43 protein-coding genes are annotated in these 48,497 nt (G+C 46.6%); 36 read left to right on the forward strand and 7 right to left on the reverse strand.

The genetic code is table 11. The features are described from left to right. Positions 1-489 (forward strand): DHH family phosphoesterase (locus B4C70_RS14010; RefSeq protein WP_290780456.1); only part of this gene is annotated, 489 nt, incomplete at its 5' end. Positions 490-554: 65 nt separating this feature from the next. Here the strand turns inward: B4C70_RS14010 and B4C70_RS14015 are convergent. Further along, complete coding sequence (locus B4C70_RS14015) at positions 555-749, reverse strand: hypothetical protein (RefSeq protein ID WP_023469043.1); 195 nt, start codon at positions 747-749, stop codon at positions 555-557. Positions 750-895: 146 nt separating this feature from the next. Between B4C70_RS14015 and dnaE the strand changes: the two genes are divergently transcribed. The 11 genes from dnaE (at position 896) to B4C70_RS14070 (ending at position 15,176) form a co-directional block, all read left to right on the forward strand. Continuing rightward, a complete protein-coding gene (gene dnaE / locus B4C70_RS14020; RefSeq protein WP_290780460.1) occupies positions 896-4,057 on the forward strand; it encodes a DNA polymerase III subunit alpha in 3,162 nt (1,053 codons plus the stop codon). Between the two features lie 102 nt (positions 4,058-4,159). Continuing rightward, a complete protein-coding gene (locus B4C70_RS14025; RefSeq protein WP_290780463.1) occupies positions 4,160-4,678 on the forward strand; it encodes a FadR/GntR family transcriptional regulator in 519 nt (172 codons plus the stop codon). 21 nt (positions 4,679-4,699) lie between these two features. After that, positions 4,700-5,560, forward strand: coding sequence for an acetyl-CoA carboxylase, carboxyltransferase subunit beta (gene accD / locus B4C70_RS14030; RefSeq protein ID WP_023469040.1), 861 nt, complete (start codon positions 4,700-4,702; stop codon positions 5,558-5,560). Next, a complete protein-coding gene (accA, locus tag B4C70_RS14035; protein ID WP_023469039.1) occupies positions 5,547-6,482 on the forward strand; it encodes an acetyl-CoA carboxylase carboxyl transferase subunit alpha in 936 nt (311 codons plus the stop codon). Before accD ends, accA begins: the two co-directional genes overlap by 14 nt. 147 nt (positions 6,483-6,629) lie before the next feature. Continuing rightward, on the forward strand, positions 6,630-7,598 hold the full coding sequence (pfkA, locus tag B4C70_RS14040; RefSeq protein ID WP_029342336.1) for a 6-phosphofructokinase: 969 nt from the start codon (positions 6,630-6,632) through the stop codon (positions 7,596-7,598). A 65-nt stretch (positions 7,599-7,663) separates the two neighbouring features. Next, the gene (pyk, locus tag B4C70_RS14045; RefSeq protein WP_290780468.1) at positions 7,664-9,412 is read left to right on the forward strand and encodes a pyruvate kinase; all 1,749 of its coding nucleotides are present in this window, start codon (positions 7,664-7,666) and stop codon (positions 9,410-9,412) included. Positions 9,413-9,471: 59 nt separating this feature from the next. Beyond that, positions 9,472-9,942, forward strand: a complete 471-nt coding sequence (locus B4C70_RS14050) for a DUF441 domain-containing protein (protein ID WP_023469036.1) — start codon at positions 9,472-9,474, stop codon at positions 9,940-9,942. Between the two features lie 218 nt (positions 9,943-10,160). Then, positions 10,161-11,273 (forward strand): citrate synthase, encoded by a 1,113-nt coding sequence (gene citZ / locus B4C70_RS14055; RefSeq protein ID WP_053454034.1) that lies wholly within the window; start codon positions 10,161-10,163, stop codon positions 11,271-11,273. 71 nt (positions 11,274-11,344) lie between these two features. Further along, positions 11,345-12,619 (forward strand): NADP-dependent isocitrate dehydrogenase, encoded by a 1,275-nt coding sequence (gene icd / locus B4C70_RS14060; RefSeq protein WP_149427711.1) that lies wholly within the window; start codon positions 11,345-11,347, stop codon positions 12,617-12,619. A 22-nt stretch (positions 12,620-12,641) separates the two neighbouring features. Next, entirely contained in the window at positions 12,642-13,580 is a 939-nt protein-coding gene (mdh, locus tag B4C70_RS14065) for a malate dehydrogenase (RefSeq protein ID WP_290780473.1), read from the forward strand. 456 nt (positions 13,581-14,036) lie between these two features. Continuing rightward, positions 14,037-15,176 (forward strand): zinc-dependent alcohol dehydrogenase, encoded by a 1,140-nt coding sequence (locus B4C70_RS14070; RefSeq protein WP_035396552.1) that lies wholly within the window; start codon positions 14,037-14,039, stop codon positions 15,174-15,176. Between the two features lie 59 nt (positions 15,177-15,235). Here the strand turns inward: B4C70_RS14070 and B4C70_RS14075 are convergent, their stop codons facing one another. After that, on the reverse strand, positions 15,236-15,661 hold the full coding sequence (locus B4C70_RS14075; RefSeq protein ID WP_133207611.1) for a divergent PAP2 family protein: 426 nt from the start codon (positions 15,659-15,661) through the stop codon (positions 15,236-15,238). Positions 15,662-15,872: 211 nt separating this feature from the next. Here B4C70_RS14075 and B4C70_RS14080 point away from each other — a divergent pair, with 211 nt between their 5' ends. The 13 genes from B4C70_RS14080 to B4C70_RS14140 all read left to right on the forward strand — a co-directional run bounded on the left by B4C70_RS14080 (position 15,873) and on the right by B4C70_RS14140 (position 31,409). Beyond that, positions 15,873-16,592 (forward strand): response regulator, encoded by a 720-nt coding sequence (locus B4C70_RS14080; protein ID WP_369815309.1) that lies wholly within the window; start codon positions 15,873-15,875, stop codon positions 16,590-16,592. Then, on the forward strand, positions 16,589-18,322 hold the full coding sequence (pnpS, locus tag B4C70_RS14085; RefSeq protein WP_290780476.1) for a two-component system histidine kinase PnpS: 1,734 nt from the start codon (positions 16,589-16,591) through the stop codon (positions 18,320-18,322). The genes B4C70_RS14080 and pnpS overlap by 4 nt, the downstream gene beginning before the upstream one ends. A 212-nt stretch (positions 18,323-18,534) precedes the next feature. After that, positions 18,535-21,132 carry a DNA polymerase I gene (gene polA, locus B4C70_RS14090; RefSeq protein ID WP_223040682.1) on the forward strand — a complete coding sequence of 866 codons (2,598 nt, stop codon included), beginning with the start codon at positions 18,535-18,537 and terminating at the stop codon, positions 21,130-21,132. A gap of 16 nt (positions 21,133-21,148) precedes the next feature. Beyond that, the gene (gene mutM, locus B4C70_RS14095; protein WP_290780482.1) at positions 21,149-21,979 is read left to right on the forward strand and encodes a DNA-formamidopyrimidine glycosylase; all 831 of its coding nucleotides are present in this window, start codon (positions 21,149-21,151) and stop codon (positions 21,977-21,979) included. Next, entirely contained in the window at positions 21,976-22,581 is a 606-nt protein-coding gene (gene coaE, locus B4C70_RS14100) for a dephospho-CoA kinase (RefSeq protein ID WP_149427708.1), read from the forward strand. Before mutM ends, coaE begins: the two co-directional genes overlap by 4 nt. A 132-nt stretch (positions 22,582-22,713) precedes the next feature. Further along, positions 22,714-23,757 (forward strand): glyceraldehyde-3-phosphate dehydrogenase, encoded by a 1,044-nt coding sequence (locus B4C70_RS14105; protein ID WP_290780486.1) that lies wholly within the window; start codon positions 22,714-22,716, stop codon positions 23,755-23,757. Positions 23,758-24,015: 258 nt separating this feature from the next. Then, entirely contained in the window at positions 24,016-24,402 is a 387-nt protein-coding gene (gene speD / locus B4C70_RS14110; protein ID WP_023469024.1) for an adenosylmethionine decarboxylase, read from the forward strand. Positions 24,403-24,509: 107 nt separating this feature from the next. Then, positions 24,510-24,878, forward strand: a complete 369-nt coding sequence (locus B4C70_RS14115) for a hypothetical protein (protein WP_023469023.1) — start codon at positions 24,510-24,512, stop codon at positions 24,876-24,878. A gap of 13 nt (positions 24,879-24,891) precedes the next feature. Then, positions 24,892-25,368, forward strand: a complete 477-nt coding sequence (nrdR, locus tag B4C70_RS14120) for a transcriptional regulator NrdR (RefSeq protein ID WP_023469022.1) — start codon at positions 24,892-24,894, stop codon at positions 25,366-25,368. Positions 25,369-25,440: 72 nt separating this feature from the next. Beyond that, positions 25,441-26,802 carry a replication initiation and membrane attachment family protein gene (locus B4C70_RS14125; protein ID WP_023469021.1) on the forward strand — a complete coding sequence of 454 codons (1,362 nt, stop codon included), beginning with the start codon at positions 25,441-25,443 and terminating at the stop codon, positions 26,800-26,802. A 12-nt stretch (positions 26,803-26,814) separates the two neighbouring features. Then, positions 26,815-27,732, forward strand: coding sequence for a primosomal protein DnaI (dnaI, locus tag B4C70_RS14130; protein ID WP_023469020.1), 918 nt, complete (start codon positions 26,815-26,817; stop codon positions 27,730-27,732). Positions 27,733-28,042: 310 nt separating this feature from the next. Continuing rightward, a complete protein-coding gene (thrS, locus tag B4C70_RS14135; RefSeq protein WP_029342321.1) occupies positions 28,043-29,983 on the forward strand; it encodes a threonine--tRNA ligase in 1,941 nt (646 codons plus the stop codon). Between the two features lie 220 nt (positions 29,984-30,203). After that, positions 30,204-31,409, forward strand: a complete 1,206-nt coding sequence (locus tag B4C70_RS14140) for a right-handed parallel beta-helix repeat-containing protein (RefSeq protein WP_290780491.1) — start codon at positions 30,204-30,206, stop codon at positions 31,407-31,409. Positions 31,410-31,456: 47 nt separating this feature from the next. Here the strand turns inward: B4C70_RS14140 and B4C70_RS14145 are convergent, their stop codons facing one another. Then, the gene (locus B4C70_RS14145) at positions 31,457-32,926 is read right to left on the reverse strand and encodes a catalase (RefSeq protein ID WP_035406325.1); all 1,470 of its coding nucleotides are present in this window, start codon (positions 32,924-32,926) and stop codon (positions 31,457-31,459) included. 431 nt (positions 32,927-33,357) lie between these two features. Here B4C70_RS14145 and infC point away from each other — a divergent pair, with 431 nt between their 5' ends. The 10 genes from infC to B4C70_RS14195 all read left to right on the forward strand — a co-directional run bounded on the left by infC (position 33,358) and on the right by B4C70_RS14195 (position 43,054). Next, positions 33,358-33,888 (forward strand): translation initiation factor IF-3, encoded by a 531-nt coding sequence (gene infC, locus B4C70_RS14150; RefSeq protein WP_035406328.1) that lies wholly within the window; start codon positions 33,358-33,360, stop codon positions 33,886-33,888. Between the two features lie 27 nt (positions 33,889-33,915). Continuing rightward, positions 33,916-34,110: a 50S ribosomal protein L35 gene (gene rpmI, locus B4C70_RS14155; protein ID WP_023469015.1), complete on the forward strand. Its 195-nt coding sequence runs from the start codon at positions 33,916-33,918 to the stop codon at positions 34,108-34,110. A 37-nt stretch (positions 34,111-34,147) separates the two neighbouring features. Beyond that, positions 34,148-34,507 carry a 50S ribosomal protein L20 gene (gene rplT, locus B4C70_RS14160; protein ID WP_012371057.1) on the forward strand — a complete coding sequence of 120 codons (360 nt, stop codon included), beginning with the start codon at positions 34,148-34,150 and terminating at the stop codon, positions 34,505-34,507. Positions 34,508-34,625: 118 nt separating this feature from the next. Beyond that, a complete protein-coding gene (locus B4C70_RS14165) occupies positions 34,626-35,108 on the forward strand; it encodes a dUTP diphosphatase (RefSeq protein ID WP_029342317.1) in 483 nt (160 codons plus the stop codon). 12 nt (positions 35,109-35,120) lie between these two features. Beyond that, positions 35,121-36,203, forward strand: a complete 1,083-nt coding sequence (locus tag B4C70_RS14170; protein WP_064299521.1) for a M42 family metallopeptidase — start codon at positions 35,121-35,123, stop codon at positions 36,201-36,203. After that, a complete protein-coding gene (locus B4C70_RS14175) occupies positions 36,178-36,963 on the forward strand; it encodes a TrmH family RNA methyltransferase (RefSeq protein WP_414654493.1) in 786 nt (261 codons plus the stop codon). The genes B4C70_RS14170 and B4C70_RS14175 overlap by 26 nt, the downstream gene beginning before the upstream one ends. A 308-nt stretch (positions 36,964-37,271) precedes the next feature. Further along, on the forward strand, positions 37,272-38,294 hold the full coding sequence (gene pheS / locus B4C70_RS14180) for a phenylalanine--tRNA ligase subunit alpha (RefSeq protein ID WP_035396564.1): 1,023 nt from the start codon (positions 37,272-37,274) through the stop codon (positions 38,292-38,294). Between the two features lie 12 nt (positions 38,295-38,306). Beyond that, a complete protein-coding gene (gene pheT / locus B4C70_RS14185) occupies positions 38,307-40,703 on the forward strand; it encodes a phenylalanine--tRNA ligase subunit beta (RefSeq protein ID WP_290780499.1) in 2,397 nt (798 codons plus the stop codon). 211 nt (positions 40,704-40,914) lie between these two features. Then, positions 40,915-42,345, forward strand: a complete 1,431-nt coding sequence (locus B4C70_RS14190; RefSeq protein ID WP_290780502.1) for an ABC transporter permease — start codon at positions 40,915-40,917, stop codon at positions 42,343-42,345. Positions 42,346-42,349: 4 nt separating this feature from the next. Beyond that, positions 42,350-43,054: an ABC transporter ATP-binding protein gene (locus B4C70_RS14195; protein ID WP_290780505.1), complete on the forward strand. Its 705-nt coding sequence runs from the start codon at positions 42,350-42,352 to the stop codon at positions 43,052-43,054. A 63-nt stretch (positions 43,055-43,117) separates the two neighbouring features. On the opposite strand, the gene B4C70_RS14200 is transcribed toward B4C70_RS14195, so the two are convergent. The 4 genes from B4C70_RS14200 to B4C70_RS14215 form a co-directional block, all read right to left on the reverse strand. Continuing rightward, positions 43,118-44,299, reverse strand: coding sequence for an MFS transporter (locus B4C70_RS14200; protein ID WP_290780509.1), 1,182 nt, complete (start codon positions 44,297-44,299; stop codon positions 43,118-43,120). After that, positions 44,296-44,733 carry a MarR family winged helix-turn-helix transcriptional regulator gene (locus B4C70_RS14205; protein ID WP_290780511.1) on the reverse strand — a complete coding sequence of 146 codons (438 nt, stop codon included), beginning with the start codon at positions 44,731-44,733 and terminating at the stop codon, positions 44,296-44,298. The genes B4C70_RS14200 and B4C70_RS14205 overlap by 4 nt, the downstream gene beginning before the upstream one ends. 75 nt (positions 44,734-44,808) lie before the next feature. Further along, positions 44,809-46,197: a sensor histidine kinase gene (locus B4C70_RS14210; protein WP_290755049.1), complete on the reverse strand. Its 1,389-nt coding sequence runs from the start codon at positions 46,195-46,197 to the stop codon at positions 44,809-44,811. Beyond that, positions 46,181-46,843 carry a response regulator transcription factor gene (locus tag B4C70_RS14215; RefSeq protein ID WP_214852922.1) on the reverse strand — a complete coding sequence of 221 codons (663 nt, stop codon included), beginning with the start codon at positions 46,841-46,843 and terminating at the stop codon, positions 46,181-46,183. The genes B4C70_RS14210 and B4C70_RS14215 overlap by 17 nt, the downstream gene beginning before the upstream one ends. A gap of 130 nt (positions 46,844-46,973) precedes the next feature. On the opposite strand from B4C70_RS14215, the gene B4C70_RS14220 reads away from it, so the two are divergent. After that, a complete protein-coding gene (locus tag B4C70_RS14220; RefSeq protein ID WP_290755047.1) occupies positions 46,974-48,443 on the forward strand; it encodes a UDP-N-acetylmuramoyl-L-alanyl-D-glutamate--2,6-diaminopimelate ligase in 1,470 nt (489 codons plus the stop codon). The last annotated feature ends 54 nt before the right edge of the window (positions 48,444-48,497 follow it).

Genomic DNA, 48,497 nt, shown 5'->3' on the forward strand with positions numbered 1-48,497 from the left:
ATCGTCGGTGACACAGGACGTTTCCAATTCCGTGGCACGACGAAACGAACATTTGAAGTCGCAGCGCAATTGATTGATGCAGGAATCGATACGGACTGGTTGTATCGCAATATGTACGAAACAGAACTTGCAGCGCTTCATTTACAAGGATATGTCCTTCAACATATTCAATTGACGGATCAAGGTGTCGGTTATGTCGTATTGACACAAGATACGTTGAAGCAGTTTGGGGCGACGGTTGAGCAAGCATCGTTGCTCGTCAATAGTTTTGCCGGTTTAAAAGGCATGAAGTGTTGGGCATTGTTCCTTGAAACGGACACGGAGGTTCGCGTCCGGATTCGTTCGAAGGGTCCCGTCATCAATGAAGTAGCAAAAGAATTCAATGGTGGTGGACATCCGATGGCGTCTGGTGCAACGATTGGACAGTTGAGTGAGGTCGAACGTGTCATCCGTCGTCTGGACGAGGTCGCTGCTAACTTCCAGTTTTAAATGGAAAAAGGCTGCTCGGTCTCACTCCTCTCATTGAGGAAGCGAAGCGAACAGCCTTTTTACGCTTATTGCGTTTTTGTTTCGTCTTGCGGAATGAACCAAACGCCACGATCTGTGTGATCTTCAATGACATTCAGTTGAAGTTCAGCGACAGATTTGCGAATCTTCTCAGCGATTTCTTCCGTTTCAGTAAAAGCGGTAACACCGAGCTTTAATTGTTCGACTTTTTCACGTGCGATTTGACTGCGATTCAAAATCATGAGAAACGCTCCTTCCGTACCCGTCATGATATTTCTATACTTATTGTATCGAATAATAAATCAGATGGCGAGTACTTGAGTCAGTTAGATATGAATGTTCTGAAAACTTTTAAAAACATCCATCAGAAGAGAAAGGAGAATGGAAGATGCATATAAATGTTCGAACGCAGTTTAGTCCATTGCAGAGTTTAGTTCGAATCGAGCCCTATCTCGATGAACTAGTCCGTCGACACATCGGACGAGCGGTCATCTGTGAAACGACATTGACAGGAGTTCCCGCATTCATCGATGCATGTCAGCGTCGAAATATGCAACCGATCGTCGGATGGGAGCAGCGAATCGAAGAAGAAGAATTTTGTATCTTATGGTTTGCTTTTTCTTCTGATGGACTGCGTCAACTGTATCGACTAGCCAGTCAACAAGGGGAGACTGAAGTTTCATCACTGATCGCGGTGCTCGTGCCACTGCGTCAAGCCTCTGAAGATGCGACGCGTCTACGTCGTTCCTTCGTTCAATGGATGGGACACGTTCAAGGAGCGCGTACATATATGGGCGTGACCTCTAGTCGCTCAACGGTCGAACGAGAGAGTCGTGCGCGTTACCGCGAAGTAGCAGCAGCGCTTGGTGTTGAGACCATCCCAGTCGATCCTGTTCGTTACATTCGTCGAGATGAAGCGCCAGCGTATCAAGCAATACGTGCGATTGGTGAGGCGACGACGTTCCAAGACCAAAAGACAGATCGTCTGATGCATTTAAAGACCCGGGAAGAGTTACTCGAAGACTTTACCGAGCGAGAAATTACGATGGCGGAGCAGTTTGCTACGACATCTGAACGCTTGGAATTACCGTTTCAACAACGTCCACTGCCACGTATCGCGGAAGACTCGAATGCGTTATTACGGAAACGTGCTGAGGAAGGGTTACTGGCACATGGTCATGAAAGTAACGAAGCGCGGGAACGTCTCGCTTATGAACTATCAGTCATCGATAAGACGGGATTTGCTGATTACTTCTTAATCGTTGAAGAACTCGTACGTAGTGCGAAAGCGAAAGGCATCTTCGTTGGACCTGGTCGAGGCTCAGCAGCTGGATCACTTGTCAGCTATGCGCTTGGGATCACGACGGTGGATCCATTGAAATATGGATTACTATTCGAACGATTCTTGAACCCCGAGCGGATTTCCATGCCGGATATCGATATCGATATCGAAGATGAACGACGCGAAGAAGTATTAGAGGATCTCGTGATGCGTTACGGAAAAGACCACGTTGCTCAAATCGGTACATTGTCGACGCTCGGTGCCAAAGCCGCTCTGCGAGACGTCGGACGGACGCTAGAGTTTTCGAAGGATGAGTTAGATGCTGCAGTCAAACAGCTTGGAAAATCAACGACGTTACAAGGGATCGAACAAAATAAGCAGACATATCGCTGGTTCTCTGGAAGCGAAAAACGCCGGCAACTATTGCAACTGGCGCAAGCGGTCGAGGGTCTCCCGCGACAACGTTCGGTTCACGCGGCTGGTGTCGTCATTGGATCTGAACAGCTCGTCGAGACGACACCCGTTGAAACGGGACCAAATGAACGGTATGTGACGCAGTTTTTGATGCAGGCATTGGAACGTCAAGGATTGTTGAAAATTGACTTGTTAGGATTACGAAATCTCAGTCGTTTGCGTCGGATGGAAGAATTGATTCGACGAGAACAGCCATCCTTTACGCTCACGCAAATTCCGGAAGAAGACCGCGCGACATTCCAAGTCTTTGCCCGCGCCGAGACGGATGATATTTTCCAATTCGAGTCGACAGGTATGAAACAGACGTTACGCGAAGTCAAACCGAATCGGTTCGAAGATTTGGTGGCAACGATGTCACTCTATCGTCCGGGACCAATGAAATTCATTGATCTGTACGCGAAACGAAAAGCTGGTCAACCTTATCAGATGTTGCATCCCGTATTAGAAGACGTACTTGCACCAACGTATGGCATCATCGTCTATCAGGAACAAGTCATGGAAATCACCCGTCGAGTAGCTGGATTTACACTCGCGCAAGCAGATTTATTACGACGTGCGATTTCTAAAAAAAGTACGGATTCGCTCGAACAGGAACGGGTTCGTTTTCTCGAAGGAGCAAAATCGAATGGATTCGATGATGCGATCGCACAATCACTCTATGAACAAATTGAGCGATTCGCTGGATATGGATTCAACCGAAGCCATGCGGTCGCCTATTCAAAGATTAGTTATGCCCTCGGGTACATCAAAGCGCATTTCCCGCACATTTTCTTGCTCGTCTCGGTCGAACAGCCGGAGCGTCTCGTCCGATTGATGCGCGAACGACGTCTCCCTGTCCTATCACCGGATGTCTGGATTTCCGATTATCGTTCTTCATTAGAAGGTAAAGGGATTCGACTCGGTATCCATGTGATTAAAGGTATTTCCGAGCGAGAGTTCGAGCGTGTAAAGGAAGCATCGAAGCACACTGCGACGATTGCTGATCTATTGACCCACGTTGGATGGGGCAAAAAGGAGCGCGCAAAAATTGAATTGTTACTATACAGTGGTGCGCTAGACCGAGCGACGCACGGCGATCGAGGACTCGCCGAACAAGAGGTGCTCGAGTATTTCACCGAGTCATCGAATACATTACTTCCAGACGAGTTGGCAATTCTCGGGAAACGCCGGGCACAGAAGTCATCGAAACGAAGTGATTCCGACTGGGCGCGATTAGAACGGGAAGCGCTTGGATTCTGGTTGACGTATTCGCCGTTGACGACAGCAATGAAAGCTCCGGTTGAATCTGCTTATTTTCATGACCTTAGCGTCGGTTCGGAAACACATTATTTAGTCTGTTATATTGATCAGATTCGAGAGTTCAAGACGAAACGCGGTCAAACGATGGCGGTCATTCAGGCAGTCGACGGGTATTCGAATGAAGAGGTCGTCGTCTTCCCGAATCAATATGAACGATTCCGTCGATCACTTTATTTAGGGAACGTCTTATTGATTGAACTAAAGGTGCAGGATCGCGAAGGGGAGCGTCAGTTCATTTTGGAACGTCTCCGTCCGCTTGGACAAGATGTGCTATTCGTCAAGTTAACATCAAAAAATGAGCTGGCCGCACTCGAACAATTGCTTGAAGCGGCACCAGGCGATATTCCAGTCGTCGTCCGCTACGCGGATTCACGTGAGACGAAATCGTTACCGCCGCTTTATGCAGTGCAGCATGATGAGGAATTACTAGCTCGGCTACGTATTCGGTTTGGCGAGGATCATGTCGTCCTGAAAAATGTCCCCCGCTCAAACTAGTACTAGGTAATAAGATTTGTTATAATAAGGGGTAATTGGTCTGACCAATGCTACCGATTGAAGCAACCGACTGAAGGGTCAGAAAGGTGGTGCCGTATCGATATGGAGAAGAAACGAAATGCGTTTGAAGCCAATATCGCGGCGATTAAATTGATGATCGAACAAGATGGATTAGTTCCAGGAGACCGTATTCCATCGGAACGGGAACTGGCAGAACGACTATCCATCAGTCGACCGTCCGTACGAGAAGCATTACGGACGCTCGCTTATTTAGGGATCGTCGAGACACGACATGGAGGCGGAAGCTTTCTATTGAACCGTGACGATCATACCTATATTCAAATCATCGCTCAATTCTTAGTGACTGGCGATTCGAAGTTCGAAGACTTGGCAGGAACGCTCCGCTTGCTTGAGCAAGCAGCGCTCGCGCAGCTGGATGACCTTTCGGTGCTTGCACCAGTCGTATCATCCGATGCAGCGTTTCGTGAGACGGTGATTCAGACGGTCGATAACGATTTGTTTGAACGAATCTGGCGACAAGTCAATGCCTTCCATAAAAGCTTCGGTCAAGGGGAACTCTATACGCAGGCGGAACGGGAACAACTCTTGAACCGCCCATAGGATGACAAGGGGGAACTGTACGTGCAAGCATTTTTTCGAAAACCTAAAAAGTTCGTCACGCTGACTTCGAAGGAGCAGCGTGTCGATGTGCCAGTAGGCCTAATGACGAAATGTCCGAAATGTAAATTAATCCAATATACGAAACAACTGGAGGCGAACTTACGTGTCTGTTCATGTGGGTATCATCACCCGTTGACCGCGCAAGAACGTTTTACGCAATTATTCGATGAAGGTTCGGTGACGTATTTCGACTTACCGGCAGTTCAAGCGGATCCGCTTGGATTCCAGGATTACCCGGAAAAATTAAAGGGCGACCAAGTCAGAACGGGTCTTGAGGAAGCGATCGTCTGTGGCGTCGGGAATGTGAATGGTCACCCACTCGTCGCTTGTGTCATGGATGCACGATTCCGGATGGGTTCGATGGGTGCAGCGGTTGGTGCTGCGATTTCTGAAGCGGTTCGTTACGCAACGAAACATCGTCTACCTGTCACGATTTTCTCCGCTTCAGGTGGAGCACGGATGCAAGAGGGAATGGTTAGTCTCATGCAGATGGCGAAATCGAGTCTCTTCTTAAAACAGCATTCAGATGCTGGATTACTTTATATTTCTTGTATGACTCATCCGACGACCGGCGGGGTATCAGCAAGTTTTGCGATGCTCGGTGACTTTAACATCGCTGAACCGGGGGCGTTGATCGGGTTTGCAGGTCGACGGATCATCGAACAGACGATACGTGAAAAACTACCGGAAGATTTCCAAACAGCAGAATTCTTATTACAAGCAGGTCAACTGGACGATGTCGTATCACGACATGATCTGAAAACGTACTATACGCGAATCTTAAAGCTACATGCGGAGGGAACGAACCATGCAACCATTTGACCAACCAGTCATCGCGTTACGCGAAAAAATTCTTGAGCTCCATGATATGGCGGAAACACAAGGACTAGACTTCAAGGAAGAACTCCAACTTCTTGAAGAACGCCTTCATCGGTTAGAACTCGATATTTACGGGAATATGAAAGCGTGGAATCGTGTTCAATTGGCACGTCATCCAGAACGTCCAACGACACTCGATTACATTGAATCCATTTGTGAAGATTTTATCGAACTGCATGGCGATCGTCATGGATATGATGATGCGGCAATCGTCGGTGGAATCGGAACACTGAATGGTCGTCCGGTGACGATCATCGGTCATCAACGCGGAAAAGATACAAAAGAAAACATTCGTCGTAATTTCGGGATGCCACATCCGGAAGGGTATCGAAAAGCACTACGTCTCATGCAACAAGCAGAGAAATTCAATCGACCGATCATTACGTTCATCGACACAAAAGGGGCTTACCCAGGACGTGCAGCAGAAGAACGTGGTCAGAGTGAGGCCATCGCGAAAAACCTGTTTGAGATGGCTGGTATGACGGTTCCAATCATCTCAATCGTCATCGGTGAAGGTGGATCAGGTGGTGCTTTAGGAATCGGAGTGTGTGATCAACTCTTGATGCTCGAGAATTCAACGTATTCGGTCATCTCTCCCGAAGGTGCTGCAGCATTGTTATGGAAAGATGCAAGTCTTGCGGAGAAAGCGGCAGAATCGATGAAGATCACAGCACCTGATTTATTACGACTCGGGATCGCGGATGCCATCATTCCAGAAGTCGTCGGAGGGGCGCATCTCGATGTGTCATTACAGGCGGATAAATTAAAAACTGTATTGGTACAGAAGCTCGAATCATTGGTTCACCTGACCAAGGAAGAGCTCATTGATCAGCGGACCGAAAAATATCACCAAATTGGCACATAAGCACCATGTAATCGCTATCATGATTGATATTCCTCATTTCCGGAATCGGTAATGAAAAAACAAGTGAAAGTTTATGCAATCTGCCCTGTTGTAAAACAAGAAAACAACGTGCTATTTTAGATTCAGATTAATGGAGAGGTGATTAACGTGAGTTTAAAACGGATTGCTGTCTTAACGAGTGGCGGCGATGCACCAGGTATGAATGCCGCGGTGCGTGCTGTCACGCGTAAAGCGATTTTTCATGGCTTAGAAGTATTTGGTGTCTATAACGGTTATCAAGGATTAATCAACGGGGACATCGTCCAGTTGAACCTTGGGTCAGTCGGTGACATCATTCAACGAGGTGGAACGTTCCTACGTTCAGCACGTTGCCCTGAGTTCCGTACAGAAGAAGGACGAGCAAAAGCGGTTGTCAATCTTAAGAAATTTGAAATTGATGCACTCGTCGTCGTAGGCGGAGACGGGTCGTATCGTGGTGCCCAAAAATTGACGGGACTTGGCTTCCCGACAATTGGACTTCCAGGTACGATCGATAACGATATTCCTGGAACGGACTATACGATCGGTTTTGATACAGCGCTCAACACGGCGCTTGAAGCGATCGATAAAATCCGTGATACGGCATCGTCGCATGAGCGGACGTATGTCATTGAAGTCATGGGACGCGATGCGGGTGATATCGCATTATATGCAGGACTTGCTGGTGGAGCAGAATCGATTCTTGTTCCCGAGCGTCCTGAAGATTTAAAAGAAGTCCTCGATCGCATTCAAAGTGGTGTCAATCGCGGTAAGAAACACTCAATCGTCATCGTCGCTGAAGGTGCAGGCCGTGCCCAGGACGTGGGAGACGCGATCGCAAAAGAAACAGGTCTCGATACACGCGTCACGGTTCTTGGTCACGTTCAACGTGGTGGAGCACCAACGGCAGCGGACCGTGTACTTGCAAGTCGGATGGGAGCGCATGCCATCGAAATCCTACTTCAAGGAAAACAAGGACGTGTCGTAGGTGTACGTGGTGGTAAGATGATCGATCTCGATATCGATGAGGCACTCGACGAAAATAAACATGAGCTGGATCTTGATATTCTCGAGCTTTCAAAACAGCTTTCGATTTAACGAACGTCGATAGGATTGGAATGGACAAGAGAACTTGGCCAAACACCGTAGGAGGTTTATGGAATATGCGTAGAACTAAAATTGTATGTACGATTGGACCGGCGTCAGAAAAACGTCTTCCAGAAATGATTGAAGCAGGAATGAACGTCGCTCGTTTGAACTTCTCACACGGCGATTATGAAGAACACGGCGCACGTATCACGGATATCCGCCGCGCAGCGAAAGAAGCAAACAAAATTGTTACGATTCTTCTTGATACGAAAGGACCAGAAATCCGGACACATTCGTTTGAAGAAGGAAAATCGCTTCTCGAACGTGGTCAAGAAGTCATCATCGTTAGCGGAGACGCAAACGAAATCGTCGGAACGAAAGATAAATTCTCAGTCACGTATGAAGGACTCTATGATGACGTCGAAGTTGGTTCGATGATCATGCTTGATGACGGTCTCATCGGTCTTCGTGTCACTGAAAAACTTCCGAACCGTGAGCTTCGTTGTTCAATCGAAAACGAAGGTGTCATCAAGACGAAAAAAGGCGTTAACTTGCCAAACGTAAAGGTTAACCTTCCTGCTTTGACAGAAAAAGATATTGCGGATATCGAGTTCGGTATCAAGAGCGATATCGATTTGATCGCGGCATCTTTCGTACGCCGTGCGTCAGACGTCGTTGCGATTCGTCAATTGCTTGAGAAAAACAACGCGAGCCACATCAAAATCTTCCCAAAAATCGAGAACCAAGAAGGTGTCGATAACATCGAAGAAATCCTTGCGATTTCGGACGGTTTGATGGTAGCGCGTGGTGACCTCGGTATCGAGATTCCAACGGAAGAAGTCACACCAACTCAAAAAGACTTAATCAAGCTTTGTAACGACTTCGGTAAACCAGTCATTACAGCAACACAAATGCTTGACTCGATGCAACGTTTCCCACGTCCAACACGTGCTGAAGCATCAGACGTCGCGAACGCGATTCTTGATGGTACGGATGCAATCATGCTTTCAGGTGAGACAGCAGCAGGGGACTACCCAATCGAATCTGTCCAAATGATGCACTCGATCGCAAAACGTACAGAAAAAACGCTCGACTACAAGCTCTTGTTGAAAGATCGTCAGACACGTAGTGAGCACACAGTGACGGATGCAATCGCTCAAGCGGTTACGCACACTGCAATCAACTTGGACGCAAAAGCAATCTTGACACCGACACAATCGGGTTACACGGCTGCACGTATCTCGAAATACCGTCCAGAGCCAAACATCGTCGCTGTTACACCAAGCGCACGTGTCGCACGTCAGTTGAACATCGTATGGGGCGTGTACCCAATCGTCGTTGATCATCTTTCAGACAACACGGATGACATGTTGACACTTGCTGCGGACACAGCAAAAGACGCTGGTTTCGTCACAGATGGTGATCTCGTCGTCATCTCAGCAGGTATCCCTGCTTTGACTGCTGGTACAACGAACATGTTGAAAATCCACATCGTCGGTAAAGAGATCGCAAACGGTCGTGGAATCGGTGAGCGTGGAGTCGTTGGCGAAGTCGTCATCGCAAACAACGCAGAAGAAGCAAACGCGAAAGCGAAGCCAGGCATGATCCTCGTTACGAACTCAACTGATCGTGACATGATGCCTGCAATCGAGATGGCTGCAGCGATGATCACAGTTGATGGCGGATTGACAAGCCATGCTGGAATCGTTGGACCATCACTCGGTAAACCAGTCATCGTTGGTGTCGAAGATGCATTGACAGTCTTCAAAGACGGTCAAATGATCTCAATCGATCCATTGACAGGTAAACTATATAACGCATAATCCATTCATGACGGACGTGACTTAGGTCATGTCCGTCTTTTTTTGTATGAGGAGGACGTATGGAAGCTTATCTTTTTTTGATTGCCCTCGTCTTCATCGGGGTCATCGCACAAAATAAATCATTAATCATTGCTGCAGCCTTCCTGCTGATCATCAAGGCAATCGGGCTGGATGGTAGACTGTTTCCTTCCTTGCAGGCAAAAGGAATCACGTGGGGCGTCACATTGATCACGGCAGCGATCCTCGTACCGATTGCAGCAGGGGATATCGGATTTAAGGAGTTGCTCCAAAGTATTCGGGGACATATCGGCATCATCTCATTTTTATCAGGAATTTTTGTTGCAATCGTCGCGGCACACGGTGTTGGACTGATGAAAGAAGATCCACTCGTGACGACAGCCTTGCTAGCTGGAACGATTCTTGCAGTAGGACTTTTCCGTGGGGTACCGGTCGGACCATTGATTGGTGCTGGAATCGCGGCGCTCGTCATCGGAATGTGGGATGTCATCGCAAAAGCGTTCACAGGATGAGCTGAATCAGCAAAGTAACTGAATTAATTTTTTGATAATAGTATGCAAGTTCATTCACTTTTTGGGTATTTTTGTTTATACTAAGAACAGAAACAAGATGGTCTATTCAAGAGTACAGCGCTACAAACATGGGGAACGACTCTTGAGTGGACGTCTTTTTTTCAATACGGAAATGAAAGCGTTTTAATTTTCTGGGGAAAAAAAGGGGGATTATTGTCATGACGCAAACTAAAGGTTTAGAAGGAATCGTCGCGACTTCATCGAAAATCAGTTCGATCATCGATGGTCAGTTGACGTATGGCGGTTATACGATTGATGATTTGGCGGAGCACGCCTCATTTGAGGAAGTCGTCTTCTTGTTGTGGAACGACCGTCTACCAAAAGAAGAGGAATTGAAGCAACTATCGGAAGCACTTATTTCCGAAGCAACGGTTGCGACTGCCGTTCTTGAAACGATGAAGGCAGCACCGAAGTCGGCGAATGCGATGGCGACGATTCGAACAGCGCTCTCTCAACTCGCGCTTTACGATGAGACATCGGAAGATATGTCGACTGAGGCGAATTACGCTAAAGCCATCAAATTACAGGCACAAATCGCAACACTCGTCACAGCTTACGCTCGTATCAAAAAAGGACAAGAGCCGATCGCACCTAAAACAGGTCTTTCATACGCAGGAAATTTCTTGTTCATGTTGACGGGTGAAGAGCCAACGGAAGTTGCAGAAAAAGCCTTTAACCAAGCGCTCGTTCTTCACGCTGACCACGAGTTGAACGCTTCGACGTTCACAGCACGCGTGTGTGTCGCGACACTCTCTGATGTCTACTCAGGTGTGACGGCAGCGATGGGCGCATTAAAAGGACCACTTCACGGTGGAGCGAACGAAGCCGTCATGAAGATGTTGTTAGAAATTGATTCGGTTGAAAAGGTTGACGAGTATGTTCATAATAAACTTGAGAACAAGCAAAAAATCATGGGCTTCGGTCACCGAGTCTACAAGGACGGCGACCCACGTGCGAAGCATCTTCAAGAAATGAGTCGTCAGCTGACTGCTCAAATCGGGGAGCCGAAATGGTATGAGATGTCAGTTAAGATCGACGAAATCGTCCAATCGGAAAAAGGATTGAAACCAAATGTTGATTTTTATTCCGCTTCTACGTACCATGCACTTGGACTTGATACAGAACTATTCACTCCAATCTTTGCAGTAAGTCGGATGTCAGGTTGGTTGGCGCACATTTTAGAGCAGTATAGCGATAACCGTCTGATTCGCCCGCGTGCAGACTACACGGGTGAAACGCACCGGACATACGTGTCCATCGAAGAACGTTAAAAGGACGGGGAGGAACAATCCTCTCCTGATTTTTGATGTAGATTACAATTACTTAAGGGGGATTTTTAGACATGGCTACACTTCAAGGCGAAAACATCACAGTAACTAACGGTACACTTCAAGTTCCAAACGCTCCAATCATTCCGTTCATCATTGGTGACGGAACAGGACCTGACATCTGGAACGCAGCTGTACGTGTGTTTGATGCAGCAGTTGAAAAAGCATACAACGGTGAGAAGAAAATCGAATGGAAAGAAGTCTACGCTGGTGAAAAAGCATTCAACAAAACAGGCAACTGGTTACCAGAAGAGACACTCGATCTCATCCGTGAGCACATCATCGCAATCAAAGGACCACTGACGACACCAGTTGGCGGCGGAATCCGTTCGTTGAACGTTGCTCTACGTCAAGAGCTTGATTTGTACACATGTCTTCGTCCAGTTCGTTACTTCACAGGTGTTCCTTCACCGGTTAAACGCCCAGAAGATACAGACATGGTCATCTTCCGTGAAAATACTGAAGACATCTACGCAGGAATCGAATACGCAGAAGGCAGCGAAGGCGCTGCAAAACTGCTCCAGTTCCTTCAAAACGAAATGGGTGTCAATAAAATCCGCTTCCCTGAGACATCTGGTCTTGGAATCAAACCGATTTCAAAAGAGGGAACAGAACGCCTTGTTCGTGCAGCAATCGAATATGCACTCGAAAACAAACGTGCTTCATTGACGCTCGTTCATAAAGGAAACATCATGAAGTTCACTGAGGGTGCTTTCAAAAACTGGGGCTATGAACTTGCTGAGCGTGAATACGCAGAGCACGTCTTCACTTGGAACCAGTACGATCGCATCAAGGAAGAAGAAGGAACAGATGCTGCGAATAAAGCACAAGCAGACGCAGAAGCTGCTGGTAAGTTGATCGTGAAAGACTCAATCGCTGATATCTTCTTACAACAAATCTTGACTCGTCCAAAAGAGTTCGATGTCGTTGCGACAATGAACTTGAACGGTGACTACATCTCGGATGCACTTGCAGCACAAGTCGGTGGTATTGGAATCGCACCTGGAGCAAACATCAACTACATGACAGGTCATGCGATCTTTGAAGCTACTCACGGTACAGCACCGAAATACGCTGGACTTGATAAAGTCAACCCATCGTCTGTCATCTTGTCAGGCGAAATGATGTTCCGTCACCTCGGCTGGAACGAAGCGGCAGATCTCATCATCAAATCGATGGAAACATCGATTGAATCGAAAGTCGTCACGTACGACTTCGCACGTCTCATGGATGGTGCGACTGAAGTGAAGTGTTCTGAATTCGCGGACGAACTCATCAAAAACATGTAATCCGATCAGGAGGAATGAGTCGATGAACAGACGGAAGAAGATCGCAGTCATAGGAAGTGGCTTTACGGGCGCAACGACAGCACTCTATCTTGCTCAGCGAGAACTAGGAGATGTCGTCCTCGTCGACCGACCCGAGCAAGAGAATCCGACGAAAGGAAAGGCGCTCGATATGCAAGAGGCAGCGCCGATCCTCGGGTTTGATGCTTCAGTAAAAGGGACATCGAACTATGCCGACATCAACGGTGCGGATATCGTCGTCATCACTGCCGGTATCGCTCGGAAGCCGGGTATGAGCCGCGAAGACCTCGTGAGTACGAATGCTGCCGTCATGACAGCTGTGACGAAGGAAATCGTTGCGCATGCACCGGAATCGATCATCATCGTTTTGACGAATCCGGTCGATGCGATGACGTATACGGTCTATCAAGCATCTGGTTTTCCGAAAGAGCGTGTCATCGGTCAATCCGGTGTCCTCGACACAGCACGCTTCCGGACATTCTTAGCAGAGGAACTGAACGTTTCTGTAAAGGATGTATCGGGATTCGTACTCGGCGGACACGGGGATGACATGGTGCCACTACTGCGCTATTCGCAGGCGGGAGGCATTCCAATCGAGAAACTGATATCCAAGGAGCGGTTAGATGCGATCGTTGACCGAACACGTAAAGGCGGCGGTGAAATCGTTCAGTTACTCGGAAACGGTTCCGCTTACTACGCACCGGCAGCAGCAATTGCTGAGATGGTCGAGGCGATCTTGAAGGACCAGCGACGTATTCTACCTGCCATTGCTTATCTCGAAGGCGAATATGGATATGACGATATGTATTTCGGTGTACCGGTCATTCTTGGCGGAAACGGTGTCGAGCATGTCTATGAATTCGAACTGACGACTGAGGAGCAAGAGGCTTTGAATCGCTCTGCCTCTACAGTCCGCTCTGTACTCGACTTATTAAAATCTTGATTCTAAAAAAAGACGAACTTGTCACTTTCGACAAGCTCGTCTTTTTTCATCTCGTCATAATCGATGAGGAGAAGCATAGTGCGATAACTTGGCATACCAAGGGCAGACCAGTATAAGAAGAAACGTCAGCCAAGGAATCAAGTATCCGATTCGAAGGAAGTAACCTTGGTGTTCCATATGTAGGTGTTGTGAGTTTTGACAATGTGGACAGGGCAGTCCGTGAGCAGACCAGATTAAATGATAGATTGTTCGAGCAGACCAGGATTGACGACAAACGGTGCATCGTGCCACGTGAGTGCCTCCTTTCATTCATAGGTTTATTGTGTAAAGTGTGTTTTTCACAACATACGATACATATAGGCGAAAAGTTCCAATTTTAATAAACATGTAGAAAAGATGATTGTATTAGGGTAAGGACAAAGGTACGTCATTTTATTCCACTAAGGGGGATGCCACATGCGCGCCGTAACGTACCAAGGAGCAAAAGATGTTCAAGTCAAACAAGTCCAGGATCCATCGATTGATAAAAACGATGATATCATCGTCAAAATCACATCGACTGCCATTTGTGGATCAGATTTACACATCTATCAAGGAAATATGCCGGCTCACAAAGATTATGTCATTGGTCATGAACCGATGGGCATCGTTGAAGAGGTTGGACCAGGTGTGACGAAGGTCAAGCGTGGCGACCGCGTCGTGTTACCGTTTAATGTTGCTTGTGGTCACTGTTTCTTTTGTGAACATGATATGGAGAGTCAATGTGATAACTCGAACGGAAATCCCCATGTCGATACAGGTGGGTACTTCGGTTTTACAGAAGAGTTTGGTGGACATCCCGGTGGTCAGGCGGAATATTTAAAAGTTCCGTTCGGGAATTTCATGCCACTCGTGATTCCTGAATCATGCGAATTAGAAGATGAGGCATTATTGTTCTTATCTGACGTTTTACCTACGGCGTATTGGAGTGTCCTGCATGCGGGTGTGAAAAAAGGAGATACAGTCGTCGTACTCGGATCAGGACCAGTTGGACTAATGACACAAAAATTCGCATGGATGCAAGGTGCGAAACGGGTCATTGCGGTGGATGATCAAGTGTATCGATTAAATCATGCTAAAGTCACGAATAAAGTCGAGACAGTAAATTTCTCGGATCACGCAGAAAGTGGTGCGTATATTAAAGAGCTAACACAAGGTGGAGCAGACGTCGTAATTGATTGCGTCGGTTTTGATGGGAAGATGTCCCCTGTAGAAAAAATTGAACAAAAGATTGGTCTGCAAGGTGGAACGTTGAGTGCCATTGACATTGCAAAGGACGCTGTCCGGAAATTTGGTACTGTGCAGTTGACAGGCGTCTACGCTAAAAAATATAATCAGTTTCCGCTTGGCGATTTCTTTACCCGAAATATTACGCTGAAAATGGGACAAGCACCAGTCGTTCATTTGATGCCGGAACTGTTCCAGAAAATCATCAATCAAGAATTTGATCCGACGGATATCGTGACACACCGAGTGGCACTTGATGATGCTGCTTCTGCCTATCAGACATTTAATGATCGGACAGATGGATGTATCAAGGTCGTCTTGAAACCATAAGCTATATCATACTCAAACAGCCCATCCGATTTTTGGATGGGCTGTTGTACATCATAGGATTAAAAGAAGAAGACGGGCCACAGAATACCGACGGCTAGTCCGAGTAACAGACCGACGAACACCTGAAATTCGGTATGACCGACGAGCTCATTCAGGAGAGGAGTCTCATGGCGAATTCCTTTGAAATAATCATTGAGTAGTTTTGCCTGAACACCGACTGCTTGTCTGACACCGGTCGCATCATACATGATGATTGTCGCAAAGATGACAGCCAGTGCAAAAATCGAAGACGAGAAGCCCTCCTGAAAACCGATGACAACGGCTAAGGCGACGACAGTCGAACTATGTGAACTAGGCATACCACCGGAAGCAAACATGATTTCCAGGTCGAACTTTCGTGTCCGAACCAAACTCGTGACAAGCTTCGCTGCTTGAGCGATGAACCACGCTGTGATGGCTGCAAAAAGGGGATGGTTCCATTCCATACATTCTACCTCCTACAATTAACGATATGTATTGTTTCCCCGTTTTATTAGCTTTTACACGAACGATCTAGTTAGATTCGGCATCTCCTTTAAAGATTGTGTAAAGAAACAGCAGAAAGATTTGTGATTTTCCTGTGAAAGTCGGTAAGATGAAGACAGACGAAGCGGATTCCACGGAATTCCTCATTCGAAAGAACGAAACTTGAGGGGGATGCAAGGTTTGAAAGATAAAATTATCGTGGTAGATGATGAATTGTCGATTGCAACACTATTGAAGTTTAATCTAGAACAGGCTGGTTTCATCGTCGAAACGGCACATGATGGGATGTCAGGTTTAAAATTAGCGGAAAAACAAGATGCCGCACTGATCGTACTGGATCTCATGTTGCCGGAACTCGACGGTCTTGAAGTATGTAAACGGCTACGCCAACAGAAAATCAATACGCCGATCTTGATGCTGACGGCAAAGGATGATGAGTTCGATAAAGTCCTTGGTCTTGAACTCGGTGCGGACGATTATCTGACAAAACCATTTAGCCCACGTGAAGTCGTCGCCCGTGTGAAAGCAATTTTACGACGAATGAGTCATCAGACAACACCTTCGGAAGAAGTGACGGATGGGACGATTCTGATTGGTGATGTCAAGATCGTTCCAGATAACTACGAAGCTTTCAAAGCAGAAGAGCGTCTTGAACTGACACCTAAAGAATTCGAATTGCTCGTATATCTTGCTAAAAATAAGGGACGTGTCCTGACACGAGATCAACTGTTATCCGCAATCTGGAACTATGATTTCGTCGGCGATACACGAATCGTGGATGTGCACATTAGTCATGTTCGTGAAAAAATCGAGCCGAATACGAAAAAACCGATTTATATCAAAACGATTCGTGGTCTCGGGTATAAGATGGAGGAGCCGAAACCGGAATGAGTAAGTATCGCAAGCGGTTCATCTTTAAAATTTTTTCGTTCATCAGTCTCGTGCTGATTGCACTCGGTTTCTTACTTGGACAATCCTTCAAAGAGTTCTATGTCCAAAATGAAAAAGAAAAATTGATGGATGAGACTTCTCTTGTCGAGACAATCTTACAAGGACGCGATGTTTCGGAGATGGCCCAGTACGTAAATCAATTGTACGCTGAATCGAACTTCGACATGATTTTATTCAATGGTCGGGGTGAGATCATTGCTGGTACACCGGTTGATGTGACGAAACTAAAAGTCGCGACTCTTAATTTTTCAGCGATTCCTGATGAGGGGACGTTTGAATCGAAAACAGATGACAGTGTCGTCCAATTCACGAAGCCTGTTCCGACAGCGGATGGTGGCGAGGTGTACGTCAGTTTCATTCGTTACGCAAAAGACTTAAACGTCATTTATTCACGGATTTGGACGGTCATCATCCTTTCTCTCGTTGCGTCGTTATTGGTTATATTCTTGACGATTTATCGGTCGACGAAACGATTCCTTCGACCGATCGCGGAGGCAACTGATGTCCTGCACGAACTGTCGCATGGAAATTACAAGTCACGCGTCTATGAGTTGTCGGCACCCGACGAATCACGCGACTTAGGGCGCTCCATCAATCTACTAGCGCGCAATCTCGAGAACGCATCGTCTGGTGAAGCGATGCAACGGGCGCGTCTTGAATCCTTGATCGAGTACATGGGAGCCGGTCTCATGTTGATTGATGAAAAAGGCTATGTCCTGCTCGTCAACCGGACGTATCGGGAAATGTTCAACATTCATGAACCGTCTAGCGGGAAGCTGTACTATCGTGTACTTCCAAACGAAAAGATGAGCCAGGTGATTGAAGATGTCTATCTGACGGAAAAACCAAATCGAAAGCAGTCGAGTGTGCGATTCGGCATCAATAGTCGGACGTTCATGGTCAGTGCCGCTCCGATTTTCGATAAGAACGGTCGCGTGCAGGGAACGACCGTCGTCTTTAACGACATCACGGAAATCAAAAAACTAGAACAAATGCGTAAAGACTTCGTCGCGAATGTCAGCCATGAATTAAAGACACCGTTGACGTCCATCAAAGGGTTTGCGGAAACGTTACTCGATGGTGCGCAAGAGGTTCCGGAAATCCGAGAACAATTTTTACGGATCATTCATGACGAATCGGAACGGATGCAGACATTGGTGGAAGACTTGCTTGAACTCTCTCGTCTTGAACAGGATAATTATCAACTCGAGACAGCAATCGTTGATGTGACAAGTCTCGTTCGGGAAACGGCAGCACTCCTGGACCGACGAGCAACAGAAAAAGAGATGACGATTCATATCGAAACGGAAGAGGAAGTCTTTATTCGGGCAGATTTGAATCGATTGAAACAGGTCGTCGTCAACTTGGTCGCGAATGCGTTGAATTATACGCCAAATGGTGGCAACGTCTGGATTCAGCTCGAGGATGGGGAAGAGTCTGTCCAGCTCATCATCAAAGATGATGGAATTGGCATTCATCCGAAAGAAACCCAACGGATCTTCGAACGTTTCTATCGCGTCGATAAGGCAAGAAGCCGCAATTCTGGGGGAACGGGTCTCGGACTAGCTATCGTTAAACACATCGTCGACCTTCATCATGGTGAAATCGAAGTCGCTTCAGAAGAGCAGAAAGGGACGACATTTACGATTCGTTTACCAAAACATGGCTGAATTTCACAGTGGATTCACATTTCCTTAATAGACGTATCTTATGATGAAAGTACCTTCTTCATCATCTGTATGGCGACTGGATCAGCTCCCATGTCGTCATGCCCTTGGCGATTGACTCCCCGTGAGTCAATCGTCTTTTTTTGGTCATTTTTAGCGAACAAATGTGTGTAGAGTGATACAATAGGAACAGAAAATCGATTAAAGGGGCGTAGATGATGGAAAATAAATTGCTATTGATTGATGGGAACTCGTTGACCTATCGGGCGTTTTTCGCCTTACCACCAATGACGGATGCGCAAGGACGAAATACGAACGCAGCTTATGGCTTTACGATGATGTTATTGAAGTTGCTCGAGGAAGAACAACCGACACACATGCTCGTTGCCTTCGATGCTTCGAGTGAAACGTTCCGTCATGATGTCTATCAGGAGTATAAAGGGAGTCGGGAAAAAACACCGTCCGAACTACGTGAGCAATTCCCAATCGTCCGGGATATCTGTGAAGCGCTCGGTATTCAAATGATGGAACTCCATCGCTATGAGGCAGATGATTTGATTGGTACGCTCGCACGAACGATGCCGACGGATCGGACGCGGATCGTCACAGGTGATAAAGATTTACTTCAACTTGTCACGGATAAGGTCGAAGTCTTGATCACGAAGCGTGGAATCACGGACGTCCAGTGCATGACGGAGGAACTGTTCGCTGAGACATATGGTGGTCTAAAGCCGATTCAAATGATTGACCTGAAAGGGTTAATGGGGGATAAGTCGGATAATATTCCAGGGATTCCTGGGATTGGTGAAAAGACGGCAGTTAAATTGATTTCGGCATATGGTTCTGTCGAAGGACTGTATGAACATGTTGAAGACTTAAAAGGGAAGCAGAAGGAAAAAGTCATCGCGAACGAAGAGTTAGCACGACTATCGAAAGAACTTGCGACAATTAAAGTCGATGTCCCGCTCGAGACGACGCTAGATGATTTGCAAATTCGCGACGTTGATACCCAAGTGCCGTATTCGTTGTTCCAGTCGCTCGGTTTCAAGTCGTTGACGAATCGATTCGCCCCTGTCGTCAAAGAAGAGGATAAAGAGCAGTTGAACGTCGTGACGATCACTTCACTTCCTGAAGACGTTACCGATGCGGTGTTGCTTGCTGAACAGTTGCGAGAGGATTACATGGAAGAGGACATCATCGGGTTTGCGATCGCAACGCCTGACACGATCTATGTTGCTGCCCCAACGCTCGTCGAGGATCCGGCATTCCGCCAATGGATCGAGTCGGAACATCGGAAGATTTGTCTTGATGCCAAACAAGTCGCATTCGCGTTGCGTAAGCACGGCTTAACCTTAAACGGTTATGAGGATCTGTTATTAGCGGGTTACTTATTGAACTTAAGTGGCGGCACGACGCTCGCTTCAATTGCTGGTCATTATGCATTGATGGCACCGAACGAAGAAGCAGTCCTCGGTAAGGGAGCCAAACGTCTAGCCCCAGCGGATGACGTATTACATCCTTATCTTGCAGAAAAGGCACGGATGATCGAGTTATTGTTCCCGAAAGTCCGGGAAGAGTTGAAGGCGAATCAGCAATATGAGCTGTATGAAACACTAGAGCGTCCATTGTCAGGTGTCCTCGCTGAGATGGAGTGGACCGGGATTCGTGTCGACGTCGCGACGCTCCAGTCGATGCAAGCAGATCTTGCCGGACGTTTAACGGAACTTGAGACGTTGGTCTTTGAAGCGGCAGGTGAGTCGTTCAATATCAATTCACCGAAACAACTTGGTGTGATTCTGTTTGAAAAACTCGAATTGCCCGCCTTCAAGAAAACAAAGACCGGCTACTCGACTGCCGCAGACGTCCTTGAAAAACTGCGTCCGCTGCATCCGGTCATCGATCACATCATGTTATACCGGGAGCTCCAAAAATTACAGTCGACGTATGTTGAAGGCTTACAAAAAGTCATTAAGGAAGACGGAAAGATTCACACCCGTTTTGCTCAGACGATTGCCCAGACAGGTCGTTTAAGTTCGGTCAATCCGAACCTTCAGAATATCCCGATTCGGATCGAAGAAGGACGGAAGATTCGAAAAGCCTTCGTTCCGAGTGAGGCAGGCTGGTCACTGTATGCTGCCGATTATTCACAAATCGAATTACGTGTCATGGCCGATATGTCGCAGGATCAGACGCTTGTCGATGCATTCTTACATGATGAGGATATCCATACTCAAACGGCAAGTAGTGTCTTTGGTGTCGAACCAGAGGATGTCACAGGAAACATGCGGCGTCAGGCGAAAGCCGTCAACTTCGGCATCATTTATGGCATCAGCGATTATGGACTATCACAAAACTTGAACATCACGCGGAAGGAAGCACAATCGTTCATCGATCGTTATTTCGAGCTGTTCCCGCAAATCAAACAGTTCATGGATACCGCGATTGAGACGGCACGAGCGAATGGATTCGTCGAAACGTTGATGAACCGGCGCCGTAACATCCCGGATATCAATTCGAAAAACTTCAACTTACGTGGTTTTGCGGAACGTACAGCAATCAATACGCCGATTCAAGGTTCGGCTGCGGATATCATTAAAAAAGCGATGCTTGATGTACATGCTGCCTTACAGGCATCTGATCTGAAAGCACGTTTGTTACTACAAGTACACGATGAATTGATTTTTGAAGCACCAGACGAAGAACTCGATGCGCTACAAGCGCTTGTCAAACAAGCGATGGAGCAGACCGTCGAACTATCCGTACCGCTACGCGTCGATGGGGGCGCAGGACATACGTGGTACGAAACGAAGTAAGCAAGGAGGAATAGACGTGCCTGAATTACCTGAAGTCGAGACCGTTCGCCGCAGTTTAGAACGTTCGGTCTCTGGAAAAACAGTCTCTTCCGTCAAAGTCTACCACCCGAAAATGATTCGGGGGATGGAAGTGGCACCATTTGCAGATGCCTTACATCAAGAACGGATCGAACGCGTCGAACGTCGCGGTAAGTTCCTACTCTTTGATTTTGATCGTTTTTATCTCGTCAGCCATTTGCGGATGGAAGGGAAGTACTTCCCGTATCCGCAACCGGTCGAGCGGGATAAACATACTCATGTCGTCTTCCGATTCACGGATGGTTCGGAGCTGCATTACAATGACGTCCGGAAGTTCGGAACGATGGAATTGCGTGATAAGGAAACAGCGATGCAGACTGCTCCACTGGCACAGCTGGAGCGTGAACCGTTTGATCCGGAGTTCACAGCAGAAGTGTTAGCGGAGAATTTAATTCGTAAAAAAAGAAGTCCAATCAAAACGGCATTGCTCGACCAATCCATCTTCCTTGGTCTCGGTAACATCTATGTCGATGAGACCCTTCATACGGCACGTGTCCATCCGTTGACGAAGGCTGGTGCCTTGACGCTTGATGATATTTCACGCATCCATCAAGCCGGTGTCGACGTCTTACGACAAGCGGTAGAAGCAGGGGGAAGTACGATCCGAAGTTATGTCTCACCTTCCGGAAAAGGTGAGTTCCAGCTTCAACTCGCGGTATACGGTCAAAAGGGCGAACCATGTCCCCGTTGCGGCACTGCCATTGAAAAAATCAAAGTCGGTGGACGGGGAACGCACTTCTGTCCGACGTGCCAACAGGTCGCCTTATGAGGGTTGGTCTGACGGGCAGTATCGCCACCGGTAAAAGTACGGTTTCTAGCTATCTGAAGCAAAAAGGAATAGCGGTCATCGATGCGGATCTCGTTGCGCGAGAAGTCATTGAACCAGGAGGGCGAGCCTATGAGGCGGTCAAGATGGCCTTCCCAGAAGCATTCGAGGAAGGACGTCTCGTTCGTCCAAAACTTGGACAAATCATTTTTCAGGATAGCGAAAAACGACAACAGCTGAATCAGTTGATGCACCCAAGTATTCGACGACAGATGCTTGATGAAGCAGATGCCTATGAACGTTCAGGACATTCGCTCGTTGTATTTGATATTCCGTTATTACTTGAAGGCGATTGGCGGACACTGTTCGACCGTGTCGTAGTCGTTTATTGTCCGGAAAACATGCAGTTAAGACGATTGATGCAACGTAATGATCTATCGGAAGAAGAAGCATATGCACGTATTCATTCGCAACTTAGCATTGAACAGAAAAAAGAGCTTGCGGATGATGTGTTCTTCAATGATGGGAGTCTTGATTCGTTATATCAACAAATCGATAAATGGTTAGTATTATATGACACCGATAAGCATGAGAGTGGTACATGAAAAGTGTGAAGTGAGAGAAGTTTCCATCTTCTCTCACTTTTTTTAGAGAACATAATGAAATCGCTTACATTTCATGATATAGTTCTATCTGTAAACGGAGCTACATCCGTCACATTGAAGGGGGATCCGCACATGGGAGTCAAGGTGGCAGTCAATGGTTTTGGTCGAATTGGTCGAATGGTCTTTCGACGTCTGATCGCTGAGGGGAAAAGCGAAGTCGTAGCAATCAATGCAAGTTATCCAGTCGAAACACTCGCACATTTAATCAAGTACGACACGGTACATGGGAAATTCAATTATCCGGTCGACATCATCGATGGGGCGTTGATGGTTGACGGAAGACAAATTCAAATCGTCAGTGAACGTAATCCTGAACTATTGCCGTGGGGGGAACTCGGCATCGATATCGTCGTCGAAGCGACAGGAAAGTTCAACTCAGATACGGGTGCTGCGAAGCATTTAGTGGCAGGCGCAAAAAAGGTCGTCATCACGGCACCTGCTAAAGGGGATGTCCGGACGATCGTCATGGGTGTCAATGACGACATGTATGATCATGAAACAGATGCTATCGTCTCGAACGCATCGTGTACGACGAACTGTCTCGCACCTGTCGTACAAGTCATCGACCGGGCATTCGGGATCGAATCGGGTCTCGTGACGACGGTTCACGCGTTTACGAACGATCAAAATAATATTGACAATCCGCATAAGGATTTACGACGCGCCCGTGCATGTGGATCATCGATCATTCCAACATCGACAGGTGCGGCAAAGGCGATTTCTCTCGTCTTGCCACACTTAGAAGGAAAATTGAATGGACTCGCGCTTCGTGTTCCGACACCAAACGTCTCACTCGTCGATCTCGTCGTCGAAGTCAGTCGCGATACTACAGTTGCTGAAGTGAACGAAGCGTTCACGAAAGCAGCAGACGGTGCGCTTGATGGCATTCTCGGAATGACGATGGAACCGCTCGTCTCAATCGACTTTAACGGAGAAGAACGTTCGACGGTCGTCGACGGGCTCTCGACGATGGTCATGGGTGGTCGTCAGGTGAAGGTCCTCGCTTGGTACGATAATGAGTGGGGTTACTCCTGCCGCGTCGTCGATCTCGTACACCTCGTATCGGCACACTTAGAGGCGATGGGAACCGTTGAAAAAGAACTTGAATTGAATTAATTATAACGGGCAGATCCCAGCAATGACGGGGGCTGTCCCGTTTTTTTTCTTAAAATGTATTAATTTTTGAAATTTATCCTTGTGTATCTTTTTGATACTCGCTATAATTCAAATCGTGAACTTCAATCGGTCTGGCAATCGCAGCTTAAAGGGTTAGGACCTCTCTGGACTAACTTTCCCCCGTGGGTGCGAACGACTCAGGCGCAAAGTAAGTGATCAACTACTTTGAAGACCATTGAATGTAGGGGGGATCCACAAATGGATACTATGGGAAGACACATTATTGCAGAACTTTGGGATTGTAATCCTGAAAAATTGAACGACATGGAATTCGTTGAACGACTTTTCGTTGACGCAGCACTTCAAGCAGGTGCAGAAGTACGAGAAGTAGCATTCCACAAGTTTGCACCACACGGCGTCAGTGGCGTCGTCATTATCTCTGAATCGCACTTGACGATTCACAGTTTCCCAGAGCACGGGTATGCATCGGTTGATGTCTTTACTTGTGGGGATCGGATCGATCCAGCCATCGCAGCGAACTACATTGCTGAAAAGCTCGATGCGAAAATCCGTGAAAATGTCGAAATTCCACGTGGTATGGGACCAGTTCAAGTTCCAGCGGCTACTGTCCAGCACGTCAACTGACAACACACACGAATTCGTCAAGCCCTCGTCGTTCAGACGAGGGCTTTTTAATATGTCTGACGTCTGTTATTCTTAATAGTAGAAGAAACAAAGAAAAGAGGATGACCATGGGACTGAAGGAACGCTTGCAAAAACAGCTAGAGACATCCGATACACATAAAAACGAAAATTTACGCACACACTATTATGCGGCAACAGTCGAGATGTTGTTTGCTGGTTTAGAAAATATCTTAAAGCAAGAGGGCGGAACGGTGCGTCGTGTTGACGCGGAACGTGGAGAACTCGCTTTTACATTAAAAGAAGTCGACGGACTCGCGACCGTCATCATGGTGGCGGGCGGACGTACGGCCGTCGATCTATTCTTACATCGTGAAAGTCTTCTCGGACCTGATCTCGAAAAACACATCGAGCGCATCTATGCATCACTTGATGCGGGATACCGATTAAAAATGATTGGAACAAAAGAAATCACGTGAACGGAGGTACGGGATGCGCTGTCCAGCCTGTAATTTTAACGGAACAAAAGTACTGGACTCAAGACCGGTCCAGGATTTCGGTTCGATTCGGAGGAGACGTGAATGTGAGTCTTGCGGCTATCGCTTTACGACTTTCGAAATGGTCGAACAGACCCCTTTAATCATCGTAAAGAAAGACGGAACGCGCGACGAGTTCAATCGTGATAAAATTTTGCGGGGACTAGTGCGTGCATGTGAAAAACGACCGATTTCGATTGAACAGCTAGAAACAGTCGTCAGTCGGGTCGAAAAGGCATTGCGGGCGACGGCTCAGCATGAGATTCCAAGTGAGCAGGTAGGACGTCTCGTGTTAAATGAATTAGCTTCCGTCGATGAAGTAGCATACGTCCGCTTTGCGAGTGTCTATAAACAATTCAAGGACATCAATGTCTTCTTCCAAGAGCTCTCTGAGCTGATGGAGCGACATCAGGAAAATGACCGTGAGAATTGAACGTGATATAAGAGAGGTCGTCTGTCCGGTCAGCGCACCTCTCTTTTTCTCCCTAAGGAAAGGACGAGTCAGATGGTAGAACGTGAACTTTCCGGTACCGACCTTTGCTTAGTGATGAGCAATGGTGTCGTCGACCGTGAAGCTTATCAATCTTTATATTATTTATACCAGCCGATTATCGGTGTTAAAGCGCTTGGGCTCTATCAAACGTTTTGGAGTGAGATGATCCCAGGGAAAACGAAATCCCAGTATATTTCCCATGCGGAACTCGGAACACTACTCGGGTTTTCCGTCGATGAGTTCAAGGAAGAGTTATTTAAGCTAGAAGGGATCGGGTTGATCCGGACGTTCGAAGCGCGCCAAGCCGCGTATCGCTACATCTATCAAATCCGGGTGCCGCTTGCGCCAAACACTTTCTTGAATGACGGGGTGTTATCGAGTCTGCTATTCTACCGCGTCGGTGAAATCCGGTTCCGCTCACTCCAGCATCGTTTCCGGACGGAGCCGCTTCCGAAGAATATCGTTGATCGGACGGTTCGATTTGATCAAGTGTTCGACGTAAAAGCTGGTCTTGCTTCTGCGCATCAGCCGAAAGCTTATGCGAAACAGGAACGAGCAGTATATGAATTCGACTATTCGTTTGATCTAGAAGAGATGAAGCGACAGACCGATCGTTTCCTGCCACGAACATTTTACTCAAAGGCAATCGATCATCTGCTCGTGAAGCTTGCTTACGTCACGCAGTCGAATGAAGCATTGATGGCGGAACTGTTGAATGCCCGTTTCCGTCACGAAGCGTACTTGCCGATGACCGATGCTGAGAAGCAAGAACGCTGCAAACAGATGATGTTGTCAGCGAAACAAAAACTCAGCCGGGAGAAAAAAGCGAAGGTCGCCTCACTCGATACGATCGAGGTCGGAGACGTCGAAGCGACGGAAACGATGGAAAGCACCCATCCGAAGCATTATGTCGCGAAGTTGCGGAAGGTCAAAGCGTTATCAGAGCGAGATGAAGAGTTGATCCAACAATTGATCATCGATTATGAGATGTCGTCTGGGATCGTCAATGCCGCCTACTACTATGCGCTCGTCGTCAAAAAAGACAATCGCTTCAGTAAGAACTTCCTCTTATCCATCGTCGATGATTGGAAACAGAAAGGGTACGTGACAGCATCCGAGGCACTGGCGAAGACGCAGGAGCAAGATGATTTGATTGCGAAGAAGCAGGAGCAAAAACAAGAACGAGCGCGTCAGACCGTTGGTGGACGTCGGGGACGGACCAGCAATACGAACGGCGGTCCGAACCCGAAGTGGTTGCAAGAAGAGAAGGCGAAACAGCAACAGTATGAAGCCTCTAAAAAAGCGAGTTTCGAAGCGGATGTTCCAGACGATGAAGAGATGGAACGAATCTTACGAGAACTGAAGGGGAACTAAAGGAGTCGGGACATGGAACATATCCAATCATCTATCGAAAAAATATTAAGTCGACCAGACGTTGCAGAATCGGTTCGAGCGATTCAACAACGGGTGTTGTCTCATCCGGGGGTCGTCATGTTCTTACGGACCCATCCAGAGATCGATCAACGGATGATCGAGCGGGGAATGCTCAAACTGAACGAATACGCGGAACAGATGGATGGGAATCGACTGATCGAAAGTAAAGCCGTCATCGAAGGCTATCAGCCGATCCTGCACGTCGAAAAAGGACAAATCGTCGTTTCGTATGAGAAGTCACAAGCGCTCAAAGACCGAGAAGATGAACGTGCACTTGAGAAAAAGTTCAAGAGTCTGTTCCTGCCGGACGAAGTGCGCGATGCGAACTTCAGCGATTTCGACTTGTCGACGACGGACCGGAAGCTCGCTTTACGTGCGGCGTCGCAGTTCCTCAATCATTTGCGCTCAAAAGAGCATGTAAAGGGACTGTACCTGCACGGTAGCTTTGGTGTCGGGAAAACGTATCTCTTGGCTGCGATCGGGAATGCACTAAAGAAAGAACGGATTGCAACGATTCTCGTCCATGCCCCGGGATTCGTTGCTGAAGCGAAACGACGGATCCGGTCGGACTCGTTCGATACGTTCCTTGAAGGATTCCAAACGATTCCAGTCTTGTTGATTGACGATATCGGTGCAGAATCGATCAGTCCGTGGGTAAGAGATGAATTGTTCGGAATCATTTTGCAATACCGCATGATGCATCGTCTGCCGACATTGTTCAGCTCGAACTTATCTTATGATGAACTTGAGCTCCATTTCGGGATTACGAACGATCAAGGTGATAAATTAAAGGCTGCACGACTGATGGAGCGGATCCGGACGACGACGCAACCGATTGAGTTCCTCGGTGAAAATCGACGTCGCTACTAATTTTCCTTGTCAAGGAAGCGATCGATTCGTTATACTAATGACACGTCAATAGACGATGCAACGATTGAGGATATGAAGTATGAAATGAACCAAACTAGCGAGAGAAGAATGGTGGAAGCTTCTCATGGCATCATTCATGTCTTTACTCCCTCATAGCACGAACGGGGCTAATCCGTTTGCGCTTCACGCCCGTTAACGCGTGTTCGAGCCGAACCAACATTGGTCCGGGAACGAGGGTGGTACCACGAGATTAAGACTCGTCCCTTTTTAGGGATGAGTCTTTTTTATTTTGTTAAAGGGGGAAACAGTCATGTCAAACATCGCACTTACATTTCCAGATGGCGCCGTAAAGGAATTCGCAGTCGGTACGACAGCAGAAGAAGTTGCTGCTTCAATCAGCCCAGGACTTCGTAAAAAAGCATTTGCTGCCAAACTAAACGGGCACGCAATCGATTACCGTCGTCCAATCGAAGAGGACGGCACAATCGAATTGATCATGCCGGATTCAGAAGAAGGGCTCGACTTGATTCGTCACTCTTCAGCTCACTTGATGGCACAAGCCATCAAACGTCTGTATCCAGATGAAACGATTCATCTTGGGATCGGACCGACAATCGAGAATGGTTTCTACTATGACATCGATATGGAACGTCGTCTGACAGAAGAAGACTTACCAGAAATCGAGAAAATGATGAATAAAATTGCGGGTGAGAACTTGCCGATCGAACGCGAAGTCGTTTCGCGTGACGAAGCACTTGCAATCTATAAAGAACTCAATGATCCGTTGAAAGTCGAATTGATTGAATCGATTCCTGCTGATCAGGATTTGACGATTTACCGTCAAGGCGAATTCTTCGATCTCTGCCGTGGACCACACGTTCCAGCAACAGCGAAGCTACAAGTCTTCAAATTGATGAGCATTGCTGGTGCTTACTGGCGTGGGGATTCAAAAAACAAGATGTTACAACGGATTTACGGTACAGCATGGGCGACAAAAGATCAGTTGAAACAACATCTCCACTTCCTTGCTGAAGCGAAAGAGCGGGATCACCGTAAACTCGGGAAGGAACTTGGCTTGTTCTTCACTTCTCAAGAAGTCGGTCAAGGACTCCCGATGTGGCTACCAAAAGGAGCAGCGATCCGTCGGACGGTCGAACGTTATATCGTCGATAAAGAACTCGAACTTGGATATGAGCACGTCTATACACCGGTTCTCGGTTCAGTCGATCTATACAAGACATCGGGTCACTGGGATCACTATCAAGATGACATGTTCCCGAAAATGGAGATGGACAATGAAGAACTCGTTCTTCGTCCGATGAACTGTCCACACCACATGATGGTCTACAAGAACGAACCGCGTTCGTACCGTGATTTACCGCTTCGTGTCGCGGAGCTTGGTGGCATGCACCGTTACGAAATGTCTGGTGCCTTGACTGGTCTTCAGCGTGTTCGTTATATGGTCCTTAACGATGGACATACGTTCGTCCGTCCTGACCAAATGAAAGATGAGTTCAAAGCCATCGTTCACCTCATTCAAGAAGTCTATGCTGACTTCGGAATCACGGATTACAAATTCCGTCTTTCGTACCGTGACCCAGCGGATAAAGAGAAGTACTTCGATAACGATGCGATTTGGGAAATGGCGCAACGTGAGTTGAAAGAAACAATGGATGAGCTCGAACTCGAATACTTCGAAGCAGAAGGCGAAGCTGCCTTCTACGGACCAAAGCTTGACGTGCAAGTTCGGACAGCACTTGGTAAAGATGAGACGCTTTCGACAGTCCAACTCGACTTCCTCTTACCAGAGCGATTCGAATTGACGTACAAAGGAAATGACGGACAAGATCACCGTCCGGTCGTCTTACACCGTGGTGTCGTTTCGACGATGGAACGATTCGTCGCATACTTGATCGAAGAATACAAAGGCGCGTTCCCAACATGGCTCGCACCCGTTCAGGTGAAATTGATTCCGGTTTCTAAAGTGCATGAAGACTATGCCCGTGAAATCAAAGCGATCTTGCTGAAAAAAGGAATTCGTGTCGAAACAGATTTCCGTGACGAGAAACTCGGATACCGGATTCGTGAAGCACAAGTCAATAAAGTACCAGTCATGCTCGTTCTAGGTGACAAAGAAGTCGAATCGCGCGAAGTCAACATTCGTCGCTACGGTTCAAAAGACTCAAGCAACGCATCACTTGAACAATTCGTCGCTGATTTAGAGCAAGAAATCGCGAACCGTTCAAAATAATTCATGTATACAAAAACAATCCGCCCTGCTGATGTAGGGCGGATTGTTTTTGTGATGGGATGCTTGAAAGAAACCAATTTCATACCGATGAAACAGATAGAACATCCAACTGAATCTATCTAAAATGACCAAATGTCACTTTTCCTTTAATTGGATAAATGCTATAATAGACCTTCAGAGGATGAAATGTTTTGAAGAATAGGAAGGAAGTTACAGAAAAATGAAACAGACGACTCTTGCTGTTTTCATCGCTTCTTCACTTTTAATCGGTATTCATCCGAGCGAAGCGAAGGCGACAATGATTAAAAAAACATACCGGATTACACCAAAAACAGAAGCGATTGACCCGACGATTCGTAAATATACGACCTATAATGCAAAGACACGCAATCATTATACGATGCGTTCTTATTTGGAACGACTTGAAAAAGAGGGAGGCGGGACACTCGTCTTGACGAAAGGAACATATCTGTCTCCACTACGTGTCGGTATTCCGTCCAATACGACTGTGATCCTAGAGGATGGTGTCATCATCAAAAAGACGACAGAGACAGGGACGACAAAGATTAGTTCGACGACAAGTGTCTTTGATTTGGTTGCGCCATCTGTTTTACGTCTGAATAAAAAAGTTGGCAAATATAACGGTTCCCAGAATGTTAAACTCGTCGGTAAGGGGAATGCACAGATCGACTTGAATCAATATGCGCGTGGTTCGGCTTTCGCTATTGCCCATAATCAAAATTTGTACATCGGCGGTATTACGGTACGGAATCAAAAGGGTTCACATGCGATGGAACTTGATGCGACGAAGAAGGCAGTCATCGAAAACATGAAATTCGTCGATGCCGTCATGATACCGAATACAGGTCCGAATGAATCGATTAATCTCGATACCCCAGATCCAATCACGAAGGGTTTCAACTGGAAGTGGTCGAATCAAGATGGCACTCCAAATGAAGATATCACGATTCGTAATAACTTATTCCGTAACATCAATGTGGCAATCGGCACACATCAATACACGGAAAACAAATTACACACGAATGTCCGGATTGAAAAAAACACGATTGACGGAACGAAGGATTATGCGATTTCGATGATGAACTGGAAGAATCCAACGGTCCGCTACAATACGATCCGAAACGTGCATCGAGCAGATGGAAAAGCGATGACGATTCTCGGTAGAGGAGTTGTCGGAGGAACAATTCGCTACAATCGATTGGAAGACGCGGATCGCGCGATTCAAATGCAACCGTTCCAAAGCAACGGCTATTCTCCCATTTATAATACGTTTACGTCAGAACAAAAACGGTACATGCAACAAAATACAGTCAAGCAGGTTGGACTCGATCAAATCGTCTTATTCAAAAAACTTAATGAGTTCACGTATAAAACGGCAGAGCGTTACGATTTTATTCCATACTAAGACACAAACAAGCACCCAAGACTAGCGTCGAGGGTGCTCGTTTTGCGTTATGAACGCATTTGTTGCAAGAACGGTTCGATATTGACTTGAAGCGCTTCTGATAGTTTCTGACCGAGTGAAGCATCAGCACGGTAGAAGTTGCAGATTGCGAGCAGGACCGTATTTTCATGACGGACTTGCTGAAGGTCGTTGACGAGGTTCTTCAAGAGAGCCGCTTGCTCTTCTTCTGTCAGACGACGGTATACTTCTCCGGCTTGACCAAAGTTATTCGTCTTCTCGATTTCGAGACGACCGTGCTTATCATCAAGCAACGGTTGATTTTCTTCCGTATACTCGGGTGTTTCTTTTGGTTCTTCTTGATAACGGTTCGGTTCGTAGTTGACCGGACTCGTTTGCTGACCGACCGGCATTGCACCGTCACGTTGGTAGTTGTTCACTTGTGCAAACGGACAGTTGATTGGAAGTTGTTGATAATTCGTGCCAATACGGTAGCGTTGTGTATCTGAGTAAGAGAACAAGCGACCTTGTAGTAACTTATCTTCAGATGGCAACATCCCTGGAATCAAGACACCTGGGTTGAAGCCGACAGATTCTGTTTCAGCAAAGTAGTTGTCGACATTTTTATTCAATGTCATTGTACCAACGTGTTGGAACGGAATGACATCCTCAAACCAATCTTTTGTCGCGTCGAGCGGATCGAAATCGAACTGATCGACGTCAGCCGGATCAAGTACCTGTACGAACAGATCCCATTCCGGGTAATCGCCATCTTCAATCGCTTGGAACGTATCGTTTGAAGCATGGTTGAAATCTTTTCCTTGAATCTCTGTTGCTTCTTCAGCTGAGAGATTATGAACACCAGCTTTTGGTACCCAGCGTAGTTTCACATAAACCGTATTACCGTGTGCATTCACCCATTTGAACGAGTGAACGGAAGAACCACGCATTTTACGGTAGCTTGCAGGAATACCCTCATCCGTGAAAAGGTGCATGAGCATGTTCGTCGATTCCGGACGAAGTGTCATGAAGTCCCAGTAACGGTCAGGATCTTGAATATTCGTGCGTGGATCTGGTTTGAGAGAATGGACCATATCCGGGAATTTCATGGCGTCACGAATGAAGAAGACAGGAAGGTTGTTCCCGACGAAATCCCAGTTTCCTTCTTCTGTATAGAACTTGACAGAGAATCCACGTGGATCGCGGAGCGTCTCTGGAGAATGCGTGCCGTGAATAACAGTCGAGAAGCGGGCGAAAACAGGAACTTCTGTCCCTTCTTCTTGTAAAAACGCAGCTTTCGTGTACTTTTTCATCGAATTTTTGACAGTGAAGACACCGTGAGCACCAAAGCCACGAGCATGTACGACGCGCTCAGGTACACGTTCCCGATCGAAATGGGCCATCTTTTCAATTAATTGATAGTCTTCTAATAAAGTTGGTCCGCGACGTCCAGCCGTACGTGAATTCTGGTTGTCTCCGATTGGTACACCTTGATTGGTCGTTAATCGTTTTTCAGTCATCTTTTATTCTCCCCTTTATGTAAGATTAAATTAATTATAAAACAATAATCATTCTAAATAAAGAGTTTTGCTTGCGAATGTTCTGAAGCTTTTTTCATGTTATAAATGTACCCGTGAAAAACAGGTTAGAAACTTCTTGCTTATCGCTCAAAGGATTGCTATTATAATCAAGTATGTGAGCAACGTTCTGTAAGAACATAGAAAGCGGCTTGACATCACGGGAAAACAAGTGCTATGATAGCAAAGTGAAATGACAACAAAGCAGAAGCATCCCGCTTCTCACCATGTATGATAACTCGTACTGGTTCATCATGAAGATACGCAATGTATAGCAAATGCTGTGCCTTGGCGTTCCTTATGAGTGTGGGCGGGAAAAACTGCCGACGCTTTTTTATAGCGTTTTCTATCATTCATTTTTCGTGCAATGCACGATGGAGGTGCTAACCATTAGCAAAGATCTGTTAATCAATGAAAGCATCCGTGCCCGGGAAGTTCGTCTTATCGGAGCGGATGGTGCTCAACTAGGTGTCCAATCACGCAACGAAGCGCTACGTCTCGCAGAGGAAGCGGAACTTGACCTCGTCATGGTCGCTCCACAAGCGACACCGCCAGTTTGTAAGATCATGGACTACGGTAAATACCGTTTCGAGATGCAAAAGAAGGACAAAGAAACTCGGAAGAATCAGAAAGTGATTCAGATGAAAGAAGTTCGTCTTAGCCCGACGATCGAGGAGAACGACTTCCAAACGAAATTCCGTAATGCGAAGAAATTCTTGGAGAATGGTAACAAAGTGAAAGCGAGTATTCGTTTCCGCGGTCGTGCCATCACTCACTCGGAAATCGGTAGACGCGTTCTCGAACGCCTCGCAACGGATTTAAGTGAGTTCGGTGTTGTGGAACAGAGACCGAAGATGGAAGGACGCAGCATGTTCCTCGTGCTTGCTCCTAAGAAAGAAGACTAATCGAATCGAAGTAGGAGGGAATCTCTCATGCCTAAAATGAAATCGCACCGCGGTGCTTCTAAACGTTTCAAACGTACTGCTTCTGGCAAATTGAAACGTGGTCGTGCTTACACAAGCCACTTGTTCGGTAACAAATCAACAAAAGCGAAACGTAAATTACGTAAAGCTAGCATGGTATCTACGGGTGACTTCAAACGCATCCGTCACATGATCGCGAAGTAATTTATCCAATCGTATACAGATTTAGGAGGGAATTTATATGCCACGCGTAAAAGGCGGATATACGACTCGTCAACGTCGTAAAAAACAACTCAAATTAGCTAAGGGCTACTACGGCTCGAAACATACACTCTTCAAGGTTGCGAAACAGCAAGTCATGAAATCTCTCATGTACGCTTACCGTGACCGTCGTCAAAAGAAACGTGACTTCCGTCGCCTCTGGATCACTCGGATCAATGCGGCAGCACGTATCAACGGTCTTTCTTACAGCCGCATGATGCATGGTCTTAAATTAGCAGGTATCGACGTTAACCGTAAGATGCTCGCTGACCTCGCAGTTACAGATGCAACTGCATTTGCTTCACTTGCTGACACAGCAAAAGCAAAATTGAACGCTTAAGTTCTACAATTCGTCGGGGAATTTAATTCTCCGACGTTTTTTTCGATTTAATGATAAAATAAGAAGGCACGTCGATGAGACGGTCATATGATTTTTTTAGATAGAAGGAGAATTAAAGATGGATTGGTTGACACTTTTTGAGATGCAAGAACAGTTGGATAAACGGATTCAGTCAGAACATCAATTGACAGGCAATCAATTCGACGAGCGTCTGCTTGCCTTATTGGTCGAACTCGGTGAACTTGCGAACGAGACACGTTGCTTTAAGTTCTGGTCGAAGAAGGGACCATCCGCTCAAGTCACAATTCTTGAGGAATATGTCGATGGCGTCCATTTTCTACTCTCACTAGGTCTAGCGCTTGAGTACAAGAAGAGTCATTTTACAGAAGGTGACTTCTATTTGACAGCAACAGATGCTTTTTTAGACGTCTATAACAAAACGAACGTCTTTGCGATTTCGCGGACGGAACAAAGTTATGATGTTCTAATTGGTGCATACCTTGCATTAGGTGCTACACTAGGCTTTACACAGGATATGATTTTCAAGGCTTATATTTCTAAAAATGAAGCAAACCATGTGCGACAAGACAACGGTTACTAAGGAGGAAATCAGATGAATGAACAATTACATATGCTAAAACGTCTCACGGACGCAACAGGTGTACCGGGAAACGAAAAAGAAGTCCGGAGCCTCATGCGTGAATATCTAGAACCTCATGCAGAAGCATTCCACCAGGATGGTCTCGGTAGTCTCTTTGCTGAACATAAAGGCGCAGGCGAAGATGCACCACGTGTATTGATTGCGGGTCACATGGATGAAGTCGGATTCATGGTCACGAAGATTGATGAAAAAGGATTCCTTCGTTTCCAACCACTCGGCGGTTGGTGGGGACAGGTCCTCTTGGCACAGCGTATGAATATTGTGACGTCATCTGGTGAAGTCATTCCAGGTGTAATCGGTGCAAAACCACCTCATGTTTTACCACCGGAAGCGCGCAATAAGCCGGTCGACATTAAAGACATGTTCATCGATATCGGTGCTTCATCAAAAGAAGAAGTCGATGGTTGGGGAATTCGTCCGGGTGATACGGTCGTTCCACATTGCGAATTTACTGTGATGAAAAATGAGAACTTCTTGATGGCAAAAGCGTGGGACAACCGGATTGGTTGTGCCATCGCAATCGAAGCAATCAAACGCTTAAAAGCAGACGGACATCCGAACACGATTTTCGCAGGAGCGACTGTTCAGGAAGAAGTCGGATTACGTGGGGCTCAAACTGTCGCACACCTGCTTAAACCATCAATCGCCTTTGCTGTCGATACAGGTATCCCGGGTGATACACCAGGAATGACCGATCGTGAGGCATTGTCGAAATTAGGTGAAGGCGTTCAAGTCATCATGTTCGATGCGTCGATGATCGCACATCGTGGATTGATCGATTTCGTGACGAAAGTCGCAACAGAAGAAAATATCAAGTATCAACTGGACTTAACACCAGGTGGCGGAACGGATGCAGCGAAGTTCCACTTATCGAATACAGGTGTTCCATCACTTGCATTGACTGTACCGATCCGTTACTTGCATACGAATGTCTCAATCATGCATAAAGCCGATTTCGAAGCAGCCGTCGATCTAGTCGTTGCTGTGACAAAACGTTTAGATGCGGAGACTGTCCAAGCGATCTACGAGGGGTAATAAAACAATGAAGCACATCGTATCAGCAAAGAACGAAATCGTTAAACAATGGAAAAAACTCTTAACGAAAAAAGGACGTCTGCAGACGAACCGTTTCTTGATTGAAGGAGAACATCTGATTGAAGAAGCTGTTCGCGCCGGAATCGTCAAGGAATTGATCGTGCGTGAATCGTACCAAGTACCCGGTTCTTGGAAACGAAATGCCGATGTCTTTACGATCGATGAAGCCGTCATCAAAGTACTGGCTGAGACGGAAACGTCGCAAGGCATCTTCGCTGTCTGTGAGATGAAACAAGCTTCGGCACAATTAGAGCGAGGACGCTATCTGCTCCTCGATCGTCTGCAAGATCCAGGGAACGTCGGGACGATGATTCGGACAGCAGACGCAGCTGGATTCGATGGGGTCGTCGTCGGACCAGGAACAGTTGACGTCTATAACGGAAAAGTCATCCGTGCGACGCAAGGATCGCTGTTCCACCTACCGGTTATCTCCATGCCGCTTGAAGAGGCAGTCAATGCCTTGCACGAACAAGGAATTGCGGTAATCGGCACGGCGTTAGAAGGGGCGACGTCTTATCAAGGGATCGCACCGATGGATGCACTCGGTTTAATCATCGGGAATGAAGCACAAGGCGTTGCGCCAGAGTTGCTCTCGTACTGTGATGAGCGTGCTTACATCCCGATTCGTGGTAAAGCGGAGTCATTGAATGCGGCAGTAGCGGCTGGCATTTTGCTCTATCATTTTGCAAGCGTGGATTGAAACCGGCAAGCGTTCATGCTAAAGTGAACATCAGGAATACATCATGGACGTTGATGGAACAGAGTACGTTAGGGAACGATTCAATCAGGGAGAAGCGGTCGTAGACTGAAAACTGCTTCGTGAATCTGCTAACCGAATTCACTCCGGAGTCGCACGAGAGATCGTGACGGGATGCGCCCGTTATCGCGCAATTGGAGGACTTTTCGATTGAAAAGTCAAACAAGGGTGGTACCACGGTGTTTACATCGTCCCTTCGGCATTTGCCGGAGGGACGTTTTTTTATATCTTCAACTAAAGGAGTGGGAAAGATGCGCGAGCAATTAGAAGCATTACGCGATGAAGCGTTGACATTAGTCGATCAGGCAACAACACAAAAAGATCTCAATGATGTCCGAGTCAAGTATCTCGGGAAAAAGGGACCAATCACAGAAGTATTACGAGGAATGGGAAAGTTATCAGCGGAAGAACGACCAGTCGTCGGTGAGATCGCAAATACAGTTCGTCAAGCGATCCAAGAGCAATTGGAACAACGTCTGACAGCTGTCAAACAACAAGAAATGGATGCGAAACTGGCAGCGGAAGCAATTGACGTCACGTTACCAGGACGTCCGAAAAAGGTCGGTCATGCGCATCTCTTGCAACAGGTGACGGATGAGATCGAAGACATCTTCGTCGGACTCGGTTATACGATTGCCGAAGGTCCAGAAGTCGAGCAAGATCTTTTCAACTTCGAGATGTTAAATTTACCGAAGGATCACCCGGCACGTGATATGCAAGACTCGTTCTATATTACGGAAGAAATTTTGATGCGAACGCATACATCACCGGTCCAAGCACGGACGATGCTCGCTTCTAAAGGTGAACCGATCCGCATTCTCTGCCCAGGTAAAGTCTATCGTCGAGACGAAGATGATGCGACGCATTCGCACCAATTCATGCAAGTCGAAGGACTCGTCGTCGGAGAATCGATTTCGATGGCAGACTTAAAAGGAACGCTTGAAGCCTTCGCGAAGCAGATGTTCGGTGAAGCACGTGAAGTCCGCTTACGCCCAAGTTTCTTCCCGTTCACGGAGCCGTCCGTCGAAGTCGACGTCTCGTGCTTCAAATGTGGCGGTAAAGGATGCAACATCTGTAAACAGACGGGATGGATTGAAATTCTGGGCGCTGGAATGGTTCATCCTCACGTTCTCGAAATGGCCGAATATGATAGCACGAAAATGTCAGGTTTCGCATTCGGAATGGGTATCGAACGGATTGCCATGTTGAAATACGGTGTCGATGATATTCGCCACTTCTATACGAATGACGTTCGCTTCAGCGAACAGTTTTAAGGGGGAACGCAGATGTTAGTCTCAAAACAATGGTTGAACGAATATGTGGATGTCAGTCACACATCAGGACAAGATTTGGCTGATTTGATTACAAAGAGCGGAATTGAAGTCGAAGGCGTTGATGTCCGGGATGAAGCGTTAAACAACATCGTTGTCGGACGTGTGTTAACGAAAGAAAAACACCCAGAAGCAGATAAATTGAACGTCACGACGGTCGATATCGGACAAGACGAACCGGTCCAAATCGTATGTGGTGCACCGAACGTCGAAGCCGGACAAGATGTCATCGTCGCGCGCGTCGGAGCTCGCCTGCCAGGTATTAAAATCAAACGTGCCAAATTGCGCGGTGTCGTCTCGGAAGGGATGATCTGTTCACTCGAAGAACTCGGATTCGAAAAGAAATATATCCGAGAAGATGAGCAGGACGGAATCCATACGTTCCGTGAACCAGTCACACCAGGACAAGACGTTTTGGAGTTACTCGGTCTACGTGATGAAATCCTCGAGCTTGGATTAACGCCGAACCGTTCGGACTGCCTCAGCATGTATGGTGTCGCATACGAAGTGGCGGCGCTTTACGATACGACACCGACTTTCCCGGTCGTTGAAGTCAACGAAGCAGAAACTGCGATGGCAGTCGACGTGACGCTTGATTCAGAGGACTGCCGGTTCTACGCGGCACGAGAAATTCAAGGCGTGACGATTCAAGAGTCACCGACTTGGTTAAAAAACCGCTTGATTGCGAACGGCATTCGTCCGATCAACAACGTCGTCGACGTTACGAACTTCGTCTTACTTGAGACAGGTCAACCGCTTCATTCATTTGATGCTGAAAAACTCGGAAAACGGATCGTCGTGCGTCAAGCGCACGCAGGAGAGTCGTTCACGACGCTCGACGAAGTAGAGCGGACGCTCGATTCTTCGATGCTGGTCATCACTGACGGTGAACACCCGGTCGCGCTTGCTGGTGTCATGGGTGGAGCGAATACCGAGGTCGATGAAAACACGACATCGATCATTTTAGAATCAGCTTACTTCGCACCGATTTCCGTCCGGAAGACGAGCCGTGTTCTTGGACTTCGCTCGGACTCGAGTGCTCGTTTCGAAAAGGGCGTCGATCCACGTCGTGTCTTGTTAGCACTCGATCGTGCTGCAACTTTGATTGCTGAACTCTCGGGTGGAGCGGTTCAGGCTGGTGTCGCTCAAGCAGGAACGCTCGAGCTTGACGATCACTTGATTGAAGCGAGTGTCTCGTACATCAATCACCGTCTTGGTATGGAGATTGAAGGAACGGTCATGCAAACGTTACTCGAACGTCTTGGTCTCGGTGTTGAATTATCGGGGGATGCCTTGACAGTCAGCGTACCGACTCGCCGCCAAGACTTGAAAATTCCAGCTGATTTAGCGGAAGAAGTCGCTCGTCTCTATGGATATGATGCACTGACTTCAAGCTTACCGTCTGAAGCGAGCCGTGGTTTCTTACCAAAACGGAACATTCACCGTCGTCATTTACGCCGGACATTGCAGGGAGCAGGTCTTTCGCAAGCCATCACGTATTCATTGACGAGCGAACAACGTGCGATGCAATTCAATGAACGGGAAGATTTGCATCCGGTCAAATTGGCGATGCCAATCAGTGAAGCACGTTCGACACTGCGGACGTCACTCATTCCGGGACTCCTTGAAGTCGCGCAACATAACGTCGCACGACAGCATGCCGATGTTGCGTTTTATGAACTCGGCAGTGTTTATCTGCAACGGGATGCGTCACTTGAGACACTTCCGATCGAACAAGAAATGATCGGCGGCGTCGCAGTCGGTGTCTCAGAACAACACCGGGCCCATGGCACACTTGTCAAAACAGATTTCTTCGTCATGAAAGGAATCGTCGAGACACTCGCATCTGCGTCTGGTGTCACGTTGACGTTCGAAGCAGCGAGCATTCCATCGATGCACCCAGGACGGACGGCGCGCGTTCTGCTTGACGGAGAAGCAATTGGATTCGTCGGTCAAGTGCATCCTGGTCTGTCAAAAGAACAGTATGGTCTAAAAGAAGTGTACGTCTTCGAATTAGAGGCGATGGCACTGCGTTCGAAAGAGGAACAGGTCTACTCGGAAATCTCACGTTTCCCATCGATGACACGTGACTTAGCAATCGTCGTCGAGCGATCAGTGACGGCGCAATCCATCATCGATGTCATGACGGAAGCAGCCGGTCCACTTTTACAGACGATCGAATTGTTCGATGTCTATACGGGTGAGAACGTCGGAGAGAATGAAAAATCATTCGCTTTCTCCCTCCGTTATCAAAACAAGGAACGGACGTTAGTCGATGAAGAAATCACGACAGCGCAACAACGAGTCGTAGATGCAGTGAAAGAAACATTCAATGCGGAACTTCGCGCATAATTAGATAATGGAATGGGACATGGATCATGGTAAAGATTCCACGGTTACCTATTTTCAGATTAAAAGTAAAATGCAGTTCTTTTCTTAACTGAAAAGAACTGCATTTTTTTGTTTCATAGCGTTTCTTCGTTCAATATACAGTTGAACTACAGTCGAGCTACAGATTCGTTTCATACGATGAATGCAGACGATAAAAGGAGGAACAGGACATATGAATTTTTTGAAACGGGCTGGGAAGAGTATCATCGCTCGAAAGGGCAAGACGATGATCATGTTGATTATTTTAACGGTAATTGGATCGCTGGTTCTATCAGGATTCGCGATTCAGAATGCTGCAAAATCAGCTGGAGATGAAGCAAGAAAAGAACTGGGAGCTACCGTGACGTTACAAGTCGACCGACAAAAACAAATGCAGGAGCGACAAGCTTCTGGAGAACGAGGAAGACCAGAAGAAGTTAAGATTTCGATGAAAGAAGTTGAAGCGATCGAACAACTAGATGCAGTCAAGTCGACTAATTATCTTTCGCAAGCGACCGCGACTGCGAGTGATATTGAACCGATCGAAAGTGAGTCGACGAATACAGGTGGTGGACCGGATGGTGGACCAGGCGGTGAAATGCCAGAGGGAATGACGACGCCCGACTTCTCGTTGAACGGTGTGACGAATATGGAGTTACTTGATTCGTTTTCGAATGGAACATTAAAAATTGTTGATGGCGTAGCATTGACGTCTGATGCGAAAGAAAATAGTGTTGTCATCGATGAAAATCTAGCAACTGAAAACGATCTTAAAGTAGGAGATACATTCAAACTGAAATCGACGACGACGAATCAAACACAAAAACTGACGATCATCGGGCTTTCTTCATCGACAGATGCGAGTTCAGACGCAAGTTTCCGTGCTGCGGGGTTCATGGATCCGATGAATCAAATGTATGTTTCAAATGAGACGCTTGCCGACTTTGTTACCGAGGATGGGACAGTGAGTGCGTCAAGTGTTGTCTACTCTTTAAAGGATCCGTCTGAAGTCGAGGCGTTCAAACAAAAAGCAAAATCGGTTTCATCAGTGGACTGGGATACGTTCACGTTGGATGCGAATGATGCGGCTTACCAAAAAATGGTCGGACCAATTGAACAAGTTGCTTCCTTCTCAAAATCAGTCGTCTATCTCGTTAGTATCGCAGGTGGTTTGATTCTGGCACTTTTGATTTTGTTATCTGTACGTGAACGCCGGAAAGAGATGGGGATTTTGATGGCAATGGGTGAAAAACGATCGAAGCTGATGAGTCAATTATTAGTTGAAACATTTGCGATTGCGGCAGTTGCGTTTCTCATAACGTATGCGACGGGAGGAATGACATCACAATTCATGACCGATCAATTATTAAACCGAGAAGTGACAGAAGCGGCAAGTTCGGCTACGACGGATGGATTTGGAGGTCCAGGTGGAGGTCCGGGTGGTCAAGGACAACAACTCCTCGCTAGTATTCCTCAAATTACAGAGATGACGACGAAAATTGACTGGTCGACACTAGCACAAGTCGTTCAAATCGGTAGTCTGATTGTCTTTTTATCCGTTTTATTACCGTCACTTATCTTATTACGAATGAATCCAAAAGAAATCTTATTGCGGGAGGATTAATCAGATGACGACTTTAGAAATGACGAAGGTGTCGTATGCGTATACATCAGCAGGAAAGCAACAACGAATCTTAAATGAGGTATCGATGCAGTTCGAGGCGGGAAGATTTTATGCAATTCTTGGAGAATCAGGTTCCGGTAAAACGACTGCGTTAAGTTTACTCAGTGGACTAGACTCACCAACGGAAGGACAAATACAGTATGAAGGACGTGAATTGCGAAAAATCGGACTGACGACGTATCGATCGCGTCATGCAGCGACTGTCTTCCAATCCTTTAATTTATTAACTTATATGAATGCTATTGATAATGTCATTGTCGCACTTGAGTTGAGTGGACGACGGGTTAAGGAGAAGAAGAAACGAGCTCTTGAGTTACTGGAACAGGTCGGAATTGATGAAATACATTCGAAAAAGAACGTATTACAGTTGAGTGGTGGTCAGCAACAACGGGTTGCCATCGCGCGCGCTCTAGCGACAGAAGCGCCGATCATATTAGCGGATGAACCGACAGGGGCACTCGATGAAAAAACAGCTACGGAAATCATCCGTTTGTTTCAACAGCTAGCGCATGATGCCAATCGTTGCATCATCGCAGTGACACACTCAGCAGAAGTCGCACGTGCTGCTGATCAAATCATTGAACTGAAAAAACAACGGTTCGTCGAAAAGAAACCTATCGTTGAAGGACAGACCATACCGGCTCGTTGAAAAAATGAATGAATGTATTAAAAGAAGGGACTCTCATCAATCGTTGAGAAGTCCCTTCTTTACTTATGAGGCGATGTCCTGATTGGTTGCTGTAGCGGAGGAACGTCTCGAATACACATACAAGAGTCCGCTGCTGACGACAACGAGACTGCAGATCAAAAACATATTCGAGTATCCAGTCTTAGCCGCAATGCCCGATAGCAGGAAAGCACCGATGCCAAAGCCACTATCATAGGCGAGGAAAAATGTAGAGATGGCTTTGCCTTTTTGTTCAGGAGCTGCATACGTCAGCATGACTGTCTGCAATCCTGGGAAGATGGAGGCGGAGCCGATGCCAATGATGAGGGCAGCGAACAACAAGCCATAAAGCGTTGGAAAGAATCCAAGTACTAGAAATCCGACCGCATACAGACCATAGGATGGAATAAGCACGGAAGCTGGTCCTTTTCGGTCGAACCGTTTTCCGGCTAGCGGACGAATGGCGACCATACCGAGCGCAGCCAGTCCGTAAAAATAAGAGGCATACGTCACATGGTGAATGGAGTCGGCATACAAGGAGATGAATGCAGACGTACTGGAAATCGCAATTCCCGCAAAGCTTGTAGCTAGCAACAAGACGGGACTGTCTAAGAAAAGCGATTGACGGAGCCGAAATGGTGACGTTTGCGGAATATGACTGCTCGTCAATGGTAAACGGATCATGAAAAGAAATGAACAGATGGCGAGTAGAGCAACTGTCATGAAATACCAGACCATGACATCATGAGCAATCAACGTCAATCCGATGACAGGACCTAGGACGGAAGCGAGATTCATTGAGAGGACGAAGTAACCCATTCCTTCACCCTGACGTTGTTTAGGAATCAACGTCGTGACACTTAAACTCAGTGAAGAAGAGATCATACCGAAACTAAACCCATGTAACACACGAATGGTGAGCAATAAACTGAATGATTCAATCGGCAGAATGATCAAGTAGAGACAGCTAAAGAGAGTAAACAGACTAGCAGATAATAGTAACATCCGTTTCAGTTCGTACCGATCGAGCCAATGACCAATCAACGGACGTGAACAGACCGTTGCGAGTACGAATGCCGTCACGACCCATCCGAGTGATCCTTGTGAAACCTCGAATTTTTGGGCGGCGAGTAGAGGCAGGGATGCATTTAATAAGTAAAACGTTATGAATAATAAGAGATTGACGAGTAATGTCGTCACGTAATGCCGGTGAAATAAACGATTCACGATGATTCCTCCTGTTCGACCGGGCGATGGGTAAGAAGTAGCTGAGTCATCAGGCGCTCTAAGGAAGACTGGTCTTCTGGCGATAATTCATCCAAAAATATACGATGTGCTTGTTGGACGGATGCATCAATCGTCTGAAATAAGTCGCGTGCCTGTGAAGTCAATTCGACCAGGCGATGACGTCCTGCGTTCTGACGAAAGATGAATCCTAATTCTTCTAATCGAGCGACTGTTTTTGTGACGGCTGGCTTTTCGATGACTAAATATTTCGACAGGGTGACCTGTGAGACTGGTTCAAGTAAAGACACGGCCTTCAAGAGTGCCCATTGTCCAGTGTGTAACGAATATTGAGCGAGGGTGGCATCGATGTCTCGTTTGACGAGTCGAGCGACTTTTGACAGTTGTCCGAGAATATCTTCTTGTTGAGATGACATAAAAAAACCTCCTTTAAGTTAACTAGTTAACTTAAAGGAGTATAGCGGATTCTTTACTTCTTTGGCAAGTAGAAATCAAGAAGTAGTTTCAAAAAACGTCGTGAATCGTACCTGATCAGGTGTTCCAGTCAAAGTAGTCTTTAAATCTAATCGATCCATGATTTGGTGTACCAAATATAGTCCGAGACCACTACCGCCATGAATTCGATTTCGCGATTGTTCGGCGCGTGTAAGGGGGTGGAACCAAGCGGCAGTATCACTTGAATCTTGAATAGTCGGTGAGTTCGTAATCGTTAGCACCACACCATTTTGTTTTCCGGTCGTCTCGATTAGAATCGTTCCACCCGGAGCCGTATACGATATGGCATTCATTAATACGTTATGAAAAGCGCGCTCCAACAAGTGACGATCCGTGTTAACGTTCCAGTCTCCTTTAGGTGAGATCACACGTAATTGCTGATCATGAATAAGTTGTCCGAATTGATCGAGTTGTTGTTCGAGTAACAGACGAAGATTCGTTTCCTCGAAATGAAGTGCCATTTGTTCGACACGGGCGACTTCGAGCAACGATGCAATTAGACGTTCCATATTTTCAATCACCTGACTAGCACGCTCCAAATAGTAATCACGGTCTCGGTAGACTCCGAGATTCAAGAGCATCCCTTCGACTTGACCCTTGATGATCGTAACAGGTGTTTTTAACTCATGTGAGATAGCGAGGAATAGCTGTCTTCGTTCTGCATCACGTATTCGATCTTTTTCCGCTTCAAGACGAAGGCGTTCATTGGAGGCTTGTAAAGAATCCATCGTCGCCTCGAGTGTGGTGGCGAGTTGATTGATATTTCTTGATAGATCACCCAGTTCATCCGTTGAGTGATGATGGGTTCGGACAGCAAAGTTTAAATTCGCTAACTCCTTCGTCGCTTGATTGATGGAGATCAGCGGTCGAGAAATAGTACGTGAATAAAGATAGGCAGCAAGACCGGCTAATAATAGAAGCGGAAAAACGATATAAGGAGCTAGTTTCAACAAGACGGCTTTCACTTCATCAATCGGTTGAATCATTTGATCCGCATCGAGAGTAACCGTTTGACTGTTCAGTTGAAGTGGAAGGGAGGCTTGGATCGTTCCGGTAGGAGAGTTATCGGTAGTGCGACGAATCGGTCCGCGACCAAAATCGGGTGCATATAAGAGTTGATCGTCCTCCGTCCACAGTGAAAAACGAATCCCTTTGTCTGTCAGTTGATCAAGCAATGGGATGAGTTCTTCGATTGAACGATCTTTACTTTTTAGTTTAATAGATGCCATCGTCGAGTGAAATTGTTCTTCTCGATAGGACTGATAGTACGAAGGCAACGAGGCATATAGAAAACCAACCGTCGAGAGGACAGCGACGATGAGTAAGCTCATCGTTAAAAAAAATAGTTTAGCAGTGATTCCTTGACGTTTAGCTAGGTGCTTCAAGCTTATAGCCAACTCCTTTTACTGTTTGAATATAAGGTACGTTTATTTTTTTTCGTAGGTTTTTAATATGTGTATCCAAGAATCGTGTATCGCCAAGGGCATCAAACCCCCAAAGTTGCTGAATCAGCTGTTCTCGTTCGAGTACACGGCCGGGATGTTCGAGTAATAAATGAAGAATTTGAAATTCCTTAAGTGTTAATGTCGTCGGATTTCCAGAAACGTATACGTTATAGCTTGATGGAAAAAGGGTAATCTCTCGAAATGAGAGTGATTCTGCTTCATTCGATTGAATGCGCCTGATAACGGCTTCGATCCGTCTAAGTAAGATGCGAAGGGAAAATGGTTTTGCGATGTAATCATCGATTCCGAGATCAAATCCTTTCACCTGGTTTTCCTCATCTTGCAAAGCGGTTAAAAAAATAATCGGCGTTTGTGATTCTTTACGAATGTCGCGTGCAACCTCAAAACCATCGAAGAAAGGCATCATGATATCTAAGATGATTAAATCGAAAGAGCCCGATCGGTAAAGTTGTAAGGCTTCCATGCCGTTTGCCGCGCTAGATACAATGTATCCATTGGAGTTCAATAATTCTGTTAGTAGTTCCCTGATATCGTATTCATCTTCTGCGATCAAAATATGTGTCATATCATTCACCTCATTGTTAGTTGTAACATATTCATCTGAAGTTTAGCTGAAGATAAACAATTGATACATCGAGTCATTTATATTAGACCAAATAAAGCAAATCTTGAGACAAGGAAGGGAAGCAAACATCATGAAGCCCTGTTCGAAATCCTTAGCATCATTAGTATCACTTTTTAACTTACGAACAGATTCAAATCCGATAGTTACGAGTATTGAGACAGACTCACGAAACGTAATACCAGGAAGTCTGTTTATTTGTGTTCGCGGCTACACGGTAGATGGTCATCGATATGCTAGAGAAGCGGAACGTAATGGAGCAGTTGCGATTTTAGCGGAAGAAGCATTAAGTGATGTAACGATTCCTGTTATTCTCATCGAAAATACAAAGGCAGCTGCCGGGAAGGTAGCAGACTTTTTTTATGATCATCCGAGTCAAAAAATGCGTGTCTATGGTGTAACGGGAACGAACGGAAAAACGACGACGACAAAATTGGCGTATGATCTCTTTCGTGCAACAGGCATAAAAGCCGGCATGATTAGCACGGTCGGTGCACGAATTGATGAGGAACTCATTGAGACACCGAATACGACGCCTGAAGCGATCATCTTACATCGACTGTTGTATGAAATGGTTGAAAAAGGCGTGACGGATTGCATCATTGAAGTGTCTTCTCATGCATTAGCTGAAGGTCGAGTCGAAGGAGTGTCTTTCCACTCGGCAGCATTTACGAACCTGACGCATGATCATCTGGATTATCACCATTCAATGGAGGATTACGCCAAGACGAAAGCGTTGTTATTTCAACAAGTCGCTGCGTCAAATGGTCGGACCATCGTCTTGAATCGAGAAGATGGTTGGAGCCGCGTCATGCGAGAAGCTGCGCCTTTACAACCCGTCATCTGGTATACGACACAACCACACCGGACGTCACAAATCGCGGTCGAATGGTTGACGGACACCGTCAATGTGCGGATCGACGAGACGACAACGCGTGTGCCGACAGCTTTACTAGGTGAATTCAATGCGGCGAATTTAGCGGCGGCGATGGGATTATTGCGGGCAGGTGATGCCAATCTCTATGCTTTGATTCGTCACATTCCAGAACTGGAATTGCCGAAAGGACGACTTGAACGACTGGACTGGGCACCTTGTGAGATTTATATCGATTATGCCCATACACCGGATGGTCTAGAAAAATGTTTACAGGCACTCACTTTTTCCGGAGAATCGCTATCGGTCGTTTTAAGTGCAGCTGGAGAGCGTGATCGAACGAAACGAGCGGAAATGGGGCGGATTGCAAGTAAATATTGTGAACACATCATCGCAACGGTCCATGATGCGAGGACAGAGGATCCGGATCGAATCATCGAAGAGCTAATCGTTGATATTCCACGTGAACATTTAGTAGGTTGTCATACATCCCGTCACGAAGCGCTCGTACAAGCAGCGCATCTGGCGCACGAAGGAAAACGCATCGTCATCGTCGGGAAAGGTCATGATGAGGTAGAACGAATCGGTACAAAAACGATTCCTTTTAATGAAAAACACATACTTCTTGCGGAATTAGAACGACTGTCTGAAGGGGAGTCCGTCATTTAAAAAAACCGACCATTCCGTTAAGGTCATGGTCGGTTTGAACTGCTCCCTGTCAAG

Origin of the sequence: Exiguobacterium sp. UBA5002, assembly GCF_002396765.1 — a bacterium.
Taxonomy (GTDB): Bacteria; Bacillota; Bacilli; order Exiguobacteriales; family Exiguobacteriaceae; genus Exiguobacterium_A.

Excerpts from the sequence above, each read along its gene's own strand:
- polA (WP_223040682.1), top strand. The coding sequence starts at position 18,535 with ATGATGGAAAATAAATTGCTATTGATTGATGGGAACTCGTTGACCTAT.
- dnaI (WP_023469020.1), top strand. The coding sequence starts at position 26,815 with ATGGAACATATCCAATCATCTATCGAAAAAATATTAAGTCGACCAGAC.
- speD (WP_023469024.1), top strand. The coding sequence starts at position 24,016 with ATGGATACTATGGGAAGACACATTATTGCAGAACTTTGGGATTGTAAT.
- B4C70_RS14165 (WP_029342317.1), top strand. The coding sequence starts at position 34,626 with ATGGATTGGTTGACACTTTTTGAGATGCAAGAACAGTTGGATAAACGG.
- B4C70_RS14105 (WP_290780486.1), top strand. The coding sequence starts at position 22,714 with ATGGGAGTCAAGGTGGCAGTCAATGGTTTTGGTCGAATTGGTCGAATG.
- pheS (WP_035396564.1), top strand. The coding sequence starts at position 37,272 with ATGCGCGAGCAATTAGAAGCATTACGCGATGAAGCGTTGACATTAGTC.
- pyk (WP_290780468.1), top strand. The coding sequence starts at position 7,664 with ATGCGTAGAACTAAAATTGTATGTACGATTGGACCGGCGTCAGAAAAA.
- B4C70_RS14075 (WP_133207611.1), bottom strand. The coding sequence starts at position 15,661 with ATGGAATGGAACCATCCCCTTTTTGCAGCCATCACAGCGTGGTTCATC.
- pheT (WP_290780499.1), top strand. The coding sequence starts at position 38,307 with ATGTTAGTCTCAAAACAATGGTTGAACGAATATGTGGATGTCAGTCAC.
- rpmI (WP_023469015.1), top strand. The coding sequence starts at position 33,916 with ATGCCTAAAATGAAATCGCACCGCGGTGCTTCTAAACGTTTCAAACGT.
- B4C70_RS14190 (WP_290780502.1), top strand. The coding sequence starts at position 40,915 with ATGAATTTTTTGAAACGGGCTGGGAAGAGTATCATCGCTCGAAAGGGC.
- B4C70_RS14125 (WP_023469021.1), top strand. The coding sequence starts at position 25,441 with ATGGTAGAACGTGAACTTTCCGGTACCGACCTTTGCTTAGTGATGAGC.
- B4C70_RS14015 (WP_023469043.1), bottom strand. The coding sequence starts at position 749 with ATGATTTTGAATCGCAGTCAAATCGCACGTGAAAAAGTCGAACAATTA.
- B4C70_RS14205 (WP_290780511.1), bottom strand. The coding sequence starts at position 44,733 with ATGTCATCTCAACAAGAAGATATTCTCGGACAACTGTCAAAAGTCGCT.
- coaE (WP_149427708.1), top strand. The coding sequence starts at position 21,976 with ATGAGGGTTGGTCTGACGGGCAGTATCGCCACCGGTAAAAGTACGGTT.
- rplT (WP_012371057.1), top strand. The coding sequence starts at position 34,148 with ATGCCACGCGTAAAAGGCGGATATACGACTCGTCAACGTCGTAAAAAA.
- dnaE (WP_290780460.1), top strand. The coding sequence starts at position 896 with ATGCATATAAATGTTCGAACGCAGTTTAGTCCATTGCAGAGTTTAGTT.
- B4C70_RS14215 (WP_214852922.1), bottom strand. The coding sequence starts at position 46,843 with ATGACACATATTTTGATCGCAGAAGATGAATACGATATCAGGGAACTA.
- B4C70_RS14195 (WP_290780505.1), top strand. The coding sequence starts at position 42,350 with ATGACGACTTTAGAAATGACGAAGGTGTCGTATGCGTATACATCAGCA.
- thrS (WP_029342321.1), top strand. The coding sequence starts at position 28,043 with ATGTCAAACATCGCACTTACATTTCCAGATGGCGCCGTAAAGGAATTC.
- B4C70_RS14080 (WP_369815309.1), top strand. The coding sequence starts at position 15,873 with ATGCAAGGTTTGAAAGATAAAATTATCGTGGTAGATGATGAATTGTCG.
- infC (WP_035406328.1), top strand. The coding sequence starts at position 33,358 with ATGGAGGTGCTAACCATTAGCAAAGATCTGTTAATCAATGAAAGCATC.
- mdh (WP_290780473.1), top strand. The coding sequence starts at position 12,642 with ATGAACAGACGGAAGAAGATCGCAGTCATAGGAAGTGGCTTTACGGGC.
- B4C70_RS14115 (WP_023469023.1), top strand. The coding sequence starts at position 24,510 with ATGGGACTGAAGGAACGCTTGCAAAAACAGCTAGAGACATCCGATACA.
- B4C70_RS14145 (WP_035406325.1), bottom strand. The coding sequence starts at position 32,926 with ATGACTGAAAAACGATTAACGACCAATCAAGGTGTACCAATCGGAGAC.
- nrdR (WP_023469022.1), top strand. The coding sequence starts at position 24,892 with ATGCGCTGTCCAGCCTGTAATTTTAACGGAACAAAAGTACTGGACTCA.
- B4C70_RS14220 (WP_290755047.1), top strand. The coding sequence starts at position 46,974 with ATGAAGCCCTGTTCGAAATCCTTAGCATCATTAGTATCACTTTTTAAC.
- B4C70_RS14140 (WP_290780491.1), top strand. The coding sequence starts at position 30,204 with ATGAAACAGACGACTCTTGCTGTTTTCATCGCTTCTTCACTTTTAATC.
- B4C70_RS14070 (WP_035396552.1), top strand. The coding sequence starts at position 14,037 with ATGCGCGCCGTAACGTACCAAGGAGCAAAAGATGTTCAAGTCAAACAA.
- B4C70_RS14025 (WP_290780463.1), top strand. The coding sequence starts at position 4,160 with ATGGAGAAGAAACGAAATGCGTTTGAAGCCAATATCGCGGCGATTAAA.
- icd (WP_149427711.1), top strand. The coding sequence starts at position 11,345 with ATGGCTACACTTCAAGGCGAAAACATCACAGTAACTAACGGTACACTT.
- accA (WP_023469039.1), top strand. The coding sequence starts at position 5,547 with ATGCAACCATTTGACCAACCAGTCATCGCGTTACGCGAAAAAATTCTT.
- B4C70_RS14170 (WP_064299521.1), top strand. The coding sequence starts at position 35,121 with ATGAATGAACAATTACATATGCTAAAACGTCTCACGGACGCAACAGGT.
- citZ (WP_053454034.1), top strand. The coding sequence starts at position 10,161 with ATGACGCAAACTAAAGGTTTAGAAGGAATCGTCGCGACTTCATCGAAA.
- B4C70_RS14050 (WP_023469036.1), top strand. The coding sequence starts at position 9,472 with ATGGAAGCTTATCTTTTTTTGATTGCCCTCGTCTTCATCGGGGTCATC.
- pnpS (WP_290780476.1), top strand. The coding sequence starts at position 16,589 with ATGAGTAAGTATCGCAAGCGGTTCATCTTTAAAATTTTTTCGTTCATC.